The organism is Acidovorax sp. GW101-3H11 (genome assembly GCF_001633105.1).
Taxonomy (GTDB): Bacteria; Pseudomonadota; Gammaproteobacteria; order Burkholderiales; family Burkholderiaceae_C; genus Acidovorax.
Window position 1 is genome coordinate 89733 of sequence record NZ_LUKZ01000029.1, and the last position, 56382, is coordinate 146114.

At 67.1% G+C, this 56382-nt stretch carries 50 protein-coding genes (1 of these 50 cut by a window edge); 18 read left to right on the forward strand and 32 right to left on the reverse strand.

What is annotated here, in order from left to right; genetic code table 11:
- Positions 1-324: 324 nt before the first annotated feature.
- On the reverse strand, positions 325-1212 hold the full coding sequence (galU, locus tag A1D30_RS20795; RefSeq protein ID WP_063462634.1) for a UTP--glucose-1-phosphate uridylyltransferase GalU: 888 nt from the start codon (positions 1210-1212) through the stop codon (positions 325-327).
- Positions 1213-1302: 90 nt separating this feature from the next.
- Positions 1303-4200, reverse strand: coding sequence for a valine--tRNA ligase (locus tag A1D30_RS20800; RefSeq protein ID WP_063462635.1), 2898 nt, complete (start codon positions 4198-4200; stop codon positions 1303-1305).
- A 290-nt stretch (positions 4201-4490) separates the two neighbouring features.
- Between A1D30_RS20800 and A1D30_RS20805 the strand changes: the two genes are divergently transcribed.
- A complete protein-coding gene (locus A1D30_RS20805; protein ID WP_063462636.1) occupies positions 4491-6377 on the forward strand; it encodes a M48 family metallopeptidase in 1887 nt (628 codons plus the stop codon).
- Positions 6378-6536: 159 nt separating this feature from the next.
- Here the strand turns inward: A1D30_RS20805 and A1D30_RS20810 are convergent, their stop codons facing one another.
- The 8 genes from A1D30_RS20810 to hemC form a co-directional block, all read right to left on the reverse strand.
- Positions 6537-7160, reverse strand: coding sequence for a VOC family protein (locus A1D30_RS20810; protein WP_063462637.1), 624 nt, complete (start codon positions 7158-7160; stop codon positions 6537-6539).
- A gap of 177 nt (positions 7161-7337) precedes the next feature.
- Positions 7338-7910 carry a YceI family protein gene (locus A1D30_RS20815; RefSeq protein WP_063462638.1) on the reverse strand — a complete coding sequence of 191 codons (573 nt, stop codon included), beginning with the start codon at positions 7908-7910 and terminating at the stop codon, positions 7338-7340.
- 85 nt (positions 7911-7995) lie between these two features.
- Positions 7996-8571 (reverse strand): YceI family protein, encoded by a 576-nt coding sequence (locus tag A1D30_RS20820; protein ID WP_063462639.1) that lies wholly within the window; start codon positions 8569-8571, stop codon positions 7996-7998.
- Positions 8572-8630: 59 nt separating this feature from the next.
- The gene (locus A1D30_RS20825; RefSeq protein WP_063462640.1) at positions 8631-9200 is read right to left on the reverse strand and encodes a cytochrome b; all 570 of its coding nucleotides are present in this window, start codon (positions 9198-9200) and stop codon (positions 8631-8633) included.
- A gap of 376 nt (positions 9201-9576) precedes the next feature.
- Positions 9577-10854 carry a heme biosynthesis HemY N-terminal domain-containing protein gene (locus A1D30_RS20830; protein ID WP_063462641.1) on the reverse strand — a complete coding sequence of 426 codons (1278 nt, stop codon included), beginning with the start codon at positions 10852-10854 and terminating at the stop codon, positions 9577-9579.
- Positions 10855-10866: 12 nt separating this feature from the next.
- Entirely contained in the window at positions 10867-12003 is a 1137-nt protein-coding gene (locus A1D30_RS20835; protein ID WP_199866025.1) for a uroporphyrinogen-III C-methyltransferase, read from the reverse strand.
- A complete protein-coding gene (locus A1D30_RS20840) occupies positions 12000-12806 on the reverse strand; it encodes a uroporphyrinogen-III synthase (protein WP_063462642.1) in 807 nt (268 codons plus the stop codon). The genes A1D30_RS20835 and A1D30_RS20840 overlap by 4 nt, the downstream gene beginning before the upstream one ends.
- An 11-nt stretch (positions 12807-12817) precedes the next feature.
- The gene (hemC, locus tag A1D30_RS20845) at positions 12818-13756 is read right to left on the reverse strand and encodes a hydroxymethylbilane synthase (RefSeq protein WP_063462643.1); all 939 of its coding nucleotides are present in this window, start codon (positions 13754-13756) and stop codon (positions 12818-12820) included.
- Positions 13757-13887: 131 nt separating this feature from the next.
- Here hemC and ppc point away from each other — a divergent pair, with 131 nt between their 5' ends.
- Together ppc and A1D30_RS20855 are read left to right on the forward strand one after the other, a co-directional pair.
- Positions 13888-16677 carry a phosphoenolpyruvate carboxylase gene (gene ppc / locus A1D30_RS20850; protein WP_063462644.1) on the forward strand — a complete coding sequence of 930 codons (2790 nt, stop codon included), beginning with the start codon at positions 13888-13890 and terminating at the stop codon, positions 16675-16677.
- A gap of 189 nt (positions 16678-16866) precedes the next feature.
- Positions 16867-18996 (forward strand): EAL domain-containing protein, encoded by a 2130-nt coding sequence (locus tag A1D30_RS20855; RefSeq protein WP_242421960.1) that lies wholly within the window; start codon positions 16867-16869, stop codon positions 18994-18996.
- On the opposite strand, the gene A1D30_RS20860 is transcribed toward A1D30_RS20855, so the two are convergent.
- Both A1D30_RS20860 and A1D30_RS20865 read right to left on the reverse strand, forming a co-directional pair.
- Positions 18965-20050 carry an AI-2E family transporter gene (locus A1D30_RS20860; RefSeq protein ID WP_242421969.1) on the reverse strand — a complete coding sequence of 362 codons (1086 nt, stop codon included), beginning with the start codon at positions 20048-20050 and terminating at the stop codon, positions 18965-18967. The two genes, A1D30_RS20855 and A1D30_RS20860, sit on opposite strands and share 32 nt — an antisense overlap.
- A gap of 244 nt (positions 20051-20294) precedes the next feature.
- On the reverse strand, positions 20295-21554 hold the full coding sequence (locus A1D30_RS20865) for a spherulation-specific family 4 protein (protein ID WP_063462646.1): 1260 nt from the start codon (positions 21552-21554) through the stop codon (positions 20295-20297).
- 138 nt (positions 21555-21692) lie between these two features.
- Between A1D30_RS20865 and A1D30_RS20870 the strand changes: the two genes are divergently transcribed.
- On the forward strand, positions 21693-22427 hold the full coding sequence (locus A1D30_RS20870; RefSeq protein WP_063462647.1) for a hypothetical protein: 735 nt from the start codon (positions 21693-21695) through the stop codon (positions 22425-22427).
- Positions 22424-22999, forward strand: a complete 576-nt coding sequence (locus A1D30_RS20875; protein WP_063462648.1) for a FlgO family outer membrane protein — start codon at positions 22424-22426, stop codon at positions 22997-22999. The genes A1D30_RS20870 and A1D30_RS20875 overlap by 4 nt, the downstream gene beginning before the upstream one ends.
- A 117-nt stretch (positions 23000-23116) precedes the next feature.
- Here the strand turns inward: A1D30_RS20875 and flhC are convergent, their stop codons facing one another.
- The 5 genes from flhC to A1D30_RS20900 form a co-directional block, all read right to left on the reverse strand.
- Positions 23117-23668, reverse strand: a complete 552-nt coding sequence (flhC, locus tag A1D30_RS20880; protein WP_063462649.1) for a flagellar transcriptional regulator FlhC — start codon at positions 23666-23668, stop codon at positions 23117-23119.
- Positions 23669-23703: 35 nt separating this feature from the next.
- Positions 23704-24030: a flagellar transcriptional regulator FlhD gene (gene flhD / locus A1D30_RS20885; protein ID WP_008902803.1), complete on the reverse strand. Its 327-nt coding sequence runs from the start codon at positions 24028-24030 to the stop codon at positions 23704-23706.
- Between the two features lie 329 nt (positions 24031-24359).
- Positions 24360-25259, reverse strand: a complete 900-nt coding sequence (locus A1D30_RS20890; protein WP_063462650.1) for a sulfurtransferase — start codon at positions 25257-25259, stop codon at positions 24360-24362.
- Between the two features lie 74 nt (positions 25260-25333).
- Complete coding sequence (locus A1D30_RS20895) at positions 25334-26245, reverse strand: DMT family transporter (protein ID WP_063462651.1); 912 nt, start codon at positions 26243-26245, stop codon at positions 25334-25336.
- A 140-nt stretch (positions 26246-26385) separates the two neighbouring features.
- Positions 26386-27540 carry an aromatic ring-hydroxylating dioxygenase subunit alpha gene (locus A1D30_RS20900; RefSeq protein ID WP_063462652.1) on the reverse strand — a complete coding sequence of 385 codons (1155 nt, stop codon included), beginning with the start codon at positions 27538-27540 and terminating at the stop codon, positions 26386-26388.
- A 322-nt stretch (positions 27541-27862) separates the two neighbouring features.
- On the opposite strand from A1D30_RS20900, the gene A1D30_RS20905 reads away from it, so the two are divergent.
- The 4 genes from A1D30_RS20905 to A1D30_RS20920 all read left to right on the forward strand — a co-directional run bounded on the left by A1D30_RS20905 (position 27863) and on the right by A1D30_RS20920 (position 32344).
- Positions 27863-28105 carry an exodeoxyribonuclease VII small subunit gene (locus tag A1D30_RS20905; protein WP_063462653.1) on the forward strand — a complete coding sequence of 81 codons (243 nt, stop codon included), beginning with the start codon at positions 27863-27865 and terminating at the stop codon, positions 28103-28105.
- A complete protein-coding gene (locus A1D30_RS20910) occupies positions 28102-29055 on the forward strand; it encodes a polyprenyl synthetase family protein (RefSeq protein ID WP_063462654.1) in 954 nt (317 codons plus the stop codon). Before A1D30_RS20905 ends, A1D30_RS20910 begins: the two co-directional genes overlap by 4 nt.
- Before the next feature lie 66 nt (positions 29056-29121).
- Complete coding sequence (gene dxs / locus A1D30_RS20915; protein WP_063462655.1) at positions 29122-31014, forward strand: 1-deoxy-D-xylulose-5-phosphate synthase; 1893 nt, start codon at positions 29122-29124, stop codon at positions 31012-31014.
- A gap of 247 nt (positions 31015-31261) precedes the next feature.
- The gene (locus tag A1D30_RS20920; protein ID WP_063462656.1) at positions 31262-32344 is read left to right on the forward strand and encodes a TRAP transporter substrate-binding protein; all 1083 of its coding nucleotides are present in this window, start codon (positions 31262-31264) and stop codon (positions 32342-32344) included.
- 592 nt (positions 32345-32936) lie between these two features.
- On the opposite strand, the gene A1D30_RS20925 is transcribed toward A1D30_RS20920, so the two are convergent.
- The 3 genes from A1D30_RS20925 to A1D30_RS20935 form a co-directional block, all read right to left on the reverse strand.
- Positions 32937-34721 carry a TRAP transporter large permease subunit gene (locus tag A1D30_RS20925; protein ID WP_063462657.1) on the reverse strand — a complete coding sequence of 595 codons (1785 nt, stop codon included), beginning with the start codon at positions 34719-34721 and terminating at the stop codon, positions 32937-32939.
- 14 nt (positions 34722-34735) lie between these two features.
- Entirely contained in the window at positions 34736-35356 is a 621-nt protein-coding gene (locus tag A1D30_RS20930; RefSeq protein WP_063462658.1) for a TRAP transporter small permease subunit, read from the reverse strand.
- Positions 35357-35538: 182 nt separating this feature from the next.
- Complete coding sequence (locus A1D30_RS20935) at positions 35539-36663, reverse strand: substrate-binding domain-containing protein (protein ID WP_063462659.1); 1125 nt, start codon at positions 36661-36663, stop codon at positions 35539-35541.
- A 63-nt stretch (positions 36664-36726) separates the two neighbouring features.
- On the opposite strand from A1D30_RS20935, the gene A1D30_RS20940 reads away from it, so the two are divergent.
- Genes A1D30_RS20940 through A1D30_RS20955 form a run of 4 tightly spaced genes read left to right on the forward strand, consistent with a single transcriptional unit; the run spans position 36727 to position 39859 of the window.
- On the forward strand, positions 36727-37464 hold the full coding sequence (locus A1D30_RS20940; RefSeq protein ID WP_063462660.1) for an ABC transporter permease: 738 nt from the start codon (positions 36727-36729) through the stop codon (positions 37462-37464).
- Positions 37461-38189: a phosphate ABC transporter ATP-binding protein gene (locus A1D30_RS20945; RefSeq protein WP_063462661.1), complete on the forward strand. Its 729-nt coding sequence runs from the start codon at positions 37461-37463 to the stop codon at positions 38187-38189. Before A1D30_RS20940 ends, A1D30_RS20945 begins: the two co-directional genes overlap by 4 nt.
- 5 nt (positions 38190-38194) lie before the next feature.
- Complete coding sequence (locus A1D30_RS20950; protein WP_063462727.1) at positions 38195-39025, forward strand: extracellular solute-binding protein; 831 nt, start codon at positions 38195-38197, stop codon at positions 39023-39025.
- 9 nt (positions 39026-39034) lie between these two features.
- Positions 39035-39859, forward strand: coding sequence for a molybdate ABC transporter substrate-binding protein (locus A1D30_RS20955; protein ID WP_063462662.1), 825 nt, complete (start codon positions 39035-39037; stop codon positions 39857-39859).
- An 88-nt stretch (positions 39860-39947) separates the two neighbouring features.
- Here A1D30_RS20955 and A1D30_RS20960 read toward each other — a convergent pair whose 3' ends face one another.
- The 11 genes from A1D30_RS20960 to A1D30_RS21010 form a co-directional block, all read right to left on the reverse strand.
- Positions 39948-41648: an AarF/UbiB family protein gene (locus tag A1D30_RS20960; RefSeq protein ID WP_063462663.1), complete on the reverse strand. Its 1701-nt coding sequence runs from the start codon at positions 41646-41648 to the stop codon at positions 39948-39950.
- Positions 41649-41663: 15 nt separating this feature from the next.
- Positions 41664-42140: a DUF2269 domain-containing protein gene (locus A1D30_RS20965; protein WP_063462664.1), complete on the reverse strand. Its 477-nt coding sequence runs from the start codon at positions 42138-42140 to the stop codon at positions 41664-41666.
- Positions 42137-42523 carry a DoxX-like family protein gene (locus tag A1D30_RS20970; RefSeq protein WP_063462665.1) on the reverse strand — a complete coding sequence of 129 codons (387 nt, stop codon included), beginning with the start codon at positions 42521-42523 and terminating at the stop codon, positions 42137-42139. The genes A1D30_RS20965 and A1D30_RS20970 overlap by 4 nt, the downstream gene beginning before the upstream one ends.
- Positions 42520-43647 carry a saccharopine dehydrogenase NADP-binding domain-containing protein gene (locus tag A1D30_RS20975; protein WP_063462666.1) on the reverse strand — a complete coding sequence of 376 codons (1128 nt, stop codon included), beginning with the start codon at positions 43645-43647 and terminating at the stop codon, positions 42520-42522. The genes A1D30_RS20970 and A1D30_RS20975 overlap by 4 nt, the downstream gene beginning before the upstream one ends.
- A gap of 169 nt (positions 43648-43816) precedes the next feature.
- Positions 43817-44968 carry a molybdenum ABC transporter ATP-binding protein gene (modC, locus tag A1D30_RS20980; protein WP_063462728.1) on the reverse strand — a complete coding sequence of 384 codons (1152 nt, stop codon included), beginning with the start codon at positions 44966-44968 and terminating at the stop codon, positions 43817-43819.
- Between the two features lie 7 nt (positions 44969-44975).
- Positions 44976-45656, reverse strand: coding sequence for a molybdate ABC transporter permease subunit (modB, locus tag A1D30_RS20985; RefSeq protein ID WP_063462667.1), 681 nt, complete (start codon positions 45654-45656; stop codon positions 44976-44978).
- A gap of 35 nt (positions 45657-45691) precedes the next feature.
- The gene (gene modA, locus A1D30_RS20990) at positions 45692-46462 is read right to left on the reverse strand and encodes a molybdate ABC transporter substrate-binding protein (RefSeq protein WP_063462668.1); all 771 of its coding nucleotides are present in this window, start codon (positions 46460-46462) and stop codon (positions 45692-45694) included.
- 162 nt (positions 46463-46624) lie between these two features.
- The gene (locus A1D30_RS20995) at positions 46625-48595 is read right to left on the reverse strand and encodes a diguanylate cyclase (RefSeq protein ID WP_063462669.1); all 1971 of its coding nucleotides are present in this window, start codon (positions 48593-48595) and stop codon (positions 46625-46627) included.
- Positions 48596-48674: 79 nt separating this feature from the next.
- Positions 48675-48923 carry a DUF2798 domain-containing protein gene (locus A1D30_RS21000; protein ID WP_063462670.1) on the reverse strand — a complete coding sequence of 83 codons (249 nt, stop codon included), beginning with the start codon at positions 48921-48923 and terminating at the stop codon, positions 48675-48677.
- Positions 48920-49519 (reverse strand): flavodoxin family protein, encoded by a 600-nt coding sequence (locus A1D30_RS21005; protein WP_063462729.1) that lies wholly within the window; start codon positions 49517-49519, stop codon positions 48920-48922. Before A1D30_RS21005 ends, A1D30_RS21000 begins: the two co-directional genes overlap by 4 nt.
- 59 nt (positions 49520-49578) lie before the next feature.
- On the reverse strand, positions 49579-50076 hold the full coding sequence (locus A1D30_RS21010; protein ID WP_063462671.1) for a DUF2938 domain-containing protein: 498 nt from the start codon (positions 50074-50076) through the stop codon (positions 49579-49581).
- Positions 50077-50182: 106 nt separating this feature from the next.
- Here A1D30_RS21010 and A1D30_RS21015 point away from each other — a divergent pair, with 106 nt between their 5' ends.
- Positions 50183-50626 carry a helix-turn-helix domain-containing protein gene (locus A1D30_RS21015; RefSeq protein ID WP_063462672.1) on the forward strand — a complete coding sequence of 148 codons (444 nt, stop codon included), beginning with the start codon at positions 50183-50185 and terminating at the stop codon, positions 50624-50626.
- A gap of 39 nt (positions 50627-50665) precedes the next feature.
- A complete protein-coding gene (locus tag A1D30_RS21020; RefSeq protein ID WP_063462673.1) occupies positions 50666-51460 on the forward strand; it encodes a TOBE domain-containing protein in 795 nt (264 codons plus the stop codon).
- A 140-nt stretch (positions 51461-51600) separates the two neighbouring features.
- On the opposite strand, the gene A1D30_RS21025 is transcribed toward A1D30_RS21020, so the two are convergent.
- Positions 51601-52770, reverse strand: coding sequence for a helix-turn-helix domain-containing protein (locus tag A1D30_RS21025; RefSeq protein ID WP_063462674.1), 1170 nt, complete (start codon positions 52768-52770; stop codon positions 51601-51603).
- Between the two features lie 178 nt (positions 52771-52948).
- On the opposite strand from A1D30_RS21025, the gene A1D30_RS21030 reads away from it, so the two are divergent.
- The 3 genes in view from A1D30_RS21030 to A1D30_RS21040 are tightly spaced (at most 16 nt apart) and all read left to right on the forward strand, a layout consistent with a single transcriptional unit that may run on beyond the window.
- Complete coding sequence (locus A1D30_RS21030; RefSeq protein WP_063462675.1) at positions 52949-53419, forward strand: (2Fe-2S)-binding protein; 471 nt, start codon at positions 52949-52951, stop codon at positions 53417-53419.
- 16 nt (positions 53420-53435) lie between these two features.
- Complete coding sequence (locus A1D30_RS21035) at positions 53436-55823, forward strand: xanthine dehydrogenase family protein molybdopterin-binding subunit (RefSeq protein WP_063462676.1); 2388 nt, start codon at positions 53436-53438, stop codon at positions 55821-55823.
- A 12-nt stretch (positions 55824-55835) separates the two neighbouring features.
- On the forward strand, positions 55836-56382 hold the 5' portion of the coding sequence (locus tag A1D30_RS21040) for a xanthine dehydrogenase family protein subunit M (protein WP_063462677.1). It continues 245 nt past the right edge of the window; only the first 547 of its 792 coding nucleotides appear in the window; it begins with the start codon at positions 55836-55838; its stop codon lies off the right edge, out of view.

Below are 56382 nucleotides of genomic sequence, written 5' to 3' on the forward strand. Positions count from 1 at the left end.
CGCGGTAGCGGTACAGCACGGCGTCAACGAACAGTCGGTTGTCCTTGGCTGTAGCGCCAGGCTGGCCGACCTGACCGGGCAGAAGGTCCTTGATGCGTTCCCATTGAGCATCAAGTAGGGCGTATCTTTTACTCACGGCCACCACATGGTGGCTGCAGCAGGCTCTTTCAACCATGTAGGGGCTTTGATTGATGACACGCCCTAGTCCATAAGATAAACAAAAAATTGGTCAAAAAAATAGCTGCCAGCGCGCTCTGGGTAAGCGCTGGCAGCTATTGATTTGAAAGCGCTTGAGGTGCTTCCAGTGCGGGTTGGGGTTGTGGCTTACAGCGCCAGGGCCTTCAGATATTCCCGGAAGTGCGCGCCCACCTGCGGGTGCTGCAAGGCCAGCTCCACGGTCGCTTCCAAGAAACCCTCTTTGCTGCCGCAGTCGTAGCGCTTGCCTTGGTACTGGAAGGCGTACACGGCTTCGTGCTGCATCAGGCGGGCGATGCCGTCGGTGAGCTGGATCTCGCCGCCCACGCCGCGTGGCTGGTTGCGGATCTCGTCGAACACGCCGGGTGTGAGGATGTAGCGGCCTGCCACGCCCATGCGCGAGGGGGCGACATCGGCCTTGGGCTTTTCCACAATGCGTTCGATGCGGATCAGCGGGCCGCCAGCGGGCTCGCCCGCCACGATGCCGTATTTGTGCACCTGGTCTTCCGGCACTTCCTGCACGGCGATGACCGAGCGGCCTTGCTGGCGGAAGGCGGAGGCCATCTGGGCCAGCACGGGCTGGCCGCCGGGGGGGCCGACCATCAGGTCATCGGCCAGCAGCACGGCAAACGGCTCCTTGCCCACCAGGGGCTCGGCGCACAGCACAGCGTGGCCCAGGCCCAGCGAGCGGGGCTGGCGCACAAAGGCGCAGTCCATGTCGTCGGGCTGAATGGAGCGCACCAGGGCCAGCAGTTCCTTCTTGTTGGCGGCTTCCAGCTCGGCCTCCAGCTCATACGCGGTGTCGAAATGGTCTTCGATGGCGCGCTTGCTGCGGCCGGTCACGAAGATCATGTGGCGGATGCCAGCGGCATAGGCTTCTTCCACGGCGTACTGGATCAGCGGCTTGTCCACCACGGGCAGCATCTCCTTGGGCGATGCCTTGGTGGCGGGCAAAAAGCGCGTGCCCAGGCCGGCAACGGGGAAAACGGCCTTGCGGACGGTGGTGGCAACAGTCATGGGTCTCCTTGATGGCGGGGTGTGGTGTGTTGTTGTCGTCGCGGGTATGCAAGGGTCAGGCCAGAGGGGATGACTGGCCTGTGTCCTTTTTCAGCCCAGGCGGCCCAGCTGGTCGCGCAGACGGGTCAGCGTGGCGCCAAAGTCGGCGATGCGCTTCTTCTCCTGGTCGATCACGGCCGGTGGGGCCTTGGCCACAAAGGCTTCGTTCGAGAGCTTGTTGTTGGCCTTGGTGATTTCGCCATCGATGCGGGCGATTTCCTTGGACAGGCGGGCCTTTTCGGCGGCCACGTCGATCTCCATGTACAGCGCCAGGCGGGCTTCGCCCACCACGGCCACGGGCGCTGCCTGCGCGGCGGCGGCCCAGGCGGCTTCGTCGTCAAACACCTTGACCTCGCTGAGCTTGGCCAGCGCCTGCAGCACCGGCGCCACGTCGCGCATGAAGTCGGTGTCGCCCACGGTGTACAGCGGCAGGCGGGTGGATGGGGACACATTCATCTCGCCACGCAGTGCGCGGCAAGCGTCCACCAGGCCCTTCACGCGGCCCATGTGGGCAATCGCAGCCTCGTCGATCTTTTCCAGCTGGGCCTGCGGGTAGCGGGCAATGCTGACCGACGCGCCGGGGATACCGGCCACGGGCGCCACCACCTGCCACAGGGCTTCGGTGATGAACGGGATGATGGGGTGGGCCAGGCGCAGGATGGCTTCCAGCACGCGGATCAGCGTGCGGCGCGTGGCGCGCTGCTGCGCTTCGGTGCCATTCTGGATCTGCACCTTGGCGATCTCCAGGTACCAGTCGCAGTACTCGTTCCAGACAAAGTCGTAGATCGTGTTGGCCACGTTGTCCAGGCGGTACTCTTCAAAGCCCTTGGCCACCTCGGCCTCGGTCTTTTGCAGCAGCGAGGTGATCCAGCGGTCGGCCTGGCTGAATTCCATGTAGCCGTGGGCGCTGCCGCCAGGCTGGCATTCTTCCTTGGTGTGCTCTTTCAGGCCGCAGTCCTGGCCCTCGCAGTTCATCAGCACGAAGCGGCTGGCGTTCCAGAGCTTGTTGCAGAAGTTGCGGTAGCCCTCGCAGCGCTTGCTGTCGAAGTTGATGCTGCGGCCCAGCGATGCGAGCGCCGCAAAGGTAAAGCGCAGCGCATCGGCGCCATAGGCCGGGATGCCCTCAGGGAATTCCTTTTGCGTGTTCTTGCGCACGGTGGGCGCGGTCTCGGGCTTGCGCAGGCCGGTGGTGCGCTTGTCGAGCAGGGGCTCCAGAGCGATGCCGTCGATCAGGTCCACCGGGTCGAGCACGTTGCCTTCGGACTTGGACATCTTCTTGCCCTGCGCATCGCGCACCAGGCCATGGATGTACACGTGCTTGAACGGCACGCGGCCGGTGAAGTGCGTGGTCATCATGATCATCCGGGCGACCCAGAAGAAGATGATGTCGTAGCCCGTGACCAGCACGCTGCTGGGCAGGTACAGGTTGAAGTCGTCGGTCTCGGCGGTGCCTTGTTCAGGCCAGCCCATGGTGCTGAAGGGCACGAGCGCGGACGAATACCAGGTGTCCAGCACGTCTTCGTCGCGGCGCAGTTTCTTGCCCGGGGCCTTGGCCTGGGCTTCGGCTTCGTCGCGGGCCACGATCACGTTGCCGTCTTCGTCGTACCAGGCAGGGATCTGGTGGCCCCACCACAGCTGGCGGCTGATGCACCAGTCCTGGATGTTGTTCATCCACTGGTTGTAGGTGTTCACCCAGTTCTCGGGCACAAAGGTCACTTCACCGCTGGCCACGGCGTCGATGGCCTTTTGCGCAATGCTCTTGCCGGTGGGGTCCTGGTCGCTGACCTTGCTCATGGCCACGAACCACTGGTCGGTCAGCATGGGCTCGACCACCTGGCCGGTGCGGGTGCAGATGGGCACCATGAGCTTGTGCTTCTTCACCTCGACCAGTGCGCCGATGGCTTCCAGGTCGGCCACCACGGCCTTGCGGGCCACGAAGCGGTCCATGCCCTGGTACTTGGGCGGTGCGTTCTCGTTGATGGTGGCCTGCAGCGTCAGCACCACGATCATGGGCAGCTTGTGGCGCTGGCCCACGGCGTAGTCGTTCTGGTCGTGCGCGGGGGTGACCTTCACCACGCCGGTGCCGAATTCCTTGTCCACGTAGTCGTCGGCGATCACCGGGATCTGGCGGTCGCACAGCGGCAGGTTGACCATCTTGCCGATGAGGTGCGTGTAACGCATATCCTCGGGGTGCACCATCAGCGCCACGTCGCCCAGCATGGTTTCAGGGCGGGTGGTGGCCACCGTCAGGCTGCCCGAGCCATCGGCCAGCGGGTAGGCGATGTGCCACAGCGAGCCGTCTTTTTCCTCGTTCTCGACTTCCAGGTCGGACACGGCGGACTGCAGCTTCGGGTCCCAGTTCACAAGACGCTTGCCACGGTAGATCAGGCCCTGCTCGTACAGCTTCACGAAGGTGTCGGTGACCACCTTGGAGAGCTTGTCGTCCATGGTGAAGTATTCACGGCTCCAGTCCACGCTGTCGCCCATCCGGCGCATCTGCGTGGTGATGGTGTTGCCGGACTTTTCCTTCCATTCCCACACCTTGCTCACAAAGTTCTTGCGCGCCTCGGGCGGGGTGGGGCCCATGTCGTAGCGGCTGATGCCTTGTTCTTGCAGTTGGCGCTCCACCACGATCTGCGTAGCGATGCCCGCGTGGTCGGTACCGGGCACCCAGACCGTGTTGAAGCCCTTCATGCGGTGATAGCGCGTGAGGCTGTCCATGATCGTCTGGTTGAACGCATGGCCCATGTGCAGCGTGCCCGTGACGTTGGGGGGCGGCAGCTGGATGGAGAACGCGGGCTCGCCCGCCTGTGGTGCGCCCGTGCCACGGTGGCCTGCAGTGCCATATCCGCGCTTTTCCCATTCGGGGCCCCAGTGGGCTTCCAGTGCGGCGGGTTCAAAGGACTTGGACAGGCTGTCGAGGCCGGGTTGTGCTTGGGGCGTGCTCATGGGGTTTGGCAGAAGGAAGAGGCGGGCACAGGGCGTGCCTCAACGGTCAAGAGGGTGGACCGGGCATTTTACGGGAGTGTCGGCGGGTGCCCGGCGGCCTTTTCTCCTCGTCCAGGTCCCTCCGGCGTTCCGCTGGTCGGGCATTTCTCGCCAATTGTTACCTTGTGGCTCGACTGGGCTGCCGTGGCGTCTTGATAATCCCGCCCGGTGGAGCAAGAGGGCCTTCGGAGAGGGAGGCGCAGCTCCATGCTTCGCCCGGGTCAAAAACATATAACCAATCGGTCCCACCCATGCATCTTTCCTCCGCACTCCGCGCGGGCCTTGCCAAGGTCTTTGTCTATGCGCTGCTGGCACTTTTTCTGATCCCGGCGCTGACCTTGGGGTTCAGCGTCTACGCACAGCGCGATCAGGACGCGGATTTTGTGGCCGACGTGGTCCAGCGCATCGACGCCGAAAAGGCCATGCCGCCCGCCGAGAAGCAGGCGCGCAAGGACTATTTCCGCAGCAACCCGCCGTCCACCATTTGCGACAACCACTCGGCCGAGGCGCAGGAGTACCGCGCGGCGCTGTGCGAGCGGTTTTCAGACGTGTGGCAGTTCCACATGGCGCACAAGGTGTCGTTCTGGACCCTGGTGGCCAGCGGCGTGCTGCTGGTGGTGGTGCTGGGCCTGGGCGCGCTGGCCTTTGCCGACCGCACGCTGCAATACAGCAGCTTTGTGGCGGGCTGGCGCCTGACCACCTGGGCCAGTGCCGCCGCGCTGGTGGTGCAGGGGGCGATGGCCGTGTGGCTGTCGTTCTGGGTCACGGCCTTCTTCTTTCACAAGTATTCGCCCAAGCTGGTGCTGTTTGTGGGTTTTGCGGTGCTGGCGGGCGTGCTGGTGGCGGTGGCGGGCATCTTCAAGCGCGTCCAGTCCCAGAGCCGGGCCGTGGGCGAGCTGGTGTCCGAGGACGATGCGCCCCTGCTGTGGAAGCGCATCCGCCACATGGCGCGCCGCCTCAAGACCGATCCGCCGCAGCACATCGTGGCGGGCATCGACGCCAACTTTTTTGTGACCGAGGCGCCGCTTACGGTGGGCAACCAGACACTGACAGGCCGCACCCTGTTTGTCAGCCTGCCGCTGCTGCGCATCCTGGACCAGGCCGAGGCCGACGCCGTGTTTGGCCACGAGCTGGCCCACCTGCGTGGCGGCGACACCCAGAGCAGCGCGCGGCTGGGCCCGAAGCTGGTGCAGTTTGACCATTACCGGCACGCGATCCGCAGCGGCGGGCTGTCGGCCGTGGTGTCGCCGGTGCTGGACCTGTTTCGCACCATCTTCGAATTTGCCCTGGCGCGCGACAGCCGGGAGCGCGAGTTCAAGGCCGACCGCATTGCCGCCAAGCTCATCTCGCCAGCGGCCATTGCACAGTCGCTGGTCAAGATTGCGGCCTATGCGCAATACCGCGCCAGGATCGAGGACGAGCTGTTTGGCCGCAACGAGCGGCACGACACCACCACGCTGGGCATCGCCCGCTTTGTGGCCCAGGGGCTGGCGCCCTATGCAGCGTCTGACGACTTTCTGGAGGCGATGAAGACGGCCAACGTGCCCCACCCGTTTGACTCGCACCCCGCCATGCCCGAGCGCCTGCGCAACGTGGGCATGGCGCTGAAGGAGCGGGACTACGGCGCCATCGCTGTGCGCGCGCCCGCCGCCACCTGGGTGCAGGAGATTTTGACGGCCGACGCGATCGAGCAGCGCCTGTGGAGTGACTACGAACAGCAGTTTGCGCAGGACCACGAGCGCAGCCTGGCCTACCGCTACGAGCCCGCCACCGACGAAGAGCGCGCGCTGGTGCTGCGCTACTTTCCGCCCGTGGTGTTTGCGCTCAAGGGGGAGAACACGGTGGAGGTCAGCATCGAAGGCATCCGCACCTCGGCCGACGAGACCACGGTGTTCTGGGACGCCATCAAGGCGCTGGAATTCAAGGAAAGCAGCTTTGGCAATGCGCTGGTCGTGACGCACCCCGAGAAGAACGCGCTGGGCCTGGGCGCCAAGACCAGCAAGATCAAGCTGTCGGGCCTCACCAAGGAAAAAGACCAGTTCAACGCCGTGGTGGGGGCCTACTGGCAGCGGCACCAGATCATGCGGGCGCAGCAGCAACAACAACCGCAACCGCAACCGCAACAACCGCCGCAGTAAGCGGCAGCACCGCAGTGCAAGGGTTTGTTGCTATTAAATATATAGCTAATAACTCTTGATGGTCGCGCGGTAACGGCCATTTTTACCCATGTTTTTCAGGGCTGGCGCCACGTTCCGCCCTGCGCCATGGCGGTGGAACGTGGCGGGGGCCTGGGCCCGTCAGCCCTTGGCGAACTCCGGCCGGTCGTTCTGCTGCGGCTTCAGTGGCGCGGCCACCTTGCCTTCGGCGCGCTCCTTGCGCCACTGCTCCTTGCGGGCCGTCCATTCGGCCAGGCGGGCGTGGGCCACGGTGCTGTCCTTGGCCATCTGCTCCTCGTTGGCCAGCTGGGCCGACAGCTCCAGGCGGATGCCGTTCGGGTCAAAGAAATAGATGCTGTGGAAGATGTGGTGGTCCGTCACGCCCAGCACCTCGATGCCGTGGGCCTCCAGGCGCTGCTTGGTGTTCTCCAGCTCCTGCACCGTGTCCACGCGGAAGGCGATGTGGTTGACCCACAGCGGCGTGTTGGGCGAGGGCTCGGCCTTCACGTCGTCGCCCAGGTCGAAGAAGGCGATGAACGAGCCGTCCTTCAGGCGGAAGAAGAAGTGCGTGTAGGGGCAGTATTCGCCCGTGCTGGGCACGTAGTCGCTCTGGATGATGTGGTACAGCGGCAGGCCCAGGATGTCCTCGTAGAACTGGCGCGTCTCCTCGGCATCACGCGCCTTGTAGGCGTAGTGGTGCAGCTGCTGGATGGCGGCAGGCGCGGGCAGGGTGGCCAGGTCAGGCTTCTTCAGGACAGCGTTCATGCGGAGTCTCCTCAAATTGGTGGCTGTAATTCTACTATTCGTAATTGATTTACGTTAAGTTAATTTTGAATCTGGCTGGGCCGATGCCTGGCCCCAAAGAAAAAGCCACCCGGGCATGGCTGCCGTGGGTGGCTGGTGTGCAGTACCAGGGAAGGTGCCGCAATGGGGCCGGGTGGCTTACTGCTTCACGGCTTCGATCTGCACCACCAGGCGCACGTTCTTGGGGAAGCCCCATTCCACGCCGTAGTTCATGCCCCACTGGGTGCGGTCGATGGTGGTCTCGAAGTCGCCGCCGCACACTTCGCGCTTGAGCATGGGGCTGTCGTAGCAGTTGAACTGCGTGGCCTTCAGGGTGACGGGCGCCGTCTTGCCCAGCAGCGTGAGCTGGCCGGTCACTTCGCTGACCTTGTCGCCGTTGAAGCTGAACTTGTCGGACACGAACTTGATGGTGGGGTGCTTGGCGGCGTCGAACAGGTCGGCGCTTTGCAGGTGCTTGTCAAAAGGAGGCGTGCCCGAGTTCACCGAGGTGGTGTCGATGGAGATGTCCACCTTGCCGGTCTTGGCGGCGCGGTCGAACTCCACCGTGCCTTGCTTCTTGTCGAAGCGGGCGCGGTTGGTGGTGGCGCCAAAGTGGCTGATCTCGAATGTCACGAAGGTGTGCGTGGGGTCGATGGCGTAGTTGGCGGCCTGGGCTGCGCCAGCGGTCATGGCAGCGGCCACGGCGAGCAAAGAGAACAGGGACTTGCGCATGGAAAAGACTCCTAAAAAAGAGGAACTACGAAACGAACCAGGGGAAAGTGGGAGCGAAAGAGGTGGGGCTGCCGTCGGCAACCGGTCAAAGCTTGTTCACACCGGTCAGCGCGAGCTTGAATTTCACGGTCACGTCGTCGGCCACCATCGAGGTGTCGGCCCACTCGTTCTCGCCAATTTTGAAAGCCAGGCGCTTGATGGGCAGCGTGCCGGTGGCCGTGGTGGTGGGGCCGCTTTGCGTGAGTGCCACGGGCACCACCACGTTCTGCGCGTTGCCCTTGATGGTGAGCTTGCCCGCCACTTCAAACTTGCCGCCCCCCAGCGCCTTGATGGCGGTGGATTCGAACTGCGCCTGCGGGAACTTGGGCACGTTGAACCAGGTGGGCTTGGGCAGCTCGGCATCGGTCTCGCGCGAGCCCAGCGTGGCGCTGCCGGTGTCTACGGTGAAGGCGATCTTGCTCGTGGCCAGCTTGGCCGGGTCAAACGCCACCTGGGCGCTGAACTTCTTGAAGTGCCCATCCAGCGGCACGCCCATCTGGCGCGCGGTGAACTGCACCTCGCTCTGGGCGGGCACCAGTTGCTGCTGGGCCAGGGCGGCCTGGGCGCTGGCCACCAGGGCGGCGCCGAGCACGATGCGGGACAGGGGAGAGGACAGATTCATGCAGAAACTCCGTTCAAAACACAGCAAAGAGAAGGCGTGGCCCGGCCGAGGTGAGGCACCTACCAAGGCCGCATGCGTGCGAGCAGGCCGTCGCGATCGATGAGGTGGTGCTTGAGTGCCGCCGCCACATGCAGCACCACCAGGCCCGCCATGGCAAAGGCGGTGATCTGGTGCCAGGGCTTGATGGCCTCGGCCAGCTCCTTGCTCACGGGCACGAAGTCGGGCAGTTGCCACAGGCCCAGGAACACGATGGGGAACCCGGCCGCCGAGCTATAGGCCCAGCCGATCAGGGGCACGGCAAAAAACAGGGTGTACAGCAGCCCATGGGTGCCGTGGTGGGCCAGCTTTTGCCAGCCGGGCATGGCGTCTGCCATGGCCTGGGGCAGCGCGGGTGGGCGGTGTGTGGCGCGCCACAGCAGGCGCAGTGCCGACAGTACGAGGATGGTGACCCCCGCCCACTTGTGCCAGTTGTAGAGCTTGAGCCGCTGCGGCGAGAACGGCAGGCCCGTCATGTAGATGCCCACGCCAAACAGGCCGATCAATGCAAAGCCCAGCACCCAGTGCAGCAGCATCGCAGTACGTGTGTAGCGGCGTGGGGCAGTGGCCGTGGAGGTGGCAGAAGTGGTCATCAAAAGCGTGGGCAGTGAAGGGCGGGGGCCTGGTTGCTGGCAGCCCCAGGGCATGCGGGCGTGTCGGCGTGAAGGCAGTGTAGGAAGCGCCTGCCGGGTTCGGCTTCAGGCAGATTGACGCTTCATTTCAAAAAAAATGAATTGAGGGGCCCTTAGCAATCAAAGTTCCCCAATGCTTTGCGCTTTTTTCGCCTGTGCACCGGTCGGTGGGGCGATGCCAGGCGTGCCTGAGCCAGCCCCGTGTGGGCGGGGGCGTCAAGCCCTGGGGGCTGCTGCGGGTGGGGGTGGTGCCGGTGGCGTGACCGGTCCCTCCACGGGGTGGTGGTGGGCGGCAGGCGATGAATCGGCTGGGCCGCTATGGCCGAGCCGGTCAGGCTCAGCGGTTCAGCGCGGCCTGCTTCCAGGCGCTGGCGGCGGCGCTGTCGTCGCCGCGCTGCTCGGCCAGTTCGGCCAGGCGGCGCCAGGCGCTGGTGCGCAGGTGGGGGTCGGCCAGTTGCTGCGCTGCCTGGGTCAGCAGCTGCTGTGCCTTGCCCCACAGCTGGCGCTTGAGGCAGGCCATGCCCGCCAGGTACTGCAGGCGCGCGTCGCGCGGGTTGGCCTGGTGGGCCGATTCGATGCGGGCCAGCCAGGGGGCGTCGAGCTCGTCCAGCCCGGCTTCGAGTGCGCGCACCAGCTTCAGCGCGTGGTGGTCGGCCAGGGCATCGGGCAGGTCCACCATGCGCTCCCACACCGGCAGCAGCCAGGCGCGCACCTGGGTGGCCTCACCGCCCAGCGCGGCCAGACGTTGCGCGGCGTGGATGGCCAGCTCGGGCATGTTGCGCTCGGCCGTTTCCAGCGACTGCCAGATCTGCTGCAGCTGGGCGGTGTCGTGGGCGCTGTTGATGAGTTCGGTGGCCAGGCCGCGCACGATGCTTTGCGCTGCGGCGGGCGAGAAGGCGCGGTGTTTGCCCAGCAGGCGGGCGGTGTCCAGCGCCTCCTGCGTCTGCCTGTCCAGGCGGGTGGCCTTGAGCTTGATGCGCAGGGCCAGTGTGCGCCGTGCGGCGCCCTGGGGCAGGGCGGCCAGGCGTTCCAGGGCCGCGCTGGCATCGCGGTCGTCCAGCGACCAGCGGGCGGCGCGCATCTGGGCGCCTTCGTGCATTTCCTGCTCGTTCACCGTGCCGCGCATCGGGGCTTCCTGCAGCGCGTCCTGCAGATGGCTCTCGCGGGTCGCGCGGTCTTGCAGTGCGTGCGATGCCTCGGCCGCAATCATGTGGGCCAGGGCGCGCAGCTGTTTGCCATGGGGCACGGCCTCGCCGCTGGCCTCCAGGGCATGCTCTTGCGACAGCGCCGCCACGGCCGCCTTGCGCGAGCGGATGAAGCGGCCGCCCAGCATGTGGGTGAGCGCGTCGAGCAAGGCCGCGTGCATGGCACGCTCCTTTTGCTGCACGCGCCAGCGGCGGGCCTGGTGGGGCAGTTCGAGCAGCGCAGCCAGGGCGCGCAGGGCGGCATAAAGGGTGACAAACCCGCCCACCAGCAGCAGCAACACCATGTTGAGCGACAGGTCGATGCGGTAGGGCGGCCAGTACAGGGTGATGGTGCCCTGGTTGTTGCCCGCAAACAAAGCCGTGGCCACGGCCACGCCAAACAACGCCAGGAGCCAGAGTGCAGCGCGCATGCGTACCGCCCTTTACCGGCCTGCAGCGGCCGTGGCCAGCGCAGACAGGGTTTCGTCCAGTCGGGGCTGCTCTGCCGCCTTCAGGCTGGCCTGGGCCGTCTGCAGCGTGCTGGCCGCGTTCTGGGTGCGGCGCGAGGCCGGGTCAAAGTATTTGTTGAGCGCCACCGTGGCGGCACCCAGGTCGGCGCGGGCTGAGTCGAACTGGCGCGCCAGCACGGCCAGGCGCGCATTGAGCAGCTTGAGCTTGAGGTTCTCGCGCAGGAAAAAGGTCTGCTCGGGCGCCAGCAGGATGGCCTCGGGCTGGTCGATGCGGCTCACGCGCACCAGGCCCCGGGCCTCGTCGCGCACCACCTCCCAGCTGCGCTGCAGGGCCGCCTGCCACCAGGCCAGGCCTTCGGTGGGGGCGGGCGTGCTGCCAGGGGTGGCGGGGCCGGTGGACAGGCGTTTGGTGGACGCGGCCTGGGCCACGGCGTTGAGCACGGGCAGCTCATCCACCTGGCGCACCAGGTCGTCCAGGCGGCCCAGCAGGCCGGCGGTGTCGGTCACGGTGGCGCGGGTCAGGCGGTCCAGGTCGCGGCCAATGGCGCGCTGCACGGGCGCCAGGCGGGGCTGGGCGGCGCGTTCGATGCGCTGGTTGGCGCTTTTGAGCGCAGCCACCAGGGGCTCCAGGCTGCCGGTGAGCTGGGCCTGTTGCTGCGACAGGCGGATGGCGGATTCGATGTCCACCACCAGGTTTTCGTCGCGCGAGCGCGACAGGCTTTGCATCAATTCTTCGAGCTGGCTGCGCTGCAGCGCCACTTCGCTCACACGGGCTTCGGCCACCGACAGGCGGGCGGCCGTTTCGCGCACCAGCTCTTCGGCCTGGCGGGCCATGGTGCGGGCCTCGATGGCCTGTGCGCCCGAGTCGGCAGTCTGCCGCGCGAGCTGCTCCTGGATGGCGCTGAGCTTTTGCCACAGCATGCCGCTGCTGACCAGCGCGGCAGCGGCCACGGCGCCCAGCAGCAGGGTGACGGCGCCACCCCGGCCCGGTGTGGGGGCCACGGCGGCGGGTGCCACAGGTGCAGGGCCTGCTGCAGGCGCGCCCACGGGTGCGGCCACAGGGGCGGCGGTGGGGGCTGGAGGCAGGTCGTTGGGCGGCGCAGAACTCATGCGGCCGATTCTATCGAGGCCACCACGTCTTCCAGCGCCGGACGGCATTCCCCCACGGTGCCAAAGCCCGCTGCGCGCGCCGCTTCGGCAATGCGCGGGTGGGTGGCCAGTGCACGCGCTGCGCCCCAGTGCTGGCCGGGCAGCGCCTCTGACAGGTGGGCCACGGCTTCGGAGCTGCTCAGCAGCCAGACCGAGCCGTCCTGCGCAGCCTGTTGCGCCAGCGCCACCTCGGCGGGGGCCAGCCGGGGCGCGCCGCGTTGGTATGCCACCACAAAGTCCACCTGCCCGCCTGCGGCCTCGATCTGCCGGGCCAGCCAGTCGCGGCCGCTGCCCTGGGCGGTGTCGTGCACGCCGCCCGAGCGCCCACGCACGATGAGCACCCGGTCGCCAGGCCGGATTTGCCCGGCCACCTGCTGCCACAGCGCCTCCGAATCGAACTGCGGGGCGTCGGGCGCCGGGCCGTCGATGTGGCCCGGTGGCACCCCGGCTTGCTCCAGCGCACGCGCCGTGCCGGGGCCGGGTGCCCATGCTCTTATTTTGATAGCTGATAGGGCATGATGGTCGCGCGCAGAGGCCGATTTTTCTTCAAAAAAATGGACCACCGCATTGCCACTGACAAACATCAGCGCCCGGTACTGCGTCAGCCGGGCGTGGGCCTGGGCCAGCGCTTGTTGTGCTGCCGCGTCGGTGCACGGCCCGATGTCAATCAGCGGTAGGGCCACGGCCGAAATGCCGCGTGCCGCCAGCAGCCCGACCCAGTGTGCAGCCTCGCGGGCGGGCCGCGTGACGATCACCCGGGGCATGGCTGGGCCGATCAATTCAGGGGTTCTGCGCCCCGCGCGCCACCGGCGCGCAGGCGCTGTGCAATCGCTTCGCCCAGCGCTTCGGCCTGCGCCAGCGTGGTGACGGGGGCACTGGCCGCTGCGCACACCAGGGGGGCTTGTGCGTCCACATCGCCCCAGGCGGCATCGAGCTGCAGCACACCATCGGTGAAGGTGCCGTGTGCAGCCAGCGGCATGGAGCAGCTGCCGCCCATGGCGCGGCTCACGGCGCGCTCGGCGGCCACGGTGAGCCAGGTGGGCTGGTGGGCCAGCGGCGCCAGTGCGTCGATCAGGTCTTGCCGGTCGCTGCGCACTTCAATGCCCAGGGCACCCTGGCCTGCGGCGGGCAACATGGCGGTGGGCGCGAAGGTGGCGCGGATGCGGGATTCGAGCCCCAGGCGCTTCAGGCCCGCAGCCGCCAGCACGATGGCGTCGTACTGGCCTTCGTCCAGCTTGCGCAGGCGGGTGTCGAGGTTGCCACGCAGTGGCTCGATCTTCAGGTCGGGCCGCAGGGCCTGCAGCAGCACCTGGCGGCGCAGGCTGGATGTGCCCACCACCGCGCCCTGGGGCAGGGCATCGATGTTGGGGTAGTGGGGGGAGACAAACGCATCGCGCGGGTCTTCGCGTTCCATCACGCAGGCCAGCGCAAAACCCTCGGGCAGCTCCATGGGCACGTCCTTGAGCGAATGCACCGCAATGTGCGCGCGGCCTTCTTCCAGCGCCACTTCCAGTTCTTTCACAAACAGGCCCTTGCCGCCCACCTTGGACAGCGACCGGTCCAGGATCTGGTCGCCCTTGGTGGTCATGCCCAGCAGCTCCACCTGGTGGCCCTGTGCGCGCAAAAGGGCCTGTACATGCTCGGCTTGCCACAGCGCCAGGCGGCTCTCGCGCGTGGCGATCACGATGGAAAGAGGGGCGTTCTGGAGGCTCAAGTTCGTAACCTGTTTGTAATCTTTCAGGGGCGGGCGATGCTAGCATGCGCCCGCACTGGGGCTGGTGCGCCCCGGGGGACACGGGGGCAGGCGGCTCCCGGCCACCACCCACCTCCGGAGACTCACGCACCATGAAACGATCCGACAAGGACCAGCCCCTGATCGACGACATCCGCCTGCTCGGGCGCATTCTGGGCGACGTGATCCGAGAACAGGAGGGCGTGGCTGCGTACGAGCTGGTGGAGCAGGTGCGCAAGCTCTCCGTCGCTTTCCGCCGCGACGCCGATCAGGAAGCCGACCGCGCGCTCAAGAAGCTGCTCAAGTCCCTGTCGGGCGACCAGACGGTGAGCGTGATCCGCGCCTTCACCTATTTCAGCCACCTGGCCAACCTCGCCGAGGACCGCCACCACATCCGCCGCCGCGCCGTGCACGAGCGTGCAGGCGACACGCAAGAAGGCAGCATCGAGGTGGCCCTGTCGCGCCTGCGCTGGGCCGGCATTGCGCCCAAGACCATCTCGCAGACGCTGGCGGGCAGCTACGTGGCCCCCGTGCTCACCGCCCACCCCACCGAGGTGCAGCGCAAAAGCATTCTGGACGCCGAGCGCGACATCGCCCAATTGCTGGCCACGCGCGACGACATCCAGGTGCGCGCCCAGCTCTACAACAGCGCCAAGGATGCGCTCACCCCGCGCGAGCTGGCCGCCAACGAAGCCCTGCTGCGCGCCCGCGTGGCCCAGCTGTGGCAAACGCGCCTCTTGCGCTACAGCAAGCTCACCGTGGCCGACGAGATCGAAAACGCGCTCTCTTATTACGAAGCTACCTTCCTGCGCGAAATCCCCAAGATCTACGCCGACCTGGAAAACGAGCTGGGCCAGTACCCCGTGCACAGCTTTCTGCGCATGGGCCAGTGGATCGGCGGCGACCGCGACGGCAACCCCAATGTGACGGCGCAGACGCTGCAGTACGCGCTGGGCCGCCAGGCCGAAGTGGCCCTGCGCCATTACCTGACCGAGGTGCACTACCTGGGCGGCGAGCTGTCGCTGTCTGCCCGCCTGGTGCAGGTGTCGGCCGAGATGGAGGCCTTGGCCCAGCGCTCGCCCGACACCAACGAACACCGCGTGGACGAGCCCTACCGCCGCGCCCTCACAGGCATTTATGCGCGCCTGGCGGCATCGCTCAAGGACTTGACGGGTGGCGAGGCCGCTCGCCACGCCGTGGCGCCACAAAACGCCTACGCCAGCGCCGAGGAGTTCCTGGCCGACCTGCGGGTGATCGAGGCCTCTTTGCAGTCACACCACGGCGAGGCCCTGGCCGCCGAGCGCTTGCATCCGCTGATCCGCGCCGTGCAGGTGTTCGGTTTTCACCTGGCCACGGTGGACCTGCGCCAAAGCTCCGACAAACACGAAGAAGTGGTGGCCGAGCTGCTGGCCAAGGCGCGCATTGAGCCCCAGTACGCCGGCCTGCAGGAAGCCGCCAAGCGCGCACTGCTGATCAAGCTGCTGAACGACGCGCGCCCGCTGCGTGTGGTGGGTGCCGAATACTCTGCCCATGCCCAGGGCGAGCTGGCCATCTTCGAGACCGCCCGCGTGATGCGCGAGCGCTTCGGTCACGAAGCCATCCGCCACTACATCATCAGCCACACCGAAACGGTGAGCGATTTGCTCGAAGTGCTGCTGCTGCAAAAGGAAGTGGGCCTGATGAATGGCACGCTCGATGCCGAGTCGCGCAACCACCTCATCGTGGTGCCGCTGTTCGAGACCATCGAAGACCTGCGCAACGCCGCGCCCATCATGCGCGAGTTCTACAGCCTGCCCGGCGTGGCGGCGCTGGTGCAGCGCAGCGGTGGCGAGCAGGACATCATGCTCGGCTACAGCGACAGCAACAAGGATGGCGGCATCTTCACCAGCAACTGGGAGCTGTACCGCGCCGAGATTGCCCTCGTTGAACTTTTCGACGAACTCGCCACCAGCCACGGCATCCAGCTGCGCATGTTCCATGGCCGGGGCGGCACGGTGGGCCGGGGCGGCGGCCCCAGCTACCAGGCCATCCTGGCGCAGCCGCCCGGCACCGTGCGCGGCCAGATCCGTCTGACGGAGCAGGGCGAGGTCATTGCGTCGAAATACGCCAACCCCGAGATCGGCCGCCGCAACCTCGAAACCCTGGTGGCCGCCACGCTCGAAGCCACGCTGCTGCAGCCCACCAAGCCTGCGACCAAGGCGTTTCTGGATGCTGCTGCGCAGCTCTCGCTGGCCAGCATGGGCAGCTACCGTGCGCTGGTGTACGAAACGCCCGGCTTTACCGACTACTTCTTCAACTCCACGCCCATCCGTGAGATTGCCGAGTTGAACATTGGCTCTCGCCCCGCCAGCCGCAAGGCCAGCCAGAAGATCGAAGACCTGCGCGCCATCCCCTGGGGCTTCAGCTGGGGCCAGTGCCGCCTCACGCTGCCGGGCTGGTTCGGTTTTGGCTCGGCGGTGGATGCGTTCGTGAACGCCGAGGGCAAGGACCCCAAGGCCCAGCTGGCGCTACTGCAGAAGATGTACCGCCAGTGGCCGTTCTTTCGCACACTGCTGTCCAACATGGACATGGTGCTGGCCAAGAGCGATCTGGCCCTGGCATCGCGCTACAGCGAACTGGTGACCGACGCGCGCCTGCGCAAGAAGGTGTTCACCGCCATCGAGGCCGAGTGGCAACGCACGGCCGAGGCGCTGACCCGCATCACGGGCGACAAGCAGCGCCTGACGCACAACACGGCGCTGGCGCGTTCCATCAAGCACCGCTTTCCGTACATCGACCCGCTGCACCACTTGCAGGTGGAGCTGGTGCGCCGCTGGCGTGCAGGGCAGGGCGACGAGCGTGTGCAGACGGGTATCCACATCTCCATCAACGGGATTGCGGCTGGGCTGCGCAATACGGGCTGATCGCCCGCGCTTCTTCAGCCGTTTTGCCACCTGCGCCCGCGCGCGCTAGCATGGCCACCGGGGCGCTGCAGCGCCCTTGGCGGGGGCTTGGCAGCAGGCCCTGGCTATCGGCGCAGAGTAGCCACTGTGGTGGCACGGCCCTGCGGTGCGTTGTCATGGTGGTGGCTCGTCGCTAACGGGCCGGGGGGCATGGCTTTGGGCATGGATCTGGCGGCCTGGAGGGTGTTGCTGTCGCACCGGCTGGAGGCCGTGGCGCGCGCCGATTCGATGCGGGCCATCCGCGAGGGGCTGCTGTGGGTGTTGCCCTGCCTCATGGTGTCGGCCGTGTTCCTGGTGCTGTCGGTGCTGGCCCGGGTGCTGGGGCTGCCGCCTGCGGTGGGCGACATGCTGGCGGGGCTGCATGGCGAGATCAGTCGCATCCTGCCGCTGCTGATTGCCGCTTCGATTGGCTACATGCTGGCCATTCGCCACCAGTTGCCACGGCTGCCGGTGGCTTTTCTGTGTTTTGTGTATGTGGCGCTGGCGTCGTACCAGCTCAGTGGGCAGCCGCGTGCTGCCGCCACGCTGGTGCTGTTCATCGCGATTGCGTCGCCGCTCATCAATGTGCCGCTGATAGCCCGGCTGATGCGGGTGCGCTGGCTGCAGGTGTCACGCGGAGCGCTGGTCAGCGACAACGTTGAGGACGCGGTGAACATGGTGGTGCCCGGCATCGTCACTGCCGGGCTGCTGGCGGCGGTGCTGGCTTTGCTGCAGCAATGGTCGGGCCTGGCGCATTGGAGCCTGCCCATGGACATGGTCGATCCCGATCGGCCTTACTTCAACGCCGTCGTGCTCACCGGCATGAACTCGCTGCTGTGGTTCTTTGGCATTCACGGCTACCACGCGCTGCAGCCCCTGTTCCAGGTGCTGGAGCAGGCGGTGGGCTGGAACGCCATCGAGCTGCTGACCGACCAGGTGCCCCAGTACCCGCTCAACGCGGGGCTGCTGGGGGCGTTTGCCTTCATCGGGGGCGCGGGCGGCACCTTGTCGCTGGTGGTGGCTGTGCTGTGGCGGGTGCGCAGCCCGGGGCTGCGCCTGCTGGCGGTGGCCAGCCTGCCCATGGCCTTGCTGAATGTGAACGAGCTGCTGCTGTTCGGCATCCCGTTGATCCTGAATCCGCGCCTGCTCATTCCCTTCATCCTGGTGCCTGCGGTCAACGCCTGCCTGGCATTGGCGGCCGTGCAGGCGGGCTGGGTGCCGATGGCCACCGTGCCCATGCCCCTGAACGCCCCGGTGGTGTTCAACGCCTATGTCAGCACCCAGGGGGCTTGGTCGGCTGTGGCCTTGCAACTGGCCCTGGTGCTGCTTGGGGCCTGCATCTATGCACCGGCCGTGCGTGCGCTGGAGCGCCACAACGCCACCACCGTGCACCTGCCCGGGCTGGACACCACCTTCACGCGGCTGCAGGAGGAGGGCAGCCTCTATGCCCACGACCCCATCGTGGCGGCGCAGCAGGGCCAGGCCCGCCGGGAGGATCTGGTGGCCCGGGTGCGCCGCATGGGGGGCTATGAGTTTTTCCTGGAGTACCAGCCGCAGGTGTCGCCGCGCACGGGCCTGTGTGTGGGGTGCGAGGCGTTGCTGCGCGCCCGCGACTCGCAGGGGCGGATCCAGTCACCGGGGTCGTTCCTGGCCTGGTTGTCCGAGGCGGGGCTGATGAAGGAGGTGGACCTGTGGGTGGCGGCTGCGGCGCTGCGGCAGTACCGGCGCTGGCGCAATGCGGGGTTTGAGCTGCCGGTTTCCATCAACGTCACGGGGCCTACCCTCATGTCGCCCGCCCACTGCCAGCGCCTGGTGGCCTTGATTGCGCCTGCAGCGGGGTGTATCAGCATCGAGATCACGGAAGACGCCCTGGCGGCCGATGTGGCGCAGATGCGCGATGCCATTGCCCGGGTGCATGCCGTGGGCGCCAAGGTGTCCATCGACGACTTTGGCACCGGGTACTCGTCACTGAGCTATCTGCACGCCTTTGCGGTGGACACCATCAAGATCGACCGCAGTTTTGTGGTGACCAGTGCCGAGCCACAAGGTGCCCGCGTGCTGGAGGGCCTGTTGCACTTTTGCCAGAGCCTGGGGCTGGGCATCGTCGTCGAGGGGGTGGAGACCGATGAACAGCTGCAGGTGCTGCCCGCCTCCATCGACTTGCGCGTGCAGGGCTGGTACTACAGCCGTGCCCTGGCGGCGGACGACCTGCCCGCGTTTGTGCAGCAGTGCGCGCAGGGTGTTGCAGGCAAGGTGGCACCCGTCGTGCCTACTGGCCCAGCAGCTCGCCCACCGGCTTGAGGTCTTCCACGCGGTCGCACACCGCTTTTACGGCCATCATCACCGGGATGCCCAGCAGCAGCCCCCACAGGCCCCAGAGCCAGCCCCAGGCCAGCACGCTCACGAAAACGGCCACCGGGCTCATGCTGCTGGCGCGGCTGGTGAGCCAGGGCGTAAGCAGGTTGCCGACGATGGTGTGGATCACCAGGGATGCCCCCCCCACGGCCAGGGCCATGTCGAGGGTGCCGAACTGCAGGAAGGCCACCAGCGCCGACGCACCCGTGACCAGCGCCGAGCCGATGTAGGGCGCGAGGTTGAGCACCCCGGCCGCCACGCCCCACACCGCTGCGTTTTGCAGGCCCAGTGCCCAGTAGGCCAGGCCCGTGGCCACGCCCACCAGCACGCTGGTGAACACCTGCAGCAGCAGATAGTGCTGGATCTGGCGCGTGATGTCATCGAGGACATGCGTGGTGACCTTGCGCCGCTCCAGACTGGTGCCCGCGATGCGCAACAGCTTGTCGCGCAGCAGGTTGCCCGAGGCCAGGGCGAAGAAGGTCAGGAACACAACCACCATGAGCTGCCCCAGGGCCGACATCAGCCCCACGGTGCCGCTCCAGAGGTAGTCGCGGATGTTGAAGGGCTGGCGCTCGACAATGACCCGCTGCACACCCCGGCGCGGCGCGGCCGTGGCGCTGCTTTCGTTGGCCGCCTGTTCAAGCTGCGTGGCGGCCTTCTGCATGGTGTCCAGCGGGCTGCTGCCACCCGCACGGGCCTTGAGGTTGTCGCGCACCTTCGTCGCGGCCACGGGCAGCGAGTCCACCAGCTGCGCGGCGCCGTCGCTGAGCGACCAGGCGGCACTGGCCAGCCCCGAGACCATGGCGATCAGCAGCGCGCCCGCCCCCAGCCAGCGCGGAATGTGCCAGCGGTGCAGGATATCCACTGCCGGCCGCAGCGCGGTGGTCAGCAGCAGGCTGAGCATGATGGGGATGAACACCGCACTGGCCCAGTGCAGCAGCGCCACCGTGGCAAACAGCGCCAGCAGGGCAAGCGACAGGTTGCGCACGTCCACGGGCATGTGGAGGGTCAGGGGCGCTGCGGGCGGTGGCGCCAGTGTGGGGGCAGCCGTCGGTGTGGCCGCTGAAATCAAGGCCTCCGGCTCCGGGTCGGGCGCGGTGCCGGTTGCGGGAAGGGGCGACCCCGCGTCTGCAATGGGGGGCGGGGTGTCCGGCGGCGGCGTGGGGGTGATGGGGGCGGTCGTCATGGCCCCATCGTAAACAGGCGGCTCAGCGCGGGGCAGCCCCCACGGCCATCGGCCAGAGTCAGCACAGGGGCAGGGTGCGTTGCTTGTTCAATGCGTCCACGGTGCCCAGCATCTGCTGCCAATAGGTGGGCAGTGCGGACCAAGGCGCCCCGATCGCCAGGTTGGTTGCGTAGACCACGCCCGTGTTCATGCGCGGCCGATTGGCATTTTTCACGGCCGTCTGCATGTCGGTGCAGGTGCTGGCCGTGTGTACCAGCATGGCCTGTGCGCTGTTGTCCTTGGCATAGACCCAGGTGTTGCCTGGCTGGGGGTCGATGTTCGCGTAGGCCGCCGCATTGCCCGCATAGGTCACCAGCGTGTCGGCGACACCCGCGTAGGCCGCAACCGGGTAAGTGCCCGGGTTGCCGATCACGATGGGGGCGGCGGGCGGCGTTGCGCCGGTGGTCAGGCCCGTGGTCAGCCCCTTCACATGGGTATAGACCTCCTGGAAATGCGCCACGCGGGAGCTGTCGGTGGCCATGCCATCCAGGAAGAAGCCGTCGAACAGCCCGGGATAGAGCCGGATGTAGTTGGTGATGGTGGCCTTGATGTCGGCCACCGACAGCGCTCCGCTGCTGATCGAGGTGGTGGCGACATAGCCAATCACGCGGTTGCTGGTGCCCGAGACGGCCTGGAAGGCCTTGATGGCTTTGGTGAGATCAGTGTCTTCCTTGGTGTCAGCTGTCAGGACGCCGCTGCTGGGGTTGGCGATGGCGGTGATCTTCACGTCCGGATAGCTGGTCGCGCCGCTGGTGAGGGTGACCCAGGGCGAGGTGGTACCGGTGGCGCTGAAGTAGGCGGGCACCAGCACTTGCAATGGCTTGTGTGCGGGGCGCACATAGTAGGTGAGGCTGTCCGTGGCCGTGTTGGCGCTGCTGGTGGTAGTGGCGGCAACCTGGAAAGTGGCCGTGGGAGGCAGGCTGCTCACCGTCAGCGTGGAGTTGGCAACGCCGCCCACCGTGGTCGGCGCCACGGGGGCCAGAGCGGCTGCGCTGGTGGGGTTGACGGTGAACGTTGCGACGGTGCCGTTGGGGGCCTGGCTGCCATTGACAAGCACATTGACCGACAGGGATTCCGACACATTGGGTTCGAGCACGTTGCTGGTCGGCTGCACAAAGCCCACGCTGACGGGGGCCGTCGGCACGGGGGCAGGTGCCGGTGCTGGGGTGGGCGAGGGGGCCGGTGTGCTGGTTTTGTCTGCCGCTCCTCCGCAGCCCGCCAGAGCAGCGGTCAAGGCCAGCAGGGATGCGAGGCGGTTTGTCGTGTTCATGGTGTGCATGGTCTTCAGGAGGTTCGTTGTGTGGAGCTATTGTGAACGCAGGCCGTGGTGCTTCCAAGCGCTGAAAGCGCGGCTTTGGACGGGAAAAACCGCGCTGTTGCGCCGATCGCGGTGGACCTGCGCCGCTAACATGCCCCCATGACATCCCCCTACCTCCGCATTCTCAGCCTTGCGGCCGTGCTGGCTGCGGTGCTGCTGTCAGGCTGTGGCACCCTGGATGTGCCGCGCGCTGACAACTACCCTGCCACTGGCCAGAAAAAGGCGCGCGCCGTGCACCACTGGGATGTGCTGGCGGGTGATGTGGCCGCGCGCGTGGCCGACAAGATTGCCTCCTGGCCACAAGGCGAGTACCCCATCCACGTCACTGTGGCGGACAACTCCAGCTTCAACTTGGGTTTCCTCAAACTCTTGAAGGTGCATTTGCTGAACCGGGGGGTGGCGGTTTCGACCGTGCCAACAGCGGTAGTGCTCGAGGTGCAAACGCAGCTGGTGCAGCATGAATCGGCGGTTCCTCGCAACTTGCCTGTGCCTATCGGCGGGACCCTTTTGGGCACGGGTGTTGGTGTGTGGCGCGACTGGAAGGTGCATTACGCGGACCGCACGCTGTTGCCCGGTGTGGCCACCGCATTGGGGGTAGGGGCGGGTGTGGCCCTGGACATGGCGCAGCTGTACACACAGGGTGCTGCTGCGGGCGGCCCCACACGCACCGAAGTGCTCATCACCACCACGCTCAAAAGCCAGGACCGCTACCTCGCGGGGTCGGCTGACATGTATTACATCGAACAAGCTGATGCGGTGCTCTACCTGCCCGAGCTGCCGCCCGTGGCTCCCGTTCCGACACCGGTCAAGACCTGGCGGGTGGTGGCACCATGAAGACGCTGCATCTTTTGGCGCGCAGAGCCCTGTGGTGCTCTGCGGCGGTCCTGGCGGCGCTTGGCATTCAGGGCTGCGCCAGCAACCCGGTCAGCACCTACTACTACGGTGACCGCACTGGCGGGGGCGCTCGTACCGATCTGATTGAGGTCAATGAACGGGCCACTGATGCGCTGCTGTTGCATGCGGTTCTGGATGCCAGTCAGCCGGTGCTGGTGGCGACGCTGGTCAATGTGGACCGATTGAATGAATCCTCGCGCCTTGGGCGTATCTTTTCGGAGCAGATAGCGGGTCGCATGGTGCAGCGGGGCCTGCGCGTGACGGAGGTGAAGCTGCGCGAGAGCCTGGTTTTGCACCGCGACCAGGGAGAGCTGCTGCTGTCCCGCGAAGCACGCGAGGTGAGCCAGGCGCAGAACGCGCAGGCCGTGGTGGTGGGGACCTACGCGATGTCCGCGTCAATGCTTTACCTCAGCCTCAAGCTGGTGAATCCGATGGGCAACCATGTGGTCGCGGCCCACAGCTATGCGGTGCCAGTGGACGAGAACGTGCGCATGCTGTTGACCGGGCGTTGAGTCGATTGCCGGTGCGCAAATGCAGCTGCGGAAATGAAAACCAGCCCGCAAGGGGCTGGCAAGGGGCGCTGAGAATTTGGTCTGAGGCCATTGTCTTGGGCTTCAGATGGCCCCGGCTCAATGCAACATCAACGCACCCGCCGTCTTGCTCTTGCCCGCGCGCGCTGGTGGGTTGCACAGGCCGCAGGTGAAGTGGCGGTTCTCGTACAGCTCGGTCACAAACTGGCCGCTGCACTGTGAGCATTTGGTGCGGGTCAGCATGCCCGCGTCCACAAACTTGACCAGACGCCAGGCGCGGGTGAAGGACAGCAGAGGCTCGATCTCGGCGGTGGTGACTTGTTCGTTATAGAGGCGGTAGGCCTTGGTCAGCAACTCCACCGAATCCAGGTCCACGCCCTTGGACAGGTACTCGTAGATGTTCAGGAACAGCGAGCTGTGGATGTTCTCCTGCCAGGTCAGGAACCAGTCGGTCGAAAACGGCAGCTGGCCTTTCGATGGCGACTTGCCTGCGATCTCCTTGTACAGCCGGATCAGGCGCTCATACGACAGCGTGGTTTCCGATTCGAGCACCTGCATGCGGGCGCCCATCTGGATCAGCATGGCGGCGCGTTCGATCTGCTTCGATTCGTTCAGAACGCTCTTGACTGGGGCTTTGGCGGAGGTAGACATGGCGGGCTTTCAGGCGGGGTGAAGAAGGGTCGGGTTCAGAGCACTTCCGACACACGGCTGGCCATCAAAATGTTGGCGTGCAGTGTGTTGGTGGCTTCGTTGCCCACCTTCTTGGCCGAGTGGTTGGTCAGCAAGCTCCACACCAGGTTGTCGTCCACGCGGAAGCTGCACAGCAGCGTGTTGCGGGAGGCCAGCTTCATCACTTGCGCGGCAGACAGCGACGCGAGAATATCGGCAGACTCTTCGTTCATGCCCAAGCGGAACACGGCTTCTGCCTTGTCCTGGCGAATCAGGGTCTGGGCCAGCATCAGGTAGGTGAGGTTGGCTTCGCGGATTTCGGCGAGGAGTTGTTCGTTGGTCATGGCGGCTTCCTTTGTTCCAGTTCCCGGACCCTGCGTTGCCTGCTGGTTGCAGGTTTTGCGTGATCCGTTGAAATGGATTGTGAAACCGCCCCAATCAGAAATTAAGTCGGGGTTTGGCTGTGCCGCGTGTCTGGTTGTGTGGTGGGCGGTGTAGGAATTTGCCTTACACGCCGCTCAGGTTCCGCCCCGCGTTTTCATAGGCGCGGGTGTGCTGTCCCCTTGCACACCCTGCGCCCGAATCTGCTCATGGTTTTGATAGCACCCGCAAACCCCTCTTTTTTGCGCTTTTGCAACCCTTGTCGCCTGATAACCGCTGACGCGAGCGCTGCTTAGCCTTTTTCGACGGGGCGCGAAGGGTCGGAACACCACTCGCTCCAGCTGCCGGCAAACAGTGCCGTGGGGCCCAGGCCCGCGACTTCCATGGCCAGCAGATTGGGCACAGCGCTCACGCCGCTTCCGCACTGGTGCACTACCGTGGCGGGGTCGCGCCCTGCCAGCAGGGCGTTGAACTCAGTACACAGCACAGCCGCAGGCTTGAAATGGCCGTCGGCGCCGATGTTCTCGGCAAAGGGGCGGTTGAGTGCGCCCGGAATATGGCCTGCCACCGGGTCCAGCGGCTCGACTTCGCCTCGGTAGCGGGCACCAGCGCGGGCATCGATCACGTTCTGCGCTGGATTGCCCAGGCCCGCAAGCACGTCGCTGGCCGTGGCCAGTCGGCGCAGGGGCGCACCCAGTTGAAAGTGGGACTGGAAGTGCGAGGGCTCCTCGCCGCCTTTGACCGCGCCGCCAGCGGCTTGCCAGGCCTGCAGTCCGCCATCGAGCACGGCCACGGCATCGTGGCCCGCCCACTTGAGCATCCACCACAGCCGCCCGCAGTAGTTGGCGCCCTGGCGGTCATACACCACGGCCTGCATATTGTTGGCAAAACCCACGCTGGACAGCCACATCGCAAAGCGCTCGCGGCTGGGCAGCGGGTGGCGGCCGCCGGATGCGGGCTTGTCGGCCTCTTGCGCGGTGACGGTGCCGCCAGCACCCGGCACGCCATGTTTGGCGCTCAGGTGGTTGTTCAGATCGGCATACACCGCGCCGGGGATGTGGGCCTCGCCGTACTGCTGGGCGCCGGCCGATGCCTGCATCAGGTCAAAGCTGCAGTCGAACAACATCAGCGGCGCGCCGCTGTCGATCTGGGCCTGCAGTTCGGTGGCAGAGATGAGGGTCGTGTAGGTCATGGTGTGTGCCGGTGCGAAGGAAAAACGGGCTCCATTGTGTCCAACTGCATACGGCCTTGTGCAGCCACGTTGTATCAATGTTCTTCTGCGGGGGCTCCGGGTGCCGCGCGGGCCCGCAGGATGGTGGCCACAATGCCGCTGCCCACGATGAGGGCCATGCCGATCCAGCCGATGGGGGGGATCTTGTCGCCGAACAGCAGCACGCTGTAGAGGCCAGCAAACACGATGCCCGAATACTGCAGGTTGGCCACCACCAGCGTGCCGCGCTGGGTCTTGGCGCTGGCATAGGCCTTGGTCATGCACAGCTGGCCACCGGCGGCCAGAACCCCGATGGGCAGCAACCACAGCGCCTGCCAGCCCGGCCAGGGCGAGGTGCCCGTGAAGAGTAGGGCGCCACCGCCCGCTACCGCCGAGCCCACCGCAAAATAAAACACGGTGCGCGACTCCGGCTCGCCGATGCGTGACAGTGCCACCACCTGCATGTAGGCAAACGCGGCCGTCAGGCCGGACATCAGCCCGATCAGTCCGGCAAAGGCCTGGTTCTGGTCGAGGCTGGGGCGCAGCATCAGCACCACGCCAATAAAACCGACCAGCACCGTCAGCACCAGCGGGCCCTGCAGGGCCGGGCGGGGCGTGGCGGGCGAGGGGCGCCAGGCCAGCAGCGTGCCGCCAATCAGGAACGCGGCGATCCACACGCTGCTCATGTAGTTGAGCGTCATGGCCGTGGCCAGGGGCAGGTGGGCAATCGCAAAGAACCAGGCCCCGAGCGACGTCACGCCCACCAGGCTGCGCCAGGCGTGCATGCCGGGGTACTGCGTGGCCAGCGTTACCTTTTGCGAGCGCGCCAGCAGCCACAGGATGGCCATGCCGATGAGGCCCCGGTAGCACACCAGTTCGGCCGAGTTGAAGAAGTCCGACGCGATCTTGACGCACACCCCCATGCTGGCAAACAGGAAAGCGGCCAACACCATCCAGAGGGCTTGCATCGGGTTGTGGTCTCTTGAAGTGCGCCGTGTGGCGCAGAAATGAAAATAGCTGTCGGCGCTTATTTTTTAAGCACCGGCAGCTATTGTAATGAGAGCAGACCACGGCGGGCCTGCGGATTGGCGGGGATTTGCCGCTGTATTCAGCGTTTTGGGGTGTTGGCGCCCAGCGCGTCGCCGTTCATGGCTTCGCGGTACCACTCGTGGAAGTGCTGCATGCCGTCTTCCATGGGGCTCTGGTAAGGGCCGACTTCGTTGTCGCCACGGGCCAGCAAAGCCTTGCGGCCCGCGTCCATGCGTTCGCCGATCTCATCGTCCTCGATGCAGGTCTCCATGTAGGCGGCCTTCTGCGCCTCGACGAACTCGCGCTCGAAGGCGGCGATCTCCTCGGGGTAGTAGAACTCCACCATGTTCAGCGTCTTGGTGGGGCTGATGGGGTGCAGCGTGGAGACCGTCAGCACATGCGGGTACCACTCCACCATGATGTGCGGGTACAGGGTGAGCCAGATCGCGCCGTACTGTGGTGGCTTGCCGTCCCGGTAGTCCAGCAGCGCCTTGTGCCAGCGCTCGTACACGGGGCTGCCGGCCTTGCCCAGGCGGTTGGCCACGCCCACGGTCTGCACCGAGTAGTTCTTGCCGAACTCCCAGCGCAGGTCGTCGCAGGTGACAAAGCTGCCCAGGCCCGGGTGGAAGGGGCCGACGTGGTAGTCCTCCAGATAGACCTCGATGAAGGTCTTCCAGTTGTAGTTGCACTCGTGCAGCTCTACGTGGTCGAGCACGTAGCCGTCAAAGTCCAGGTCGGCGCGCGGGCCCATCTGGGCCAGGTCGGCGGCCACGTCGTAGCCGTTGTCTTCAAACAGCAGGCCGTTCCACTCGCGCAGCTTGTAGTTGTTCAGGTTGAGGCAGGGGTCGTGCGCAAAGTGGGGCGCGCCCAGCAGCTCGCCCTTGGGGCTGTATGTCCAGCGGTGCAGGGGGCAGACGATGTTGCCACCCGCGTGGCCCTTGCCCTGGCCCGACAGCGAGCCCTTGCCCTTGAGCATCACGGCCTGGCGATGGCGGCAGACGTTGGAGACCAGCTCGATGCCACCCTGGGCGTTGCGCACCAGTGCGCGGCCCTCGCCCTCCTGGGGCAGTGCGTAGTAGTCGCCGGGATTCGGCACGCTCAACTGGTGCCCCACATAGCGGGGCCCGCGCTGGAAGATGGTGTCCAGCTCGCGCTGGAACAGCGCATCGTCAAAGTAGCTTGAAACTGGTAGTTGGCTTGCGGCCTGCTGCAGTTGAAGACTTAAATCAGACATGGGTGACCTGACCTAAAGACTCCCCACAGGGAAGTGCGGGAGGTGCGCCAAGGCGCATCCAGAAAAAAGAAACCGGCTAGGGTGAGTAGCCGGCTCGACGGGAATGGGATTATAGGCGGTGGGGTTATTCCCGCACCCCCCCTACGTGTATTGAAATCCTTGTTCTAGATGCAGGTCAAACAGGCGCTGGCTGGGCCTGTGCCTTTGGCGGTTGCCGGGCGGGTTCTGGGGCGCCGCATCCATTCGGCGGGCTTCGGTCTCTGCGCCGTGGTGGTGCGCCTAAAATGGCCGGTTTTCTCACCTGCGCTCTGCCGCTTTGCCCATGCCCAAGGCTCCTGCCACCCCTGCGCTACCCGCCGAACCTGCCAGCTACGAAGCGGCGCTGGAAGAGCTGGAGCAGCTTGTGGCCCGCATCGAATCGGGCCAGCTGCCGCTGGACCAGATGCTGGCGGGTTACCGGCGTGGCGCGGCGCTGCTGGCGTTTTGCCGCCAGCGGCTGGAAGCGGTGCAGGACCAGATCAAGGTGCTGGACGATGGCCAGCTCCAACCATGGACCCAGGAATGAGTGCAGTGCCCGCGCCTTCAGCCGCAGTGATGAGTCAGCTTTCCCCGTTTGACGTGGCCCCTTGGAGCCACAACCACCTGGCCCGCGTGGAGCAGGCCCTGTCCGGATGGGTGGGCCATGGCGCCCCCGCCGGGCTGGGCGATGCCATGCGCTACGCCGTGCTCGATGGCGGCAAGCGCCTGCGGCCGCTGCTGGTGCTGGCGGCGTACGAGGCCGTGTGCAGTGGCACGCCCGTTGCAGAGGTGTCGGGCGAAGCGGCCCTGCGCGCTGCGTGTGCGGTAGAGCTGATCCATGCCTATTCCCTGGTGCACGACGACATGCCCTGCATGGACAACGACATCCTGCGCCGGGGCAAGCCCACGGTGCATGTGCAGTTTGGCGAAGCCCAGGCCCTGCTGGCGGGCGATGCGCTGCAGGCCTTTGCGTTCGAGCTGCTCACCCCTGACGACAACACCCTGCCCGCCGCCATGCAGGCCACGCTGTGCCGCCTGCTGGCGCGTGCAGCTGGCTCGGCTGGCATGGCAGGCGGCCAGGCGATCGACCTGGCCAGCGTGGGCGTGGCGCTGACCGAAGACCAGTTGCGCCAGATGCACCGGCTCAAGACCGGCGCGCTGCTGCAGGGCAGTGTGCTCATGGGTGCCGTGTGTGGCCATGCGGCACCGGCCGCGTACCAGGCGCTGTCGGATTACGGCGCGGCCATGGGCCTCGCGTTCCAGGTGGTGGATGACATCCTGGATGTGGTGGCCGATTCCGCCACGCTGGGCAAGACAGCGGGCAAGGATGCCGCCGCCGACAAGCCCACCTATGTCTCTTTGCTGGGCCTGGAGCGTGCCCAGGCCCATGCCCAGGAGCTGCTGCAGGACGCACATGCCGCCCTGGCGCGCAGTGGCTTGCCGGACACCCGGGCCTTGGCTGCGCTGGCCGACATGGTGGTGCGCCGCTCTTACTAGAATTTGAACAAAATTGGCCTCTACCGCCTGTCCATCATGCGTTAGTAGCTATTAAAAGAATAGTAAATGTCCACGACCTCCTTCCCCCTGCTGCAGACCATCAACGACCCGGCAGACCTGCGCCAGCTGGCGCGCGCCGACCTCAAGGCGCTGGCTGCCGAGTTGCGCGAGTTTGTGGTGCACAGCGTCTCCCAGACCGGCGGCCATCTCAGCTCCAACCTGGGCACGGTGGAGCTGACCGTGGCCCTGCACCATGTCTTCAACACCCCCGAAGACCGTCTGGTGTGGGACGTGGGCCACCAGACCTACCCCCACAAGATCCTGACCGGCCGCCGCGAGCGCATGCACACGCTGCGCCAGCTGGGCGGCATCTCGGGCTTTCCGCAGCGCGCCGAAAGCATCTACGACACCTTTGGCACGGCGCATTCCAGCACCAGCATCTCGGCCGCGCTGGGCATGGCCCTGGCCGCCAAACGCAAGGGTGAAAACCGCCACGCCGTGGCCATCATCGGCGACGGCGCGATGACCGCAGGCATGGCCTTCGAGGCGCTGAACAACGCTGGTGTGGCCGACTGCAACCTGCTGGTGGTGCTCAACGACAACGACATGTCGATCAGCCCACCCGTGGGCGCGCTCAACCGCTACCTGGCCCAGCTCATGAGCGGCCAGTTCTACGCCGCCGCCAAGAACGTGGGCAAGACCGTGCTCAAGCCCGTGCCGCCCCTGCTGGAGCTGGCCAAGCGCTTCGAGCAGCAGGCCAAGGGCATGGTGGTGCCCGCCACCCTGTTCGAGAAATTCGGCTTCAACTACATCGGCCCCATCGACGGGCACGACCTCGACTCGCTGATCCCCACGCTCGAAAACATCAAGAGCCTCAAGGGCCCGCAGTTCCTGCATGTGGTCACCAAAAAAGGCCAGGGCTACAAACTGGCCGAGGCCGACCCCATTGCCTACCACGGCCCCGGCAAGTTCGACCCCAGCGTGGGCCTGACCAAGCCCGCCACGCCGCCCAAGCAGACCTTCACCCAGGTGTTCGGCCAGTGGCTGTGCGACATGGCCGCGCAGGACCAGCGCCTGGTGGGCATCACGCCCGCCATGCGAGAGGGCTCGGGCATGGTCGAGTTTGAAAAGCGCTTCCCCGACCGCTACTACGACGTGGGCATTGCCGAGCAGCACGCCGTGACCTTTGCCGCGGGCATGGCCTGCGAGGGCGTGAAGCCCGTGGTGGCGATCTACTCCACGTTTTTGCAGCGTGGCTACGATCAGCTGATCCACGACGTGGCGCTGCAGAACCTGCCCGTGGTGTTTGCGCTGGACCGCGCGGGCCTGGTGGGGGCCGACGGCGCCACGCATGCGGGCGCGTACGACATCCCGTTTGTGCGCTGCATTCCCAACATGGGCATGGCCTGCCCGGCCGATGAGCGCGAATGCCGCCAGCTGCTCACCACGGCCTTCGAGCAGAACCACCCCGTGGCCGTGCGCTACCCGCGCGGCAGCGGCGCGGGCGTGGCCCCGCTGGCGGGGCTGGACGGCCTGCCGTTCGGCAAGGGCGAGATCCGCCGCGAGCGCCAGGGCACCGATGCCAAGGCGCCGCGCATCGCCATCCTGTCGTTTGGCACCTTGTTGTACCCCGCGCTGGAGGCTGCCGAGTTGCTCGATGCCACCGTGGTCAACATGCGCTGGGCCAAGCCCATCGACGAGGCCTTGCTGCGCGACGTGGCCGAGCGCCACGATGCCTTGGTCACGCTCGAAGAAGGTGCGATCCAGGGTGGCGCAGGCAGTGCCGTGACCGAAGCCCTCCACACCCTGGGCATCGTGCGCCCCGTGCTGCAACTGGGCCTGCCCGATGTGTTCATCGAACACGGCGACCCGGCCAAATTGCTGGCCCTGCAGGGGCTCGACGCCGCAGGCATCCGCGCATCGATTGCCGCGCGTTTTCTGCCCGACAACGCCGCCTGAGCGCTTTGGCCGGGCGGTGCGCCCCGGCCGCCGCACCGCGCGCCGCCAGGGCGCGTGTGGGCACGCCGCCCAGCGGATGCTTGCAGAAGCCTGAAGGTGCACTGCCCACGCCGGATTTCGCGGGAAAACCCGCAAAAGTCCCCCGGGGCATGTTCCTACAATGGCCCTCGGCTGAATCGAGTCCTTGGCTTGCCGTGCACAACGCGTGCAGCCCAAGTTTTGCAATCAATATATCGGAGAGAACCTCATGGATCGTCGTTCAATCATCAAGCATGCTGGCATCGCCGGTGTGCTGGCTGCGGGCGCTGCGCCTGCTGTCCACGCCCAGGCTGCCATCCGCTGGCGTCTGGCTTCCAGCTTCCCCAAGTCGCTGGACACCATCTACGGTGGCGCCGATGTGTTCTCCAAGGCCGTCAAGGCCATGTCCGGTGGCAAGTTTGAAATCTCCGTGCACGCGGGTGGCGAGCTGATGCCTCCCTTCGGCGTGATGGACGGCGTGCAGCAAGGCACCGTGGAGATGTGCCACACCGTGCCTTACTACTTCTATGGCAAGAACCCCGCCTTCGCGCTGGGCTCGGCCATTCCCTTCGGCTTCAATGCCCGCCAGATGAACGCCTGGATGCTGCATGGCAACGGCCGCAAGCTGATGAACGAGTTCTACGCGAACTACAACGCCATCAGCTTCGCTGGCGGCAACACCGGCACGCAGATGGGCGGCTGGTACCGCAAGGAAATCAAGTCGCCAGCCGACTTCAAGGGCATGAAGATGCGCCTGGGCGGCGGCTTGGTGGGTGAAGTGATGCAGAAGCTGGGTGCCGTGCCCCAGAGCATCCCTGGCGGCGAAATCTACCAAGCCCTCGAAAAGGGCACGCTGGACGCTGCCGAGTGGGTGGGTCCTTACGACGACCAGAAGCTGGGCTTCAACAAGGTCGCTCCGTTCTACTACTACCCCGGCTGGTGGGAAGGTGGTCCTGAAGTGGACTTCTTCGTCAACCAGAAGGCGTTTGACGGCCTGTCGGCTGAGAACAAGGCCATCATCGAAGCCGCTACCAACGTGGCCCACATCGACATGCTGGCCAAGTACGACGCACTGAACCCCACGGCGCTCAAGCAACTGGTGGCTGCCAAGACCAAGGTGCTGCCGTTCTCGCAGGCGGTGATGGATGCCTCCTTCAAGGCCTCCATGGAAGTGTTCGCCGAGAACGATGCCAAGAGCCCCGAGTGGAAGAAGATCTACGCCGACATGCGTACCTTCCAGCGCGACCAGATCCTGTGGTTCCGCTTTGCCGAAGCCCGTTACGACACCTTCATGTCCGCGCAGAAGGTCTAAGCGCTGCGAACCCGTGCGGCCCAGTGCCGCAAGGTTCCAACGACCAACCCGCCAGGTTCGCCTGGCGGGTTTTTTTGTGCCTGCAGGTTTCTTCCCCTGTGCGGGGCCCATGCCTGTGCAGCTTCGGGGTGGGGTGAGCATGCACCACGGATACGTTGCCTTGTGGGTGATCCTGGAAACTGCCTTGCGCCAGCGCAGGGTGCCTTGTGCGGCATGCCAGGGTGGGGCGTGGTGCTTGCCCTTTTGCCCTGTGCATGGGGCGTATGCCGTGCCTGCAGTCCTTTGATGCCTTGATGGCGTGGCCGTATTGACGGCGTGCCGCTTGCCGCGTCTTTCTTTTCTGTCGGGGCATGCCACCCTCAAAGGGCGCACCGCTTTCCTCACAGGCGGCCTTCGGCATGTGGCCGTTTGTCGGGTCTGCGCAGCGCTGGCCCGTGTTCTGCCATGAAGCGGCCCCGCCCCGCACGTGCCCTGGCCCGGCGCACCTGCCAGGAGGCCATGAAAAAAGCCCCGGCGGAAGGCAATCCGCCGGGGCTTTTTTCTGGGTGCTGTGAGGGGCCGAGGGGTCGTGCCCCTTCAGCCGCGTGTCACATCACTTCTTCTCGTTGGCCATCGAGTCCTGCAAGGCCTTCAGCGGGTCATCGGCTGCGGGCGCTGCAGTGTCGCTGCCGGGGGCTGCTGCGGCGCCCTCCATGCCTGCGGTGGGGTCTGCGGCTTCGGCTGCCTCGCCGGGCATGGTGGCTTCCATTTCCATGCGCACCTTGTCGAGGTCATAGGCCACTTCCTTGTCGAGACCGCTGGAGACGATGCCGGGGAACGCAATGATCAGGCCCACCATCAGCAGCTGGATGCACAGGAAGGGAATGGCGCCCCAGTAGATCTGGGGCGTGGTCACCGGCGCAATCATCTTCTTGGTGACCTTGTCCATGTACTCCTTGGCCGGGGCCACGCTGCGCAGGTAGAACAGCGCAAAGCCGAACGGTGGGTGCATGAACGAGGTCTGCATGTTCACGGCCAGCAGCACGCCGAACCAGATCAGGTCAATGCCCAGCTTGTGGGCCACGGGGGCCAGCAACGGCACCACGATGAACGACAGCTCAAAGAAGTCCAGGAAGAACGCCAGGAAGAACACCATGATGTTCACGACGATCAGGAAGCCGAGCTGGCCGCCGGGCAGGCCGGTCAGCAGGTGCTCCACCCACAGCGGGCCGTCCACACCCTGGAAGGTGAGGCCGAAGATGGTGGCGCCCACCAGGATGAACACCACAAAACACGACAGCTTGGTGGTGGTGGTGATGGCCTGCTTGAGCAGCGACAGGGTCAGTCGGCCACGGATGATGGCCATGATGCCGGCGCCCAGTGCGCCCATGGCGCCGCCTTCGGTGGGGGTGGCAACACCCAGGAAGATGGTGCCCAGCACCAGGAAGATCAGCAGCAGCGGCGGGATCAGCACAAAGGTCACACGCTCGGCCACGCGGGAGAGCAGGCCCATGCGGGTGATCTTGTTGATGCTGGCGGCCACGAAGGCCAGTGCCACGCCAAAACACATGGAGACCACGATGGTTTCGTCCAGTGCGACCTTGTCCACGGTCTCGCCCGACCACCAGCTGTGCAGGGCGGGCATGTTCTTGGCGACATAGATCGAAGCGGCCACGCAGATGCCGGTCAGCACCAGCAGCGAAGGCACGCCGCTCTTGCCGTCGTCACCCCTGAGCGTGCGCGCTTCGGGGGGGATGGCGGGCACCCACTGGGGCTTGAAGACGGCCAGCAGGATGATGTAGAGCGCATAGAAACCGGTGAGCATCAGGCCGGGCAGAAAGGCGCCCTTGTACATGTCGCCCACGCTGCGGCCCATCTGGTCGGCAATGATGATCAGCACCAGCGATGGCGGAATGATCTGCGCCAGCGTGCCGGAGGCTGCAATCACCCCGGCGGCCAGCCGCCGGTCGTAGCCGTACCGCAGCATGATGGGCAGCGAGATCAGGCCCATCGAGATCACCGATGCGGCCACCACGCCCGTGGTGGCTGCCAGCAGCGCACCCACGAAGATCACGGCCAGTGCCAGGCCGCCACGGATGGGGCCGAACAGCTGACCGATGGTGTCCAGCAGGTCTTCCGCCATCCCGCTTCGCTCCAAGATGAGCCCCATCAGCGTGAAGAACGGGATGGCCAGCAGGGTGTCGTTCTGCATGATGCCGAAGATGCGCAGCGGCACGGCTTGCAGCAGGGCCTCGGGCAATACATTCAGCTCGATGCCGATGAAGGCGAAGAACAGGCCGCAGGCACCCAGGCTGAAGGCGACCGGGAAGCCCACCAGCAAGAAGCAGATGAGCCCCGCAAACATGATGGGGGCGAGGTTGTGGGTCAAGAATTCCATGGTGTGTGCTCCGCTCAGACGGCCTCGGTCTTGTTCTTGCCGTTGCCCTTGGCGGCTTCAGCCAGGTTGCGGATGGATTCGGCGAGTTCTTCCTCGGCCGTCTTCTCCACTTTCTTGAGCGTGGGGTCTTCGATCAGGCCTTGCAGGAAGCCCAGGCGCTTGATCAGCTCGGAGATGCCCTGCAGCCACAGCAGCGCAAAGCCCAGCGGCATCATCAGGTAGACGGGCCAGCGGATCAGGCCGCCCGCGTTGTTCGACATTTCGCCCGAGGCCAGCGCGCGGGTGAAGAAGGGAATGCCATACCAGAGCACGGCCAGGCACATGGGCGTGAGGAAGGCGATGTAGCCAAACACGTCGATCCAGATCTGCGTGCGCTTGGAAAAGCGGCTGGAGATCACGTCCACCTTCACATGCTCGCCCTGCAGCAGCGTGTAGCCTGCGGCCAGCAGGAACGATGCGGCAAACAGGTACCACTGCACTTCCAGGAAGGCGTTGGAGCTGATGTTGAACGCTTTGCGCACCACGGCGTTCACGCCGCTGATGACCGTGGAGGCCAGGATCAGCCAGACCACGTATTTGCCGACCTGGGTGTTAAGCCAGTCGATCCCCCTTGATAACTTCAATAGAGCCTGCATGGTGTCTCCAATAAAAAGGCTGTGCGTACCGATGTGCCGGGCCGCCAGCGGGTGTGCGCAGCGGCTCGACAAACTTTTACAACGGCGCGATTCTACGGAGCACTGTAGGCCCAGGCTGACGGATGCGTGACGGTGTTATCCCTCAGCAGGCTCTTGCTCTTTAGCTATCAAAAATAGAGCAATTAGGGTTTCTTCCTAGATGCCGTTGCCCGCTTTTTCCCGCTGAACTGCCACCAGGGCAGCACCGTGCTCATGGCCAGCACCTCGCCGCAGCGCAGGGGGCTGTAGCCGGGCAGGGTGGCCATGTGCGCCAGCCATTCGGGGGTTTGCAGCAGGGTGCGCAGGGCCAGCGTGGCGGGTTGGTCCAGGCTGGCTTTCAGGCAGGCTAGGTGGTAGCGCTCGTGCACCAGCGGCACAAAGTCCAGCCCGCGCGCGCGCGCGGCCAGTTCGATGCCCATGCCCACATCGGCGGCCCCGGCGGCCACGGCCTGGGCGATGGCGGTGTGGGATGGCTCGTTGAGCGCATAGCCGACGATGCCCTGTGCATCCAGCCCTGCCTGGGTCAGCAGGTCGTCCAGCAGCACCCGCGTGCCGGTGCCCAGTGGCCGGTTCAAGAAGCGCGCGCCGGTGCGGGCCACGTCTTGCAAGCTGTGCAGCGCCAGCGGGTTGCCCGGTGCCACGATGAGGCCCTGCGTGCGCTGCGCAAAGCCGATGATCTTGTGCAGGCCCGGCTGCAGCAGGGGCTGGTAGGTGTGGGCGGTGAGCGAGTCGGCCCCGGCCTTGTCCACCGTGTGGAAGCCTGCGAGCGTGCAGCGCCCCTCGTTCAGTGCGCGGATCGCGTCCACGCTGCCGGTGAAGCGGATATCCAGGTGCAGCGCGCCCGCATCGGCCTGCGCGGCGTGCGTGCGCAGCGCCACCAGGGCGTCGTCGTGGCTGGCGTACAGGGTGAGCACATGGGCGTTGGGGTCGAAGGCCACGGCAAACGCACGTTCCAGGTCGGCGTGCAGCGCGGCAATCTGGGGTGCCAGCCGCGCCTGGGCCTGGCGTTCGGCCCACAGCAGCTTGGCGCCGAACTCGCTGAGCTGCGCCGACTGGCCCTTGCCCCAGATGATCAGCTCGCCGCCCAGCTGGTCCTCCCAGCGCTTGAGCGCGCCCCAGACATGGCGGTATGAGAGGTCCAGCGCCCGTGCGGCACCCGAGATGGAGCCATGTTCTGCCACGGCCTGCAGCAGCTCGGGCAGCGGGTTGCGGATGAGGGCGTTGCCTGCATCCTTGCTGAGTGTGTAGTGAAGTTGGACCCTATGCACGGACGTTCATATCGCTGGATATTGGATGGGTGCCTACGATAGCCCAAACCGATCCTCTGGCCCATGTCTACTCTCTCCGAAAGCGCGGTCACAGCGCTGCAGCTCACCCTCTCCTCCGACCCCGTCCTCTGGACCATCGTGGGCCGCTCCTTGTCTGTCAGCGCCACCGCCTGCCTGCTGGCCTGCGGCATGGGCCTGGTGCTGGGCGCCTGGCTGGGCGTGGCCCGTTTCACGGGGCGCGGGGCGGTGCTGGCGGTGCTCAACACCCTGCTGGCCGTGCCCTCGGTGGTGGTGGGGCTGGTGGTGTACCTGGTGCTCTCGCGCAGTGGGCCGCTGGGGTCGCTCGGCTGGCTCTTCAGCTTCAAGGCCATGGTGCTGGCGCAGGCCATTCTGGTGCTGCCTGTGGTCACGGCGCTCACGCGCCAGGTGGTGGAAGACGCCGAGCGCGCGCATGGCGAGCAGCTGCGCTCCATGGGCGCAGGCCCGCTGCTGCGGGCCCTGCTGCTGGCCTGGGACGAGCGCTATGCGCTGCTCACGGTGCTGCTGGCGTCGTTCGGCCGTGCTATTTCTGAGGTGGGCGCGGTGATGATTGTGGGCGGCAACATCGACGGCTTCACGCGCGTGATGACCACCGCCATCGCGCTGGAGACCAGCAAGGGCGACCTGCCCCTGGCGCTGGCGCTGGGCATCATCCTGCTGGCCGTGGTGCTGGCGCTCAATGTGCTGATTGCGCTGCTGCGCCGCTGGCGCGAGCGGGTGGATGGCTCGGCAAGCGGCACGGCGGTGGGGGTGGCGGCATGAGCGGCGCACCCAGCACCCCCTGGGCCGACCTGCGCCAGGTGACGGTGCGCTACGGCCGCGTGCCCGCGCTAGAGCAGGTCACGCTGCGCATCACCCCCGGCGAGCGCGTGGCGCTGGTGGGCGCCAACGGCAGCGGCAAAAGCACCTTGCTGCGCGTGCTCAATGGCCTGGCGGGCACACAGGCCGGGGGCCTGCACTGCGACGCCACCTTGCGCCAGGCCATGCTGTTCCAGCGCCCGCACATGCTGCGCACCAGCGCGCAGAACAACGTGGCGCTGGGCCTGTGGTTGCGCGGCACGCGCTGGCGCGATGCGCGGCTGCAGGCGCTCACGGCGCTGCAGCGCGTGGGCCTGCAGGACATCGCCGCGCAAAACGCCCGCACGCTGTCGGGCGGCCAGCAGCAGCGGGTGGCGCTGGCCCGCGCCTGGGCGCTGCGGCCCGATGTGCTGCTGCTCGACGAGCCCACCGCCAGCCTCGACCCCCATGCCAAGCGCGAGGTCGAGGCCCTGATGGCCGACTTTGCCGCCAGCCACGGCGCGGCGGGCCCGGCCCACCCCGTGACCATGGTGTTCAGCAGCCACAACCTGGGCCAGGTCAAGCGCCTGGCCAGCCGCGTGATCTACCTGGAGCACGGCCGCCTGGTGGCCGACCTGCCGGTGCACGACTTTTTCAACGGCCCCCTGCCGGAGGCCGCCCGTTTGTTTGTCAAAGGAGAACTGGGATGATGGCGATGACGAGAAACTTCAAGCTTTTTAAGCCTCTTGCGCGCGTCCAGTATGCGCTGATAGCTACTATTTTTGTAGCAAATGGCGCTGCATCGGCCCAGAACATCACCATGGCGTCCACCACGTCCACCGAGCAGTCGGGCCTGTTTGGCCACCTGATGCCCGAGTTCAAGAAGGCCAGCGGCCTGGATGTGAAGGTGGTGGCCTTGGGCACCGGCCAGGCGCTCGACATGGCGCGCCGGGGCGACGCCGATGTGCTGTTCGTGCACGACCAGGTGGCCGAAGAGAAGTTTGTGGCCGACGGCTGGGGCGTGAAGCGCTACCCCGTGATGTACAACGACTTCATCCTGATCGGCCCCAAGGACGACCCGGTGGGCACCAAGGGCAAGGACATCGTGGCGGCGCTGCAGAAGCTGGCCACGGCCAACGGCAACTTTGTCTCGCGCGGCGACAAGAGCGGCACGCACGCGGCCGAGCTGCGCTACTGGAAGCTCGCGGGTGCCGACGCGGCCAAGGGCAGCGGCTACAAGGAATGTGGCTGCGGCATGGGCCCTGCGCTCAACATCGCCGCGTCGAGCGGCGCCTATGTGCTGGCCGACCGAGGCACCTGGCTCAACTTCAAGAACCGCGCCGACCTGGCCGTGCTGGTCGAAGGCGACACCAAGCTCTTCAACCAGTACGGCGTGATGGTGGTCAACCCCGCCAAGCACCCGCATGTGAAGGCGCAGGACGCGCAGAAGTTTGTGGACTGGGTGGTGTCGCCCGCCGGCCAGCAGGCCATCGCGGGCTACAAGATCGGGGGCGAGCAGCTGTTCTTCCCCAACGCAGCGAAGTGAGCGGGCGCCATGGCACGCCGTTCTTTGGTGGCTGTGGCTGCAGCCGCCGTGTGGGCCCTGGCCGGTTGTTCGGCGGGCCCTGCCAAGGCGCCCGTGGCTGACGCGGCCCCTGTGCTGGTCCATGCCGCAGGCAGCCTGCGCGAGGCCTTCACCGACATCGCACGCGACCACGAAGCCCGCACGGGCCAGAAAGTGGCGCTGGCCTTTGGCGCCTCGGGCCTGCTGCGCGAGCGCATCGAAAAAGGCGAGCCCGCGCAGATGTTTGCCTCGGCCGACACCGACCATCCCCAGCGCCTGGCGGCCCGGGGCGGCTGGTCGGCCCCGGTGGTGTTCACACGCAACGCGCTGTGTGCGCTGACCAGCGAGCAGATCAGTGCCACGCCCGACACCCTGCTGGCCACCTTGCTGCGCAGCGATGTGCGCGTGGGCACCTCCACGCCCCAGGCCGACCCATCGGGCGACTACGCCTGGGCGCTGTTCCGCCAGGCCGACAAGATTCAGCCGGGTGCCTATGCCCAACTGGACGCCAAGGCCCTGAAGCTCACAGGCGGTGCGGATTCGCCCAAGCCGCCCGCAGGCCGGGGCACCTACGCCTGGGTGATGGACCAGCGCCAGGCCGATGTGTTCCTGACTTACTGCACCAATGCCGTGGCCGCACAGACCGAGGTGCCGCGTCTGCGCGTGGTGCAGTTGCCGCCCGCGCTGCAAGTGGGCGCAGCCTATGGCCTGACGGTGCGCGCCGATGCGCCTGCGGCAGCGCAGGCCTTTGCCGAGGCGCTGCGCCAACCGGCGGCGCAGGCGGTGCTGCGGCGGCTGGGGTTTGGAGCACTTTGACCACGGCACGCAGCGGGCGCTGATTTGGTGTGCACACGCCGCGTCCGCCTGCCTGGTGGGGCGGCACGGCGTGTTTTTTTAGCCGCGTTCAGTCGTCATCCCGGTGGTGGCTGCTGCGCCAGATGGCCCGCACCAGCCACAGGCCACACACCACGGCGCCAAAGAAACCCAGAAAACCAAACGCAGGCAATCCGAACAGCGTGGGCCCGCCCTTCACGGTCATCACGATGGACGAGCCGATGATCAGCGCCGCAATCACCAGCGCCATCGCCAGGCGGTTGGCCGAGCGGTCGATCTGGTCGCCCACGCGCTTGAGGTGGGCCAGCTCGATGCCCACCTGCAGGTGCCCACGCCGCGCATTGCGCAACAGCCGCCCGATGTCGTCCGGCAACTGCTCCGCCGTGGCCAGCACCCGCCGCAGCGCGGTCCAGGCGCGCCCGGCCAGCGCCTCGGGGCGGTAGCGGCGGCGCACCACCTGCTGGAGCACGGGCAGGGTCTCGGTGGCCATGTGAAAGCCCGGGTCCAGGTTGCGGCCCATGCCTTCGAGCGAGATGAAGGCCTTGATCAGCAGCGCCAGGTCGGGCGGCAGGTCCAGGCGGTGCTCGCGCAGGATGGCGCTCACGTCCGCCAGCATCTGGCCCAGGCTCAGCTGCGCCAGCGGCACGCCATGGTACTGGTCCACAAAGGCCTCGACCTCGGTTTCGAGCTGGCCCAGGTTCAGGCCCGGCGCGTCACCCGTCCAGTCCAGCAGCACATCGGCCACCACCTGGGGCTGGTGCTCCACCAGGCCCAGCAGCAGCTGCAGCAGCTCGTCGCGCCGCCGCTGCGACAGGCGCCCCACCATGCCGAAGTCGATGAAGGCAATGCGGTTGCCCGGCAGGTAGAACACGTTGCCCGGGTGCGGGTCGGCATGGAACAGGCCGTCTTCCACAATCATCTTGATCACGGCCTGCGCGCCCCGCTGCGCCAGCACGCGGCGGTTGAAACCCGCCTCGGGCGTGAGCGCGGCCAGCGCACTGCCGGGCGTGCCGTCGATGAAGTCCTGCACGTTGATGCGCTCGCGCGTGTAGGCCCAGTGCACACGCGGGATCACGATGTGGGGCAGCGCTTCGGCCATGTTGGCCGCAATGCGCTCGGCCTGGCGGCATTCGCCCGCCAGGTCCAGCTCGCGCCGCAGCGAACGCGCGAATTCGCGCACCAGCTGCTGCGGCCGGTAGGGCTTGAGCGCGGGCAGTTCGGCCTCGGCCAGCGCGGCCAGGCGCTGCAGCAGGCGCAGGTCGGCGTGGATGGTGTCGGCAATGCTGGGGCGGCGGATCTTGACCACCACCTCGGTGCCGCCATGCAGGCGGGCGCGGTGCACCTGGGCGATGGAGGCGGCGGCCAGCGGGGTGGTATCGAACCAGGCAAACACCTCTTCGGGCTCGGCGCCCAGGTCTTCGCGCAGTTGCGGGCGCAGGGCGTCTAGCGGCACGGCGGGCACCTGGCTGTGCAGCTTCTCGAACTCGGCAATCCACTCGGGGCTGAACAGGTCGGCCCGGCCGGCGAGGATCTGGTCGAACTTCACAAACGTCGGGCCCAGTTCTTCGAGCGCCAGCCGCACCTGCACCGGCGGCTCGACGCGGGCCAGGTCGGCAGCGTGTGCCCAGTTCAGCGCCTGGCCCGCGCGCTCCAGCCGGTCGGCCAGGCCCAGGCGGCGCACGGTGTCGCCAAAGCCGTGGCGCACCATCACGCCCAGGATTTCCTTCAGACGCCCCAGGTCGCGGGCGGTGTCCAGCGTTTCGATGAGCATGGGGCCATCATAGGTTCAGAAGCCCAGCGCAGGCTTGTTCACCATCAGGTAGAACACCACGGCCATGGCCACAAAGGCTGGGTAGCCCAGCGCCTCCCACCAGCGCGCATAGCGCCAGTACAGCGGGGGCAGCACGCCATCGCCCTGCACGGCCTGCGCAGCCATGTCGCGCATGCGCAGCTGCAGCCACACCACGGGCAGCCAGCAGGCCCCGGCCACCAGGTACAGCGCGATGGACACAGCCAGCCACGGCGTGCTCCAGGGCAGACCCGCCATCGCCGCCATGGCCAGCCCGGTGGCGGGCTGGATAAGCACCGTGGGCGTGGTGAACCACCAGTCCGCCCGCACCACCAGGCGCGTGACCACGGCCTGCGCCTGCACATTGCCGCTGCGGTTGGTGAAGAACATGTAGAACGCCGAGCCGAGCCCGGTGCCCACCAGCAGCACGCTGGAGACGATGTGCAGCCACTTGAGGGTGAGGTACAGGCTCATGGCGACTTCGCGCGTTCGTCCTGCAGCAGCACCAGCAGGATGGCGGCAATGGGCAGGTTTTTGGTGAGCGGGCCCAGCGGGTGCAGCCACCAGGACGGGTCGATGGCGCTGGCCAGCAGGGTCATGATCCCCATCAGCACCAGGGCTGCAAGGTAGGCGGCTCGGCCGGGGCGCCAAGCCATCCAGACGCCCAGCGCCGCGTCGGCGGCGGCACCGGCCAGGATGAGTGAGGGCGCCAGCCCGGCGATGTTGGTCCATGCAGGGGGCAGGCTGACCAGCAGCGCACGGCTTTGCCCGTTCAGTTCCACCACGCTCACCAGGGCCGTGGCCAGCCACACGAAGACGAGGCTCCAGCGCAGCAAACCATGCGCGGCGGGCGTCATGCCTCCTCCACGGTGTCTGTCACCATGCCCCACTTCGCAAACTCGGGCGCAAAAGACGCCAGCGGCAGCAGGCCGGTGCTGGTGTGGGCTCCAGTGGGCAGGCCCTGCCCGGCGGCCAGTTGCCGGGCCAGCAGGATGGTGGCCATGCAGGGGATCTCGGGGCCGTGGTCGTGGTCGGCCGCAATGTGCCACGCGCGTTGGCGCGGCTGGCCCTGGGCGTCGGCACCTGCCACGCGCACCACCATGCCGCCCAAGGGGGTGCCCAGGGCGTCGAGCACGCCGCCGGTGCGGTGCAGCAGCCCCGCCAGCTTTTCGGGGTGGGGCAGCAGCCCCCAGTGGCGCAGGGCGGCCAGGGTGGCGAAGCTGCGCTGCGCGATGCCCACTTCCAGCGCGGCGCGGAACAGGACGCTATCGCGCACCCGATAGTGGGCCGGGAAAATCTCCAGATCCGGGATGTCGCACACCGCCCCCAGGCGTGGCCGCAGGCGGTGGAACTGTACGGGGGTGGGCGCTGCCCAGCCCCGGCGGGCTTGCCAGCGGCCGCCTTCCCACACGGGAATCGGCAGCCCGCAATAGCTCAGCACGGCGGCCAGCGTGGCCTCGCCGCGTGGCGCGCGCTGTGCGGGGGCGATGCAGATGTCGATGCCGTCGATGTGCTGCCAGCCTGCGCACAGGTGGTCGATGACGGCCGACGACAGCGCGGGCACGGTGCTGGCTCCGGTCACGGCGGTGCACCCGGCCGCTGCAAACGTGGCCTGCAGCGCTGCCGGAAAGTCGCACACAAACCGGCGCCCGTCGGCCAGGTCGATGTAGTGCGCGCCCGCCTCGGCAGCGGCCTGGGCCACGCCATAGGCCTGGGCTTGGAAGGGGCCTGCCGTGTGGATCACCAGGCCCACGCCCAGCGTACGCAGCCGTTCGGCCAGGCCGGGCGCCTGGTGGTCCAGCGCGATGCCTTGCGCGCCGTGGCCCAGGGTGTGCGCCAGGGCCTGGGCGCGGGTGGCATGGCGGCCTGCTACCAGCAGTTCGATGCCATGGTCGGTGGCCGTGTCGCCCGCCAGCGCACGGCAGATGCGTGCGCCAAAGTTGCCGTAGCCGCCGAGGACCAGGGTTTTGAGGGCTGCCATCGTTCAGGCCCCGCGCGGCTTGGGGTGCAAGCCTTCAAGGCGTCGCGCGTTCGCACCGGTCGTTAATCGTCTGCATTGTTTTGTCCATGCCATGACCACCCTGCTCTCCCCTTTGCGCTTTGTTTCTGCGGGCCATCATACGGTCGATGGGAGCCGGTTTCGGACGGGGTCAGTTCACGATGGCAACGCCCTTGACCTGGGCAAACACCGCCCGGCCCGGCGCCAGCGCCAGCGCCTGGGCCGACCGCTGGGTGACCCGCGCCAGCAGCCGCGTGGCCCCGGCATCCAGCGCCACCATGCACTGGCCCGGGCTGTCTTCGGCCACGGCCACCACGGTGGCGGGCAGGATGTTGAGGATGCTGCTGTCGCTGGGCGCGGCCAGGGCCAGGCTCACGTCGCGGGCCTGCACGCGCAGGCGCAGTGCCTCGCCCGGCGCACGCGCCGTGGGGCTGACCAGCAGCAACTGCCCGCCGCTGAACCCCACGGTGGTGATGTGGTCGCGCGCATCGTGTTGCTGCACCGTGCCTTCGATCACCGTGGCGGCTGCATCGCCATGGGCCAGGGGCAGGTCCAGGCGGGTGATCAGCTCGCCCGTGGGGCCCTGGGCCAGCACGCGGCCTTCGCGCAGCAGCACCATGTGGCTCGCCAGCCGTGCGACCTCGTCGATGGCGTGGCTCACGTACAGCACGGGGATGTCGAGCGCGCGGTGCAGCTTTTCTAGATAGGGCAGGACCTCGGCCTTGCGCTGCGCGTCCAGCGCGGCCAGGGGTTCGTCCATGAGCAGCAGGCGCGGGCTGGTGGCCAGCGCACGCGCAATGGCCACGCGCTGGCGCTCGCCGCCCGACAGGGCCTGGGGCTTGCGCTCCATCAGGTGGCCGATGCCCAGCAGTTCCACGGCCTGCTCCAGCGCCACCTGGCGGCGCGCGGGCGGCGTGCGCTGCAGGCCGTAGGTGATGTTGCCGCGCACGTTCAGGTGGTCGAACAGGCTGGCCTCCTGAAATACATAGCCCAGCGCGCGTTCGTGGGTGGCGCGCCAGAGCTTCGCTGCGTCGTCCTGCCAGACCTCGCCATTGACCACCACGCGGCCGGGCTGGGCGCGGGCCAGGCCCGGGTTCGGACGATTGCGGGTCAAGCCCGTATCTGGGTAGTTGCGGGTCAAGCCCGCAATGGCGCGCAGGCAGGTGGTCTTGCCGCAGCCCGAGGGGCCGAACAGCGCCGTCACGCCACGCCCGGGCAGGTGCAGATCCACGTTCAGCGTGAAGCCGGGGCGCGCCAGGTGCAGGCGGGCGTCGATGGAGGGCAGGGGCGGTGCGGTTTCCATCATTGCCTCACGACACCATGGACGCGCGGCGCCGCGTGAGGTTCAGGCCCAGCAGCACGAGGAAAGAGAACACCACCATGCCCCCGGCCAGCCAGTGCGCCTGGGCGTATTCCAGCGCCTCCACATGGTCGTAAATCTGCACCGACACCACACGCGTCACGCCGGGGATGTTGCCGCCCAGCATGAGCACCACGCCGAACTCGCCCACGGTGTGCGCAAAGCTCAGGATGGCTGCGGTGATGAAGCCCGGGCGGGCCAGCGGCAGCGCCACGGTAAAAAACCGGTCGATGGGCCCCGCGCCCAGTGTGGCGGCAGCCTCCAGCGGGCGTGTGCCGATGCTTTCAAACGCGTGCTGCAGCGGTTGCACCGCGAACGGCAGCGAGTAGATGAGCGAGCCCACCACCAGCCCCCAGAAGGTGAAAGGCAGCGTACCCAGGCCCAGGCTTTGTGTGAGTTGCCCGATGGGGCCATGTGGCCCCAGGGTGATCAGCAGATAGAAACCGATCACCGTGGGCGGCAACACCAGGGGCAGCGCCACCACGGCCGACACCGGCCCGCGCCAGCGCGACGGCGTGTGCACCAGCCACCAGGCCAGCGGCGTGCACAACACCAGCAGCAGCACCATGGTGGTGCCCGCCAGCCGCAGCGTGAGGCCGATGGCTGCCAGGTCAGCGCTGGAGAAGGGCATGGCAGGGCATAGAAGAGAAAGTGGGCCGAAGGGGGTCAGAAACTATAGCCGTGCGACCGGATGATGGCCTTCGCCTTGTCGCCCTTGAGGTACTGCATCAGCGCAGTGGCCGCCGCATTGCCCCTGCCCGACTCCAGCAGCGCGGCGTCCTGCCTAATAGGCTCGTGCAGGTCGGCGGGCACCTGCCACGCCGAGCCGCTCGTGATCTTGCCGTCGGCCATCACCTGCGACAGGGCCACAAAGCCCAGTTGCGCGTTGCCGGTGGCCACAAACTGGTGGGTCTGGGCAATGTTCTCGCCCTGCACAAAGCGCGGCTGCAGCCGCGCGGTCACCCCCAGCTTGTCCATGGTCTGCATGGCGGCCAGGCCGTAGGGGGCCAGCTTGGGGTTGGCAATGGCCAGGTGCTTGAAGTCGCCGGTCTTGAGCACGCTGCCCTGGGCGTCCACATAGCCGGGCTGGGCGCTCCACAGCACCAGCGTGCCGATGGCGTAGGTGAAGCGCGCGCTGGCCACGGCCTTGCCCTCCTTCTCCAGCCGGGCGGGGGTGGTGTCGTCGGCCGACAGCAGGATCTGGAACGGCGCGCCGTTGGCGATCTGCGCATAGAACTTGCCCGTGGCGCCAAACGACAACTCGGCCTTGTGGCCGGTGTCGGCCTCGAAGGCCGCAGCGATCTTCTGCATGGGGGCCGTGAAGTTGGCGGCCACTGCGACAGAGACGGTGTCGGCCTGCGCTGCCTGTACGGAGGCCAGCGCGAGACCGATCCAGCCAACGATGGCGCGAAGCGCGGGAGCGGGGTGGTGGAACATGGCGGTGGACGCGAGGGTGTCGTTATTCAAAAATGGAATAGCGAGTATAGACACCCCGCTGACGGCCTGCCCGCGATGGCTTGTATGTGAGATGGGAGCCAGGGGCGAAGGGACGAAGACCTTGCCGGTGGCACCGCCGTGCAGCAGACCGCCTGATGGGCGTCACTCTTCAGTGCACACCTGGTTGCGCCCTTGGGCTTTGGCCCGGTAGAGCGCTGCGTCGGCCCGCTTGAGCGTGGCCTCGATGTCCGCATCGCCCGGGCCCCATTGCGCCAGCCCGACGGAGGCCGTGACATGCACCGCGCGCCCATCGCGCAGGGCCACGGCGGTGGTCTGCAGGGCCAGGCGCAGGCGTTCGGCCGCAGTCACCGCTTCGGCCAGCGGGGTGCCGGGCATGAGCACGGCAAACTCTTCGCCGCCGATGCGCGCGGGCAGGTCGATGCTGCGCAGCTGGGCCACCAGCAGCTGCGCCAGCTGCACCAGCACATCGTCGCCCCCGGCGTGGCCGTATTCGTCGTTGATCTTCTTGAAAAAGTCCACGTCCAGCATCAGCACACAGAACACCTGCATGCTGCGGCGGCTGCGCGCGATTTCGTGTTCGGCCTTGTCGTAGAAGTCACGCCGGTTGCTCAGGCCGGTCAGCGCGTCGCTGCGCGCCATGCGCTCCAGCTGGGCCTGCACACGCTTCTTCTCGGTGTGGTCGAACACCGTGGAGCGGCTGGCCACAAAGCGGCCCTGGGCATCGTGGATGGCGGTGGCGCTGATCAGGATGGGCATGGCCGTGCCGGAGGCGGTCAGCAGCTCCATCTCCAGGTCCTTGATGTGCCCTTCGTGCATGAACTGGGGAAAACGGTCCTGGAAGATCTGCTGGCTGGCCGGTGTCAGGAAGTCGGCATAGGCCCGGCCCTGCACCAGTGCCAGCGGCAGGCCCAGCCATTGCAGCTCGGTCTGGTTCATGCGCAGCACACGGCCTTCCTGGTCGAGCGAGTGGTAGCCGCAGGGCGCGTGGTCGTACAAATCCTGCACCTGCTCGCGTGCGTTCACGGCCACGTCGCGGTCACCGCGCATGGCCGCCTCGCTGCGCTGGGTGGCATCAAACTGCTCGGCAATGGCCGCAAGCTCTGACACCCGCAGGGGCACGGGCCTGCTGCGGGGATCGGCAGACCCGTTCATGGCGTGGGCCACGGCCTTCATCTGGCGCAGCAGGTAGCGCGAGAACGCCATGGCAGTGACCACCGACAGCCCCATCCACAGCAGGCCCAGGCCCGCCATGTGCCACAGCATGTCCGTCAGGGGGCCGTGCAGGATGGTCTGCGGCACGGCCACGCCCAGGTACCAGTCGAAACCGAACACGGGCCGCACCAGGTTCATGGTGGGCGTGCCTTCCAGCGTGGCGCCCAAAAAGGGGGTGGGTTTCCCGGCGGAGAGGATGCCTTGCCGGAACGTTGCGCTGGCCGGTTTGCCCACATACCGCGCCGCATCGTGGCTGCGCGCCACCACCGTGCCTTCGGCGTCGGTGATGCCCGCAATCCAGCCTGCGGGCAGGCGCTCAGCGGCCACCAGGCTGTTGAGCGAGTCCACGGCCAGGATGCCGCGCAAGGCGTAGGTGGCCTCGCCCTCGCGCGCCAGTGGCACGGTGAGTGCGACCACCTGGATGGGACTCACCGGGGAAGAGAAGGGGCCGGACACATTTGGGCTCTGGGTGCGCAGCGCGGCGGCAACGCGGTCGGCGGCGCTCACGGGCAGGTCGGTGCGCCCAAACGGGGCGGCCGTCAGGAAAAGGATGCGGTCCTGGGTGACCAGGGTGATCGCGCGGATATCGGGGTCGCGGGCGACAACACGCTTGGCGTGGAGGTACAGGCCGGGCGCGTCCAGCGCCAGGGCGGCATCGGATTCGGCCAGCGCGTTGAGGGTGCCCAGGGTGCTGTGCAGCTTTTCTGCCACGCTGTGGGCCAGCTCGTCGCTGCGGCGCTCCAGCTGCTCCACCAGGGTGCGCTGCTGGAACTCCTTGAACTCCCACACCACCGACAGCGCAAACACCAGCAGCGGCAGGGTCGTCAGCAGCGACAGGCCCAGCAGCCACATGCGCAGGCGCAGGCGCACGGTGCGTGGCGGGAGCGTGGTGGGGTGCATGGGCCGCAGCGTAGCCGCTTTTGGGGCGTGGCGAAACGCTGTTTTGCCCGGAGCCCCGGTCGGCTGCAACCGCCGCGTTTCAGGGGTGGTGCGGCCCTGTGGTGCCGGGTGTGGTGAGCCAGGCCACGGCCCGGCGGGCCAGCGGTGCGGCCAGCATCACGGCCGGAAAGGCCAGCAGCCACGCGGTCAGCCAGGCGTTCATCCACGGGCCCACAAAGCCCTGCTGGGGCGGGAGGCTGCGGTAGGTGGCAATGCCCGACACCAGCAGTGACATGGTGCCCGACAGGATCAGGCTGAACAGCGCCGGGCCGTAGCGCGCGGGGATCATGCCGCGATCTCCTCGTGGGACGGGTGTGCGGCTGCCGCACCCAGGCGCAACAGGGTGTGCGCGAAATGTCGGCCAAACATCCGGGCCGTCTTCACATCGCCCGGGGCAAAAGCGTTGGCGGGCGAGCCGTGGCCCGTCTGGGCCATCAGGCCCGACCAGGAGCCCAGCCGGTTCGCTGCCTCGTCGTACGGCACACCGGCATGCTGCTCGGGCAGGATGGGGTTGCCCACCCACACCATGCCGTGCTGCATGGCAAACACAAACATCGACAGCAGCGTGGACTGCTTGTCACCCGCAGGCAGCGACGACACGGTGAAGCCCGCTGCGAGCCGGTTCTTGAGCTGCTGCGTCTTCCACAGGCGGCCGGTGGCGTCCATGAAGGTCTTGAACGGCCCGGACACCCCGCCCAGGTAGGTGGGCGAGCCGAGGATGACGCCGTCGTAGCGCAGCAGGGCGTCGGGGGTGTGGGCCAGGTCTTCGGCCCGGACCAGCTCGGCCTGGATGCCGGGAACGCCCCGGGCGCCCTGGCAGACCTGCTGCGCGATGTGGGCGGTGTGGCCGTGGGCGCTGTGATAGATGATGGCGATGTGTTGCATGGTGTGCTTTCCTTGGGTGGTTTCTGAGGGGGGCTTCTGGGGGAGCGCGCGCGAGACGGTCATCGTGAAACCAGGCCGATGGCCAGCGCGGACAGGTACAGGCCGAAGCCAAAAACGGTGTGGTTGGCCAGGCTGCGCAGGCAGTTCTTGAGCGGCGTGGGCGTGCGCGATGCGGCAAAGCCCGCGCCCATGGCCGGTTGCATCACCAAAAGCGGCGCGGCCACGGTACCGACGCCCAGGGCCAGTGCGGGCAGCAGGGTGGGGCTGCGCACCCAGTCCGCGCCCTGAATGCCCACCAGCACCGTGGCAAAGCCCACGCCCACGGCGTAATGCGTGAGCCAGCCCCAGGCTTTTTCACCCCGGATGGGCGCCGCCTTGGCGATGGCTGCGTGGGCGAACTGGCCGCGCAGCAGATGGCCCACCCAGCGGCCGATGAACGCGAAGTTGAGCGTGGGCACGCCCAGGCGCTGGAGCAGCACCAGCCAGGCGTCCATGACGGCGGTGGCACCCACGCCGATCAGCAGGGCGAGCGGGAGGTCTTGCCATTGGAATGCCATAAAAAACTCCTTGGACGGTTGCCGTGAAAACGGGTTGAATTCACGGTTGAATGGACTGTAGAAGTTCAAGTCAACTTGAAGTCAAGGGCTTGTTGGAGGTTTTTTTATGGACATTGCAGAAGTTGCCAAACGCTCGGGCCTGCGGGCATCGACGCTGCGGTACTACGAAGAAAAGGGGCTGGTGCACTCGGTGGCCCCGCCGGGCGAGCGGCGCCGGTTTGCGCCCGGCGTGCTGGACCAGCTGGCGCTGATTGCGCTGGGGCAGTCGGCGGGGTTCTCGCTGGACGAGATCCGCTCCATGTTCCTGCCCGGCGGCGAGCCCCACATCGACCGGCAACTGCTCTCGGCCAAGGCCGACGAGCTGGACGCCATGGTCAAGCGCCTCAAGGCCATGAGCAATGGTCTGCGCCACGCCGCCGCCTGCCCGGCCGAAAGCCATGCGCAATGCCCGTCCTTTCAGCGGCTGTTGAAGGCGGCGGCAGACGGTGCGCTGGCGCGCCAGCAACAGCGGGCCAAGCCGGTCGCGGGGCTGCGCCGCAAGGCGGGCTGAAGAGCGTGCATGGCGGGCCCTGTGAGGCATCATCAGCCCATGCCTGCTTCACTCTCCCTCACCGACGCGCTGGGCCATGCGCTGACCGACAAACGCATCGACATCCTGCGCCAGATTGGCGCCTGTGGCTCCATCTCGCAGGCCGCCCGCGCCGTGGGCGTGAGCTACAAGGCCGCGTGGCAGGCGGTGGACACACTCACCAACCTCGCGGGCACACCGCTGGTGGCCCGTGCCGTGGGCGGGGCGGGCGGCGGCGGCGCGCAGCTGACCGAGGCAGGCCACCAGCTGTTGGCCGCCGCCGATGCGATGGCGCAGGCGCGCGGTGCCGTGCTGGCCCGCTGGCAGGCCACACCCCACGCGGGCCCGGCACTGGCGCGGCTGGCGGTGCGCACCAGCATGCGCAACCAGCTGCCCTGTGTGGTGGACCGGCTCACGGTGCAGGGGCAGATCGTGGGTGTGCACCTGCGGCTGGAGGGGGAGGGCGCAGGCGCCGTGGCACTGGCCGCACGCATCACCCGCGAGAGCGCCGAGCTGCTGGGCCTGCAGCCAGGGCTGGCCGTGCTGGCGCTGTGCAAGGCCACGGCGGTGCGGGTGGAGCGTGGCGGGCGCGCGGCATCTGCGATTGCCACTGCGGCGCCCGCTGGCACCCTGCAGCTGCCCGGCCGGGCCACGCGTGTGGTGCGGGGTGCATCGGGCGATGAGGTGTCGGCCGAACTGGCGGCGGGCCTGCACATGGTGGGTTTTGCCGCGCCCCACAGCGGGCTGCGCGCGGGCAGTGCCGTGGTGCTGGTGGTGGAGGAAAACGCCGTGGTGCTGGCGCTCGCAGAACTCTGATCGGCCTTGTTCTGTGAGATGTTGATGCTATATATTTGATAGCTTAAAAGGCAATAGGGTCGCGCGCAAAGGCCATTTTTTGATCAAAATTTTGACGGTGATGGACAGCGCGAGGGCGGGGTAGGCTGGCGCGGCGCTGCTCACAGCCCCTTGGGCGTGCCCAGCTTGCGGTACACCGTAGCGCGGCTGATGCCCAGTGCACGGGCCGCCTCGGCCACGTTGCCCCGGGCGTCCAGCACGGCCTGGCGGATCAGGGCGGTCTCGGCCTCGCGCAGCGGTGCGGCCACTGGCGGGGGGGCGGAACCCAGGGGCGCGGCCCCGGTGGTGCTGAACGCGCTGACGGGGTTGGCGGCGCTGCTGCGGTGGGCGTGCGCGGGCCACTGGGCCAGGGCCTGCAGGCGCAGGCCCGACCACAGGGGCAAATCCAGCGGCTGCACGGGGTGGCGCCGGGCTGCGTCAAACAGCATGGTCCAGGGCATGGCCAGCAGGTCGCTGCAGTGGGTGGACGTTCCGGCGGCGCGCAAGGGCTGGGGCACCAGCTGGCGGGCCATGCTGTTGGCGCCCACCACGCAGCCGTCGGCGTCGAGTGCGAGCAGGCCGTCGCCTTCGCCGCCCAGTGTGCAGCCGGGCCAGTTCACACGCAGCAGCAGCGCATGGGGGCGCTGCAGCAGCAGGGCGTCTTCCATGGCGCGGGCCGAGCGCGCCACCAGGTGGCGCAGCTCGGGCCGCTCGGGCACGTCGATGCCGGTCAAGTCCAGCATGCCCACGCACTGGCCCTGGGGGTCGAACAGCGGTGCGCCCGCGCAGCTGTAGCTGCCGTTGTCGTCCAGAAAATGTTCGCCCCGGTGCAGCCACACGGGCTGCAGCTCGGCCAGCGCCGCGCCAATGGCCGTGGTGCCCACGGCGGCTTCCGAGAGGTCGATGCCCACGCGGCCGATGCTGCTGGCGCGCGGGTCGCTCGGGTCGCAATGGCCCTGCACCTCGACCACGGTGCCCCGGGCGTCCGTCAGGATGGCGAAGTAGCGCATGCCCGCAATGGCGCGCGTGAGCTGCTCCAGCACGGGGCGGGCTGCGCGCAGCAGGGCATGGTTCTGCTCCAGGCTGTGGCGCAGCGCCGGGGCGCTCACGGCATCGAACACCACACGCTGCGTGGGGTCCATGCCCTGCGCCAGGCAGCGCTGCCACGACCGCGCTATCCAGGGCTCCACCTCCGCGCGCAGGGGCGCTGCGCCATCCGCCAGCAGGGTCTGGCGGGCCTGCGCAATCAGCGCGTGGCGGTGGGCGGTGGAGCTGGGGGCGGAGGACAGCATGGTGATCCGAATCCTTGAGCTGCGCATGATGCGCCGGTGTGCGCTGCAACATGTTTCATTTTGAGAATATCCAGCGAGGGGCCCCGCAAATCTAGGGTTGTCCCTAGGGAATGTGGCGAGTACGGGGCACAAGATGCATTGGCTTATCCAGCCAAAAACCCTTCCAGGAGACAGCCAGATGCAAGTCCAGTTCACGGTCAACGGGCGCGCTGCCAGTGTTGACGTCCCTCCCAACACCCTGCTTGTCCATGCGCTGCGAGAGCACCTGCTGCTGACCGGCACCCATGTGGGCTGCGACACCAGCCAGTGCGGCGCCTGCACCGTGCACGTCAACGGCCGCGCCGTCAAATCCTGCGCCATGCTCGCCGTGCAGGCCCAGGGCGCCGAGGTGACCACCATCGAAGGCATGGCCGCCGCCGACGGCACCATGCACCCCATGCAGGCCGCGTTCAAGGAATGCCACGGCCTGCAGTGCGGCTTCTGCACGCCCGGCATGGTGATGAGCGCGGTGGACCTGTGCAAGAACCACCCCGGCGCGAGCGAGGGCGAGATCCGCGAGCTGCTCGAAGGCAACATCTGCCGCTGCACGGGCTACCAGAACATCGTGCGCGCGGTGCAGGTCGGCCAAAAAGCCATGGCTTCGGCTTAAACACAGGAGAAGAACCATGGGTGCATCCGACTTTTCCAAGCTGCCGCACATCGGCGAATCGCTCAAGCGTAAGGAGGACTACCGCTTCCTCACCGGCGCGGGCCAGTACACCGATGACGTGGTGCTGGCCGCGCAATGCCATGCCGTGTTTGTGCGTTCGCCGCACGCGCATGCCGGCATCAACAGCATCAACACCAGCGCCGCCAAGGCCGCGCCGGGCGTGCTGGGTGTGTTTGTGGGCGCCGATGTGGCGGCCGACAACATCAATGGCTTGCCCTGCGGCTGGCTCATCACCAGCACCAATGGCGAGCCCATGAAGGAGCCACCCCACCCCATCCTGGCGCAGGGCAAGGTGCGCTATGTGGGCGACCACGTGGCCATGGTTGTGGCCCAGACGCTGCAGCAGGCACGCGATGCGGCCGAGCTGGTGGAGGTGGACTACGACGTGCTGCCCGCCGTGGTCAACGTGGCCGATGCCGCTGCGGGCGCTGTGGCCGGTGCGGCGCTGCACGACATTGCCCCCGACAACCACTGCTTCAAATGGGCCATTGGCGACAAGGGCGCGGTGGACGCCGCGTTTGCGGGCGCCGCCCATGTCACCCAGCTGGATTTGATCAACAACCGGCTCATCCCCAACGCCATGGAGCCGCGCGCGGCCATCGGCAGCTACAGCCGCGCTAACGACGAGTACACGCTGTACGTCAGCAACCAGAACCCGCACGTCGAGCGCCTGCTGATGACGGCGTTTGTGATGGGCCTGCCCGAGCACAAGGTGCGCGTGATTGCGCCCGATGTGGGCGGCGGCTTTGGCTCCAAGATCTATCTGTATGCCGAGGACGTGTGCTTGACCTGGGCCGCCAAGAAGCTCAACCGCAACATCAAGTGGGTGGCGGACCGCAGCGAATCCTTCCTGTCGGACGCGCATGGCCGTGACCACATCAGCCATGCTGAGATGGCCATGGACAAGGACGGCAAGTTCCTGGCCATGCGGGTGCACACGCACGCCAACCTGGGTGCCTACCTCAGCACCTTTGCCAGCGCTGTGCCCACCATCCTGTATGCCACGCTGCTGGCGGGCCAGTACACCACGCCGCAGGTGTACGTGGAGGTGGATTCGTGGTTCACCAACACCGCGCCGGTGGATGCCTACCGGGGCGCGGGTCGGCCCGAGGCCACCTACCTGCTCGAGCGCCTGGTCACCCGCTGCGCGTGGGAGCTGGGCCTCTCGCAGGACGAGATCCGCAAGCGCAACTTCATCACCAGCTTCCCGTACCAGACGCCGGTGGCGCTGCAGTACGACATTGGCGACTACCACGCGTGCATGACGCAGGCGCAGCAGCTGGCCGACGTGGCCGGATTTGCGGCACGCAAGGCGGCCAGCGAGGCCAAGGGCTTCAAGCGGGGCATCGGCTACAGCAGCTACATCGAGGCCTGCGGTATTGCGCCATCCAACATCGCAGGCGCCCTGGGCGCACGCGCCGGGCTGTTCGAATGCGGCGAGGTGCGCGTGCACCCTACGGGCAGCGTGACGGTGTTCACCGGCTCACACAGCCACGGCCAGGGGCACGAAACCACGTTTGCGCAGGTGGTGGCCGCGCGCTTGGGCATCCCGGTGGAGAACGTGGACATCGTGCACGGCGACACGGGCCGCGTGCCGTTTGGCATGGGCACCTACGGCTCGCGCTCCATCAGCGTGGGCGGCGCGGCCATCATGAAGGCGCTGGACAAGATCGAGGCCAAGGCCAAGAAGATCGCGGCGCATTTGATGGAGGCGAGCGATGCCGACATCGACTTCAGCGGCGGCGAGTTCACCGTGCGCGGCACCGACAAGAAGATCCCGTTCGGTCAGGTGGCGCTCACGGCCTACGTGCCGCACAACTACCCGCTGGACAAACTGGAGCCGGGCCTGAACGAAACCGCGTTCTATGACCCGACCAACTTCACCTTCCCGGCGGGCACCTACATCTGCGAGGTGGAGATTGACCCCGCCACCGGCAGCACGCGCGTGGACAAGTTCACCGCCGTGGACGACTTCGGCACCATCATCAACCCCATGATCGTGGAAGGCCAGGTGCACGGCGGGCTGGTGCAGGGCATTGGCCAGGCGGTGCTGGAGAACTGCGTGTACGACCGCGAGACGGGCCAGCTGCTCACCGGCAGCTTCATGGACTACGCCATGCCGCGCGCGGATGACTTCCCCGAATTCAAGCTGGGCCATGTCTGCACGCCCTGCACGCACAACCCGCTGGGTACCAAGGGCTGCGGCGAGGCCGGGGCCATCGGCTCGCCCCCGGCGGTGATCAACGCCGTGCTCGACGCCCTGCGCCCCCTGGGCGTGAAGGACTTCGACATGCCCGCATCGCCGCACCGCGTGTGGGAAGCCATCCAGTCGGCCAAGGCATAAGGAGATTCGACCATGTACGCATTTACCTTTGAAGCGCCTACCTCCGTCGCCGCAGCTGCGCAACACATCGCCCAGGGCGGCAAGCTGCTGGCGGGCGGGCAAAGCCTGCTGCCTTCCATGCGCCTGCGCCTGGCCAACCCCGAGAAGATCGTGGACCTGAACGGCGTGGCCGAACTCGCGGGCATTCGCCGCGACGGCAACGCCCTCGTCATCGGCGCCATGACGCGCCACATGGACGTGGCGAGCAGCGCGGACGTGAAGGCCGCCATTCCCGCACTTGCCGACCTGGCCGCCCACATTGGCGACCGCCAGGTGCGCGCACGGGGCACGCTGGGCGGCTCGGTAGCCAACAACGACCCTGCTGCCTGCTACCCCAGCGCGGTGCTGGGCCTGGGCGCTACGGTCATTACCAACAAACGCGAGATCGCAGCCGACGACTTCTTTGTGGGCATGTACACCACGGCGCTGGAGGAGGGCGAAATCATCACCGCCATCCGCTTCCCCATCCCCCAGCGCGCGGCCTACATGAAGTTCAAGCAGCCCGCGTCGCGCTTCTCGC

Bases quoted from the DNA above. Each gene is read 5' to 3' on its own strand.
- galU (WP_063462634.1), bottom strand. From the start codon at position 1,212: ATGACTGTTGCCACCACCGTCCGCAAGGCCGTTTTCCCCGTTGCCGGC.
- A1D30_RS20800 (WP_063462635.1), bottom strand. From the start codon at position 4,200: ATGAGCACGCCCCAAGCACAACCCGGCCTCGACAGCCTGTCCAAGTCC.
- A1D30_RS20805 (WP_063462636.1), top strand. From the start codon at position 4,491: ATGCATCTTTCCTCCGCACTCCGCGCGGGCCTTGCCAAGGTCTTTGTC.
- A1D30_RS20810 (WP_063462637.1), bottom strand. From the start codon at position 7,160: ATGAACGCTGTCCTGAAGAAGCCTGACCTGGCCACCCTGCCCGCGCCT.
- A1D30_RS20815 (WP_063462638.1), bottom strand. From the start codon at position 7,910: ATGCGCAAGTCCCTGTTCTCTTTGCTCGCCGTGGCCGCTGCCATGACC.
- A1D30_RS20820 (WP_063462639.1), bottom strand. From the start codon at position 8,571: ATGAATCTGTCCTCTCCCCTGTCCCGCATCGTGCTCGGCGCCGCCCTG.
- A1D30_RS20825 (WP_063462640.1), bottom strand. From the start codon at position 9,200: ATGACCACTTCTGCCACCTCCACGGCCACTGCCCCACGCCGCTACACA.
- A1D30_RS20830 (WP_063462641.1), bottom strand. From the start codon at position 10,854: ATGCGCGCTGCACTCTGGCTCCTGGCGTTGTTTGGCGTGGCCGTGGCC.
- A1D30_RS20835 (WP_199866025.1), bottom strand. From the start codon at position 12,003: ATGAGTTCTGCGCCGCCCAACGACCTGCCTCCAGCCCCCACCGCCGCC.
- A1D30_RS20840 (WP_063462642.1), bottom strand. From the start codon at position 12,806: ATGCCCCGGGTGATCGTCACGCGGCCCGCCCGCGAGGCTGCACACTGG.
- ppc (WP_063462644.1), top strand. From the start codon at position 13,888: ATGAAACGATCCGACAAGGACCAGCCCCTGATCGACGACATCCGCCTG.
- A1D30_RS20855 (WP_242421960.1), top strand. From the start codon at position 16,867: ATGGCTTTGGGCATGGATCTGGCGGCCTGGAGGGTGTTGCTGTCGCAC.
- A1D30_RS20860 (WP_242421969.1), bottom strand. From the start codon at position 20,050: ATGCCCGTGGACGTGCGCAACCTGTCGCTTGCCCTGCTGGCGCTGTTT.
- A1D30_RS20865 (WP_063462646.1), bottom strand. From the start codon at position 21,554: ATGCACACCATGAACACGACAAACCGCCTCGCATCCCTGCTGGCCTTG.
- A1D30_RS20870 (WP_063462647.1), top strand. From the start codon at position 21,693: ATGACATCCCCCTACCTCCGCATTCTCAGCCTTGCGGCCGTGCTGGCT.
- A1D30_RS20875 (WP_063462648.1), top strand. From the start codon at position 22,424: ATGAAGACGCTGCATCTTTTGGCGCGCAGAGCCCTGTGGTGCTCTGCG.
- flhC (WP_063462649.1), bottom strand. From the start codon at position 23,668: ATGTCTACCTCCGCCAAAGCCCCAGTCAAGAGCGTTCTGAACGAATCG.
- flhD (WP_008902803.1), bottom strand. From the start codon at position 24,030: ATGACCAACGAACAACTCCTCGCCGAAATCCGCGAAGCCAACCTCACC.
- A1D30_RS20890 (WP_063462650.1), bottom strand. From the start codon at position 25,259: ATGACCTACACGACCCTCATCTCTGCCACCGAACTGCAGGCCCAGATC.
- A1D30_RS20895 (WP_063462651.1), bottom strand. From the start codon at position 26,245: ATGCAAGCCCTCTGGATGGTGTTGGCCGCTTTCCTGTTTGCCAGCATG.
- A1D30_RS20900 (WP_063462652.1), bottom strand. From the start codon at position 27,540: ATGTCTGATTTAAGTCTTCAACTGCAGCAGGCCGCAAGCCAACTACCA.
- A1D30_RS20905 (WP_063462653.1), top strand. From the start codon at position 27,863: ATGCCCAAGGCTCCTGCCACCCCTGCGCTACCCGCCGAACCTGCCAGC.
- A1D30_RS20910 (WP_063462654.1), top strand. From the start codon at position 28,102: ATGAGTGCAGTGCCCGCGCCTTCAGCCGCAGTGATGAGTCAGCTTTCC.
- dxs (WP_063462655.1), top strand. From the start codon at position 29,122: ATGTCCACGACCTCCTTCCCCCTGCTGCAGACCATCAACGACCCGGCA.
- A1D30_RS20920 (WP_063462656.1), top strand. From the start codon at position 31,262: ATGGATCGTCGTTCAATCATCAAGCATGCTGGCATCGCCGGTGTGCTG.
- A1D30_RS20925 (WP_063462657.1), bottom strand. From the start codon at position 34,721: ATGGAATTCTTGACCCACAACCTCGCCCCCATCATGTTTGCGGGGCTC.
- A1D30_RS20930 (WP_063462658.1), bottom strand. From the start codon at position 35,356: ATGCAGGCTCTATTGAAGTTATCAAGGGGGATCGACTGGCTTAACACC.
- A1D30_RS20940 (WP_063462660.1), top strand. From the start codon at position 36,727: ATGTCTACTCTCTCCGAAAGCGCGGTCACAGCGCTGCAGCTCACCCTC.
- A1D30_RS20945 (WP_063462661.1), top strand. From the start codon at position 37,461: ATGAGCGGCGCACCCAGCACCCCCTGGGCCGACCTGCGCCAGGTGACG.
- A1D30_RS20950 (WP_063462727.1), top strand. From the start codon at position 38,195: ATGACGAGAAACTTCAAGCTTTTTAAGCCTCTTGCGCGCGTCCAGTAT.
- A1D30_RS20955 (WP_063462662.1), top strand. From the start codon at position 39,035: ATGGCACGCCGTTCTTTGGTGGCTGTGGCTGCAGCCGCCGTGTGGGCC.
- A1D30_RS20960 (WP_063462663.1), bottom strand. From the start codon at position 41,648: ATGCTCATCGAAACGCTGGACACCGCCCGCGACCTGGGGCGTCTGAAG.
- A1D30_RS20965 (WP_063462664.1), bottom strand. From the start codon at position 42,140: ATGAGCCTGTACCTCACCCTCAAGTGGCTGCACATCGTCTCCAGCGTG.
- A1D30_RS20970 (WP_063462665.1), bottom strand. From the start codon at position 42,523: ATGACGCCCGCCGCGCATGGTTTGCTGCGCTGGAGCCTCGTCTTCGTG.
- A1D30_RS20975 (WP_063462666.1), bottom strand. From the start codon at position 43,647: ATGGCAGCCCTCAAAACCCTGGTCCTCGGCGGCTACGGCAACTTTGGC.
- modC (WP_063462728.1), bottom strand. From the start codon at position 44,968: ATGGAAACCGCACCGCCCCTGCCCTCCATCGACGCCCGCCTGCACCTG.
- modB (WP_063462667.1), bottom strand. From the start codon at position 45,656: ATGCCCTTCTCCAGCGCTGACCTGGCAGCCATCGGCCTCACGCTGCGG.
- modA (WP_063462668.1), bottom strand. From the start codon at position 46,462: ATGTTCCACCACCCCGCTCCCGCGCTTCGCGCCATCGTTGGCTGGATC.
- A1D30_RS20995 (WP_063462669.1), bottom strand. From the start codon at position 48,595: ATGCACCCCACCACGCTCCCGCCACGCACCGTGCGCCTGCGCCTGCGC.
- A1D30_RS21000 (WP_063462670.1), bottom strand. From the start codon at position 48,923: ATGATCCCCGCGCGCTACGGCCCGGCGCTGTTCAGCCTGATCCTGTCG.
- A1D30_RS21005 (WP_063462729.1), bottom strand. From the start codon at position 49,519: ATGCAACACATCGCCATCATCTATCACAGCGCCCACGGCCACACCGCC.
- A1D30_RS21010 (WP_063462671.1), bottom strand. From the start codon at position 50,076: ATGGCATTCCAATGGCAAGACCTCCCGCTCGCCCTGCTGATCGGCGTG.
- A1D30_RS21015 (WP_063462672.1), top strand. From the start codon at position 50,183: ATGGACATTGCAGAAGTTGCCAAACGCTCGGGCCTGCGGGCATCGACG.
- A1D30_RS21020 (WP_063462673.1), top strand. From the start codon at position 50,666: ATGCCTGCTTCACTCTCCCTCACCGACGCGCTGGGCCATGCGCTGACC.
- A1D30_RS21025 (WP_063462674.1), bottom strand. From the start codon at position 52,770: ATGCTGTCCTCCGCCCCCAGCTCCACCGCCCACCGCCACGCGCTGATT.
- A1D30_RS21030 (WP_063462675.1), top strand. From the start codon at position 52,949: ATGCAAGTCCAGTTCACGGTCAACGGGCGCGCTGCCAGTGTTGACGTC.
- A1D30_RS21035 (WP_063462676.1), top strand. From the start codon at position 53,436: ATGGGTGCATCCGACTTTTCCAAGCTGCCGCACATCGGCGAATCGCTC.